The 57,671-nt window shown below is 45.3% G+C and carries 47 protein-coding genes (2 of these 47 running past the window's edge); 21 read left to right on the top strand and 26 right to left on the bottom strand.

From position 1 onward, the window contains the following. The 7 genes from pdhA to PP178_RS14010 form a co-directional block, all read left to right on the top strand. Positions 1-35, top strand: partial view of a pyruvate dehydrogenase (acetyl-transferring) E1 component subunit alpha gene (gene pdhA, locus PP178_RS14040; RefSeq protein WP_272594990.1) — the 3' portion only. Its footprint begins 964 nt before the window's first position; the window shows 35 of its 999 coding nt (coding positions 965-999); the start codon falls outside the window, past its left edge; the stop codon is at positions 33-35. A gap of 3 nt (positions 36-38) precedes the next feature. Next, entirely contained in the window at positions 39-1,685 is a 1,647-nt protein-coding gene (locus PP178_RS14035; RefSeq protein WP_272594989.1) for a pyruvate dehydrogenase complex dihydrolipoamide acetyltransferase, read from the top strand. A gap of 23 nt (positions 1,686-1,708) precedes the next feature. Continuing rightward, positions 1,709-2,695 carry a M28 family metallopeptidase gene (locus PP178_RS14030; protein ID WP_272594988.1) on the top strand — a complete coding sequence of 329 codons (987 nt, stop codon included), beginning with the start codon at positions 1,709-1,711 and terminating at the stop codon, positions 2,693-2,695. After that, entirely contained in the window at positions 2,695-3,375 is a 681-nt protein-coding gene (locus PP178_RS14025; RefSeq protein WP_272594987.1) for an SDR family NAD(P)-dependent oxidoreductase, read from the top strand. Before PP178_RS14030 ends, PP178_RS14025 begins: the two co-directional genes overlap by 1 nt. A gap of 89 nt (positions 3,376-3,464) precedes the next feature. Beyond that, the gene (locus tag PP178_RS14020) at positions 3,465-4,067 is read left to right on the top strand and encodes a SprT-like domain-containing protein (protein WP_272594986.1); all 603 of its coding nucleotides are present in this window, start codon (positions 3,465-3,467) and stop codon (positions 4,065-4,067) included. 88 nt (positions 4,068-4,155) lie between these two features. After that, the gene (locus PP178_RS14015; protein WP_272594985.1) at positions 4,156-5,244 is read left to right on the top strand and encodes a mannose-1-phosphate guanylyltransferase; all 1,089 of its coding nucleotides are present in this window, start codon (positions 4,156-4,158) and stop codon (positions 5,242-5,244) included. A 2-nt stretch (positions 5,245-5,246) separates the two neighbouring features. Further along, complete coding sequence (locus PP178_RS14010; protein WP_272594984.1) at positions 5,247-6,716, top strand: DUF389 domain-containing protein; 1,470 nt, start codon at positions 5,247-5,249, stop codon at positions 6,714-6,716. Here the strand turns inward: PP178_RS14010 and PP178_RS14005 are convergent, their stop codons facing one another. Next, a complete protein-coding gene (locus PP178_RS14005) occupies positions 6,717-7,484 on the bottom strand; it encodes an ABC transporter ATP-binding protein (protein WP_272594983.1) in 768 nt (255 codons plus the stop codon). Next, positions 7,484-8,221, bottom strand: coding sequence for an MlaE family ABC transporter permease (locus PP178_RS14000; protein WP_272594982.1), 738 nt, complete (start codon positions 8,219-8,221; stop codon positions 7,484-7,486). The genes PP178_RS14005 and PP178_RS14000 overlap by 1 nt, the downstream gene beginning before the upstream one ends. Before the next feature lie 110 nt (positions 8,222-8,331). On the opposite strand from PP178_RS14000, the gene pafA reads away from it, so the two are divergent. Next, entirely contained in the window at positions 8,332-9,996 is a 1,665-nt protein-coding gene (gene pafA, locus PP178_RS13995) for an alkaline phosphatase PafA (RefSeq protein ID WP_272594981.1), read from the top strand. Here the strand turns inward: pafA and PP178_RS13990 are convergent. From PP178_RS13990 to gcvP, 4 genes are all read right to left on the bottom strand, one after another. Beyond that, positions 9,988-10,839 carry a glycosyltransferase gene (locus PP178_RS13990; RefSeq protein ID WP_272594980.1) on the bottom strand — a complete coding sequence of 284 codons (852 nt, stop codon included), beginning with the start codon at positions 10,837-10,839 and terminating at the stop codon, positions 9,988-9,990. The genes pafA and PP178_RS13990 overlap by 9 nt on opposite strands. Positions 10,840-10,876: 37 nt before the next feature. After that, a complete protein-coding gene (locus PP178_RS13985) occupies positions 10,877-11,410 on the bottom strand; it encodes a methyltransferase (RefSeq protein ID WP_272594979.1) in 534 nt (177 codons plus the stop codon). A gap of 1 nt (position 11,411) precedes the next feature. Next, positions 11,412-12,470, bottom strand: a complete 1,059-nt coding sequence (locus tag PP178_RS13980; RefSeq protein ID WP_272594978.1) for a 3-oxoacyl-ACP synthase III family protein — start codon at positions 12,468-12,470, stop codon at positions 11,412-11,414. Positions 12,471-12,618: 148 nt separating this feature from the next. Then, positions 12,619-15,468 (bottom strand): aminomethyl-transferring glycine dehydrogenase, encoded by a 2,850-nt coding sequence (gcvP, locus tag PP178_RS13975; protein ID WP_272594977.1) that lies wholly within the window; start codon positions 15,466-15,468, stop codon positions 12,619-12,621. A gap of 136 nt (positions 15,469-15,604) precedes the next feature. On the opposite strand from gcvP, the gene PP178_RS13970 reads away from it, so the two are divergent. Next, positions 15,605-16,429 carry a hypothetical protein gene (locus PP178_RS13970; protein WP_272594976.1) on the top strand — a complete coding sequence of 275 codons (825 nt, stop codon included), beginning with the start codon at positions 15,605-15,607 and terminating at the stop codon, positions 16,427-16,429. Here the strand turns inward: PP178_RS13970 and PP178_RS13965 are convergent. Together PP178_RS13965 and PP178_RS13960 are read right to left on the bottom strand one after the other, a co-directional pair. Further along, on the bottom strand, positions 16,426-16,653 hold the full coding sequence (locus PP178_RS13965; RefSeq protein ID WP_272594975.1) for a hypothetical protein: 228 nt from the start codon (positions 16,651-16,653) through the stop codon (positions 16,426-16,428). The two genes, PP178_RS13970 and PP178_RS13965, sit on opposite strands and share 4 nt — an antisense overlap. After that, on the bottom strand, positions 16,650-17,210 hold the full coding sequence (locus tag PP178_RS13960; RefSeq protein WP_272594974.1) for a sigma-70 family RNA polymerase sigma factor: 561 nt from the start codon (positions 17,208-17,210) through the stop codon (positions 16,650-16,652). Before PP178_RS13960 ends, PP178_RS13965 begins: the two co-directional genes overlap by 4 nt. Before the next feature lie 76 nt (positions 17,211-17,286). Between PP178_RS13960 and PP178_RS13955 the strand changes: the two genes are divergently transcribed. After that, complete coding sequence (locus tag PP178_RS13955) at positions 17,287-17,634, top strand: rhodanese-like domain-containing protein (RefSeq protein ID WP_272594973.1); 348 nt, start codon at positions 17,287-17,289, stop codon at positions 17,632-17,634. Here PP178_RS13955 and PP178_RS13950 read toward each other — a convergent pair whose 3' ends face one another. Genes PP178_RS13950 through PP178_RS13940 form a run of 3 tightly spaced genes read right to left on the bottom strand, consistent with a single transcriptional unit; the run spans position 17,635 to position 21,414 of the window. Next, the gene (locus PP178_RS13950) at positions 17,635-19,668 is read right to left on the bottom strand and encodes a M3 family metallopeptidase (RefSeq protein ID WP_272594972.1); all 2,034 of its coding nucleotides are present in this window, start codon (positions 19,666-19,668) and stop codon (positions 17,635-17,637) included. Between the two features lie 52 nt (positions 19,669-19,720). Further along, positions 19,721-20,212 (bottom strand): 5-(carboxyamino)imidazole ribonucleotide mutase, encoded by a 492-nt coding sequence (gene purE / locus PP178_RS13945; protein WP_272594971.1) that lies wholly within the window; start codon positions 20,210-20,212, stop codon positions 19,721-19,723. Beyond that, positions 20,209-21,414, bottom strand: a complete 1,206-nt coding sequence (locus tag PP178_RS13940; protein ID WP_272594970.1) for a 5-(carboxyamino)imidazole ribonucleotide synthase — start codon at positions 21,412-21,414, stop codon at positions 20,209-20,211. Before PP178_RS13940 ends, purE begins: the two co-directional genes overlap by 4 nt. A 97-nt stretch (positions 21,415-21,511) precedes the next feature. Here PP178_RS13940 and PP178_RS13935 point away from each other — a divergent pair, with 97 nt between their 5' ends. The 3 genes from PP178_RS13935 (at position 21,512) to PP178_RS13925 (ending at position 24,293) form a co-directional block, all read left to right on the top strand. Beyond that, the gene (locus PP178_RS13935) at positions 21,512-22,627 is read left to right on the top strand and encodes an adenylate kinase (RefSeq protein ID WP_272594969.1); all 1,116 of its coding nucleotides are present in this window, start codon (positions 21,512-21,514) and stop codon (positions 22,625-22,627) included. A gap of 54 nt (positions 22,628-22,681) precedes the next feature. Beyond that, on the top strand, positions 22,682-23,683 hold the full coding sequence (gene obgE, locus PP178_RS13930) for a GTPase ObgE (RefSeq protein WP_272594968.1): 1,002 nt from the start codon (positions 22,682-22,684) through the stop codon (positions 23,681-23,683). Between the two features lie 73 nt (positions 23,684-23,756). Continuing rightward, positions 23,757-24,293, top strand: coding sequence for a DUF4136 domain-containing protein (locus tag PP178_RS13925; protein ID WP_272594967.1), 537 nt, complete (start codon positions 23,757-23,759; stop codon positions 24,291-24,293). On the opposite strand, the gene PP178_RS13920 is transcribed toward PP178_RS13925, so the two are convergent. Together PP178_RS13920 and PP178_RS13915 are read right to left on the bottom strand one after the other, a co-directional pair. Continuing rightward, positions 24,290-25,075 (bottom strand): SDR family oxidoreductase, encoded by a 786-nt coding sequence (locus PP178_RS13920; protein WP_272594966.1) that lies wholly within the window; start codon positions 25,073-25,075, stop codon positions 24,290-24,292. The two genes, PP178_RS13925 and PP178_RS13920, sit on opposite strands and share 4 nt — an antisense overlap. A gap of 24 nt (positions 25,076-25,099) precedes the next feature. Next, positions 25,100-25,417: a cupin domain-containing protein gene (locus tag PP178_RS13915; protein WP_272594965.1), complete on the bottom strand. Its 318-nt coding sequence runs from the start codon at positions 25,415-25,417 to the stop codon at positions 25,100-25,102. A gap of 97 nt (positions 25,418-25,514) precedes the next feature. Between PP178_RS13915 and PP178_RS13910 the strand changes: the two genes are divergently transcribed. The 7 genes from PP178_RS13910 to PP178_RS13880 all read left to right on the top strand — a co-directional run bounded on the left by PP178_RS13910 (position 25,515) and on the right by PP178_RS13880 (position 32,574). Next, entirely contained in the window at positions 25,515-26,876 is a 1,362-nt protein-coding gene (locus PP178_RS13910) for a UDP-N-acetylmuramate--L-alanine ligase (protein ID WP_272594964.1), read from the top strand. Between the two features lie 89 nt (positions 26,877-26,965). Continuing rightward, positions 26,966-27,664: a RadC family protein gene (radC, locus tag PP178_RS13905; protein WP_272594963.1), complete on the top strand. Its 699-nt coding sequence runs from the start codon at positions 26,966-26,968 to the stop codon at positions 27,662-27,664. Positions 27,665-27,666: 2 nt separating this feature from the next. Next, entirely contained in the window at positions 27,667-28,962 is a 1,296-nt protein-coding gene (locus PP178_RS13900; protein WP_272594962.1) for a polysaccharide deacetylase family protein, read from the top strand. Next, a complete protein-coding gene (locus PP178_RS13895; protein ID WP_272594961.1) occupies positions 28,955-29,644 on the top strand; it encodes a YjjG family noncanonical pyrimidine nucleotidase in 690 nt (229 codons plus the stop codon). The genes PP178_RS13900 and PP178_RS13895 overlap by 8 nt, the downstream gene beginning before the upstream one ends. A 60-nt stretch (positions 29,645-29,704) precedes the next feature. Then, positions 29,705-30,256: a hypothetical protein gene (locus PP178_RS13890; RefSeq protein ID WP_272594960.1), complete on the top strand. Its 552-nt coding sequence runs from the start codon at positions 29,705-29,707 to the stop codon at positions 30,254-30,256. Further along, the gene (locus PP178_RS13885) at positions 30,253-31,704 is read left to right on the top strand and encodes a DUF5723 family protein (protein WP_272594959.1); all 1,452 of its coding nucleotides are present in this window, start codon (positions 30,253-30,255) and stop codon (positions 31,702-31,704) included. Before PP178_RS13890 ends, PP178_RS13885 begins: the two co-directional genes overlap by 4 nt. A gap of 60 nt (positions 31,705-31,764) precedes the next feature. Beyond that, on the top strand, positions 31,765-32,574 hold the full coding sequence (locus tag PP178_RS13880; RefSeq protein ID WP_272594958.1) for a hypothetical protein: 810 nt from the start codon (positions 31,765-31,767) through the stop codon (positions 32,572-32,574). Here PP178_RS13880 and PP178_RS13875 read toward each other — a convergent pair. Continuing rightward, positions 32,571-33,848 (bottom strand): replication-associated recombination protein A, encoded by a 1,278-nt coding sequence (locus PP178_RS13875; RefSeq protein WP_272594957.1) that lies wholly within the window; start codon positions 33,846-33,848, stop codon positions 32,571-32,573. The genes PP178_RS13880 and PP178_RS13875 overlap by 4 nt on opposite strands. Before the next feature lie 91 nt (positions 33,849-33,939). On the opposite strand from PP178_RS13875, the gene PP178_RS13870 reads away from it, so the two are divergent. Then, positions 33,940-34,680 carry a rhomboid family intramembrane serine protease gene (locus PP178_RS13870; RefSeq protein ID WP_272594956.1) on the top strand — a complete coding sequence of 247 codons (741 nt, stop codon included), beginning with the start codon at positions 33,940-33,942 and terminating at the stop codon, positions 34,678-34,680. On the opposite strand, the gene rlmB is transcribed toward PP178_RS13870, so the two are convergent. From rlmB to PP178_RS13810, 12 genes are all read right to left on the bottom strand, one after another. Continuing rightward, positions 34,677-35,414 carry a 23S rRNA (guanosine(2251)-2'-O)-methyltransferase RlmB gene (gene rlmB, locus PP178_RS13865; protein ID WP_272594955.1) on the bottom strand — a complete coding sequence of 246 codons (738 nt, stop codon included), beginning with the start codon at positions 35,412-35,414 and terminating at the stop codon, positions 34,677-34,679. The two genes, PP178_RS13870 and rlmB, sit on opposite strands and share 4 nt — an antisense overlap. Positions 35,415-35,612: 198 nt before the next feature. Continuing rightward, complete coding sequence (locus tag PP178_RS13860; protein ID WP_272594954.1) at positions 35,613-37,043, bottom strand: SusD/RagB family nutrient-binding outer membrane lipoprotein; 1,431 nt, start codon at positions 37,041-37,043, stop codon at positions 35,613-35,615. 10 nt (positions 37,044-37,053) lie between these two features. Beyond that, positions 37,054-40,308 (bottom strand): SusC/RagA family TonB-linked outer membrane protein, encoded by a 3,255-nt coding sequence (locus PP178_RS13855; protein ID WP_272594953.1) that lies wholly within the window; start codon positions 40,306-40,308, stop codon positions 37,054-37,056. Between the two features lie 553 nt (positions 40,309-40,861). Further along, positions 40,862-42,193: an aryl-sulfate sulfotransferase gene (locus PP178_RS13850; RefSeq protein ID WP_272594952.1), complete on the bottom strand. Its 1,332-nt coding sequence runs from the start codon at positions 42,191-42,193 to the stop codon at positions 40,862-40,864. A 25-nt stretch (positions 42,194-42,218) separates the two neighbouring features. Beyond that, a complete protein-coding gene (locus tag PP178_RS13845) occupies positions 42,219-42,968 on the bottom strand; it encodes a hypothetical protein (RefSeq protein WP_272594951.1) in 750 nt (249 codons plus the stop codon). Further along, a complete protein-coding gene (locus tag PP178_RS13840; protein ID WP_272594950.1) occupies positions 42,965-46,288 on the bottom strand; it encodes a VCBS repeat-containing protein in 3,324 nt (1,107 codons plus the stop codon). The genes PP178_RS13845 and PP178_RS13840 overlap by 4 nt, the downstream gene beginning before the upstream one ends. 248 nt (positions 46,289-46,536) lie before the next feature. Beyond that, positions 46,537-47,439, bottom strand: a complete 903-nt coding sequence (locus tag PP178_RS13835) for a hypothetical protein (RefSeq protein WP_272594949.1) — start codon at positions 47,437-47,439, stop codon at positions 46,537-46,539. A 15-nt stretch (positions 47,440-47,454) separates the two neighbouring features. Beyond that, a complete protein-coding gene (locus tag PP178_RS13830) occupies positions 47,455-49,125 on the bottom strand; it encodes a SusD/RagB family nutrient-binding outer membrane lipoprotein (RefSeq protein WP_272594948.1) in 1,671 nt (556 codons plus the stop codon). A 26-nt stretch (positions 49,126-49,151) separates the two neighbouring features. Then, complete coding sequence (locus PP178_RS13825; protein WP_272594947.1) at positions 49,152-52,388, bottom strand: SusC/RagA family TonB-linked outer membrane protein; 3,237 nt, start codon at positions 52,386-52,388, stop codon at positions 49,152-49,154. 556 nt (positions 52,389-52,944) lie between these two features. Then, positions 52,945-53,469, bottom strand: coding sequence for a hypothetical protein (locus tag PP178_RS13820; protein WP_272594946.1), 525 nt, complete (start codon positions 53,467-53,469; stop codon positions 52,945-52,947). 12 nt (positions 53,470-53,481) lie between these two features. Further along, positions 53,482-54,903, bottom strand: a complete 1,422-nt coding sequence (locus tag PP178_RS13815) for a SusD/RagB family nutrient-binding outer membrane lipoprotein (RefSeq protein ID WP_272594945.1) — start codon at positions 54,901-54,903, stop codon at positions 53,482-53,484. A 12-nt stretch (positions 54,904-54,915) separates the two neighbouring features. Further along, positions 54,916-57,671, bottom strand: partial view of a SusC/RagA family TonB-linked outer membrane protein gene (locus PP178_RS13810; RefSeq protein WP_272594944.1) — the 3' portion only. The gene runs 394 nt beyond the window's last position; 2,756 of the gene's 3,150 nt are visible here — the last part of the coding sequence; the start codon falls outside the window, past its right edge — the gene reads right to left on this strand; the stop codon is at positions 54,916-54,918.

Here is a 57,671-nt window from a genome sequence, read left to right as displayed (position 1 = left end):
AAAAAGACTATCCATTTTTGCAACACAAATTATAAGTAATGGCAGAGATAATAAACATGCCTAGGTTGAGTGATACCATGGAAGAAGGAACCGTGGCAAAATGGCTCAAACAAGTTGGAGATAAAGTAGAAGAAGGTGATATCCTGGCAGAGATAGAGACCGATAAAGCGACGATGGAGTTTGAATCCTTCCATGAAGGAACGTTGTTGCATATCGGAATCGCTGAAGGAGATGGTGCTCCGGTAGATTCTTTACTCGCTATAATTGGTGAAGAAGGAGAAGATATATCGGCTTTGCTCAATAATAATAAAGGAGAATCCAAAAAGGAAAACAAGGAGGAAGCTAATGAAGAGTCTAAGGCAGATTCTGAAGAAAGCGACTCCTCAAGTGACAGCGGCAGTACAGAGATTCCCGAAGGCGTGGAGATCGTCAAAATGCCGAGACTCAGTGATACCATGGAAGAAGGTACCGTGGCAAGTTGGCTAAAGAAAGTCGGAGACAGTGTCGAAGAAGGAGATATCCTTGCAGAGATCGAAACCGATAAGGCTACCATGGAATTTGAATCATTCTACTCCGGCACCTTATTATATGTAGGGATAGGGGAAGGCGAATCCGCTCCTGTAGATGAAGTCCTGGCTATAATTGGCCCTGAGGGAACCGATGTTGATGCAGTACTGAACAGTAAGCCTTCCGGCGATAAAAAGCAGGAATCAGCAAGCGCTGCTGAAAAACCGGCTGAATCAAAATCTACTGAAGAAGCTGCTAAACAAGAGGTTGCTGCCCCGGAAACGGAGGATGGTCAACGGATATTCGTATCGCCACTGGCGAGAAAGATAGCAGCCGAAAAAGGAATAGATCTTTCCAAGGTGAAGGGAAGTGGGGACCAGGGTCGAATTGTAAAAAGAGATATAGAGAATTACAAGCCTGAGGCTCAACCCGAACAAGCAGCTAAGGCAGCGGCTCCTTCAGCCCCTGCTGTTTCCATGGCCTTACCCGCCGGTGAAGAACAGACAGAAGAAATCAAGAACTCTCAAATGCGTAAGGTGATCGCCAAGCGATTGGGAGAATCCAAGTTCACTGCTCCGCATTATTACCTGACCATAGAGGTGAATATGGATGATGCCAAGGCATCAAGGGCACAGATCAATAACCTTCCGGATACCAAAGTTTCTTTCAATGATATGGTAGTAAAGGCCTGTGCCATGGCGCTGAAAAAGCATCCACAGGTAAACACTACCTGGAAAGGGGATACCACCCTTTACAATAAACATGTACACGTGGGTGTGGCAGTAGCCGTGGAAGATGGTTTAGTGGTGCCTGTACTGAAGTTTACAGACCAGATGACATTGAGCCAAATCGGGGGAGCAGTTAAGGATCTTGCCGGGAAAGCCCGAAACAAGAAATTAACCCCTGCAGAAATGGAGGGTAGTACTTTTACTGTATCTAACCTTGGTATGTTCGGGATTCTCGAGTTCACTTCCATTATCAACCAACCCAACTCTGCAATCCTTTCGGTAGGTGCAATAGTAGAGAAGCCGGTTGTGAGGAATGGGGAGATCGTCGTCGGAAGTACTATGAAAGTAACCCTGGCATGTGATCATCGCACCGTAGACGGCGCCACAGGTGCGCAATTTTTACAAACGCTGCGTGCCTACCTGGAGAACCCGGTGACTATGTTAGCTTAATAAAGTATTTTATGATTTATACCATGAGCAAAGTCTCATCAAAAAAAATCCCCGGAACAGCGGTATTGACCCTGCTGTTCTGGGGATCATTGTTTTTAGCTTCCTGTGGTACCGTACAGAGGAGTTCAGAGACTGGAGAAAGCCCGGTGACGGACAGTACCAGGACAAAGAGTATTATTTCTTTCCTGGCCGGTGATGAACTCCGGGGCAGGGAAGCAGGTACTCCCGGATTAGACCTGGCTGCGGACTATATAATAGAGGAATTCAAAAAAAATGGGGTAGCACCCTATTTTAAGAATTACAGGGATACCCTTACCAATTTTCCAACTCCTACTCATAATGTTGTAGGCACGGTCCCGGGGAATGACCCTGCCTTAAAAAATGAATTTATCCTGATAGGTGCTCATTATGACCATATCGGGGTGCAGAAAGATGTTGCAGGAGATTCTATTGCCAATGGGGCCAATGATAATGCATCGGGTACCGTGGCTGTCTTGGAGCTGGCTCGCTATTTCGGAAAATCACGTACCAATAAACGCAGTTTAATATTCGCACTTTTTAGTGCAGAGGAAAAAGGATTACTGGGCGCTGAACACCTCGCGGAAAAACTTCGATCAGAAAATCTTGACCTGTATGTCATGTTGAATTACGAAATGATCGGTGTTCCAATGAATGGGAAAGACCATTTGCTTTACCTTACCGGTTACAATTTGTCTAACCTAGCTGATGTAGCGAACCGATATGCCGGCGAAAAACTGGTCGGGTTCCTGCCTCAGGCAGAATCCTATAACTTGTTCCGGCGATCAGATAATTTACCTTTTCACGAAGCATTTAATGTGCCTTCGCAGACATTCAGCAGTTTTGATTTCACCAATTTTAATCATTACCACAAGGTCGGGGATGAAGCTTCCGCTATGCATCCCGCTTATATGGCCGAGGTGATTAATAGGATGATTCCCGTGGTGGAAAGTATTGCGAACGCTGAAGATCGAGAAATAAAATACAATTAATGGCGAATGTAATAGTTACCGGCAGTAGCCGGGGAATAGGATTTCAGTTGGCGAAGCAACTTGCTGAAAACGGGCATAATGTCCTTGCGCTTTCCAGGAACGATGACCCTATAAAACAACTGAATAACTCCAGGATCACTGCTTTATCCCTGGATATCTGTAAACCGGATGAGTTAGAGGGATTAAGGGCTTCCTTAAAGGGAGAATGGTCTGTGGTGGATATATTGATTCACAACGCAGGCTACTTGGTCAACAAACCTTTCATGCAGACTAGTATGGATGATTTCAGGCAAGTATATGATGTTAACGTGTTTGGTCTTGCAGCACTTACACAAGTGGTCTTACCTTATATGAATTCCGGTGGACATGTGCTTACCATCAGTTCTATGGGAGGCATACAGGGCAGTAGTAAATTTCCCGGACTGGCGGCTTATAGTAGCAGTAAAGGTGCAGTCATCACATTGACCGAACTGCTGGCCGAAGAATTCAAAGATAACGGACCTTCATTCAATGCCCTGGCCCTGGGCGCAGTGCAGACCGAAATGCTCGAAACGGCCTTCCCGGGATACCAAGCGCCGACCACCGCAGAGGAAATGGCGAATTATATTGCCGATTTTGCACTCAACGGTCAGAAGTTCTATAATGGCAAAGTACTACAAGTGAGTAATTCAACACCTTAATCACCACGGCAGGCCAAATTGGCCAATCCTCAACATAACATAAAATCGGGCTACTTGTGCCATAAGAGATTTATACTATTTTTGATCTGATGAACAATACTTTACAACGCTATCTTCCACCGGCCGCGGTAGTTCCTTGTTTCGAATTGATCAAGAAGTATGAAGTTCATTTAAAGGTGGTCGATCAACGGGTAACCCGTCATGGAGATTACCGGCGTCTGCCCGGGGGTCAGCATCTTATCACCGTAAATGCCAGTTCTAATAAATACAGGTTTTTGATCACCCTGGTACACGAGATTGCTCATTTAGTTGCATTCGAAAAATTCGGGAGGCAGATCAAACCCCATGGAGTGGAATGGAAAAAGACCTTTCAGTTGCTTATGGTGCCCTTTATACGGCCGGAAGTATTCCCTTCCAAACTACTCCCATTACTCGCCACACATTTCAGGAATCCTAAGGCCAGTAGCGGAACAGATGCCAATCTTTCAATTGCACTGATGTCCTATGATGAACCAAACGATAAGAGCTTTATATTTGAATTGCCTATTGGAAGTGTTTTCAGTATATACAATGGCAAAATCTTTAAAAAAGGAAACAGGAGAGTTAAGCGATACGAATGTGTAGAGATGGCTACCGGTAAGGTGTACCTATTTCAACCCAATGCGGAAGTAGAATTACTAAAAGCCGACTGATTGAGGTAAGTATACGAATGACCACCTTGACCGGTCCCGGTTAAACAGCTGTAGCTTGAATATTCCTTTTGATTATAAAACAACAACCATGAATAAGAATTATTACGCCGTTGTAATGGCGGGGGGCGTCGGCTCAAGATTCTGGCCACTCAGTACTGCTGAGAACCCGAAACAATTCCACGATATGCTGGGATCCGGACAGACCCTTATCCAAAAGACGGTGCAACGACTGTCAAAATTTATACCGACAGAAAATATCCTGATTCTTACTAACCAAAGGTATTTGTCCCTGGTAATGGAACAATTACCAATGCTGAACGAGGACCAGGTGGTCTTAGAGCCAGCCATGAGGAACACAGCACCCTGTATCTTATACGCAGCCTTAAAGATTCAGAAGAAAAACCCGGATGCCACCATGATCGTAGCTCCCAGTGATCACTGGATCGAAGATGAGGCGGCATTTGAAGAGGATGTTAAGCAGTGTTTTAGCCGCTGCCAGGAAGAAAATGCTCTATGTACATTGGGTATTAAGCCTACCTTTCCAAATACCGGATTTGGCTACATCGAATTTGATAAGCAAGAAGACCAGGAAGGTACTAGTCTTAAAAATGTGGTTCAATTCCGGGAAAAGCCTGATTACCAAACAGCTAAATCTTTTTTAGAACAAGAGAATTTCCTGTGGAATGCCGGTATATTTATGTGGGGGGTAGAGACTATCATCAGTGCATTTAAAAATCATCAGCCAGAAACCTATGCCTTGTTTAATAAAGGGCAGGAACTTTATAATACCGATAAGGAGGCCGGTTTTATAGAGGAGCATTATCCTAAGGCAGATAATATTTCTATTGACTACGCCATCCTGGAGAAAGCGGACACGATCTATGTTTTACCTGCCGCTTTTGACTGGAACGACCTTGGCACCTGGGGCTCACTTTATGATAAAATGCAGAACAGTGCGGGGGATAATGCTATTGTAAATGGCACTTTGCTCTCAGAGGATGCTACTGGAAATATGATCAGAACTGAAGAGGGAAAGCTGGTGGTATTGGACGGGATAAACGATTACATCATTGTGGATAAAAAAGAGGTACTCCTGATCTATCCAAAACAAAAAGAACAACATATCAAGGAAGTAGTTACTAAGGTAAAGAACACTTTCGGCGATCAATATATATAGCCATGAGCCAGAAATTAGACCAGGATCAAATCACCCCTACCAGCAAAGATGAAGGGAGTGCAGAGGAAGTTAAAAAGGATTTTAAAGGTCTCCTTGGAAGTATTAAACACTTCTTAGAAGAGTTGCTAGACATCCGCCAGAACACAGACCGGGAGGCTACGATGGAAGCAATCATTGCGGATATACCCTTTAAAGGGCATACCTCCTGGATATTAGTCTGTTCTATTTTTATTGCATCCGTTGGCTTAAACGCCAATTCTACTGCAGTGGTGATCGGGGCCATGTTAATCTCACCACTGATGGGCCCTATCCTGGGTATCGGGATGTCTATAGCAATCAATGATATTGATACGTTACGCCGGTCCCTGAAGAATTTTGCCGTCATGGTATTTTTAAGTGTACTGACAGCCTATTTGTTCTTTGTTCTTTTTCCCCTGAGGGATGAGAGTTCAGAGCTCCTTGCCAGGACAGCTCCGGATATAAGGGATGTACTCATCGCTTTTTTTGGCGGTCTTGCACTCGTTATTGCCAGGGCTAAAAAAGGGACGATTGCCAGTGTAATCTTTGGGGTGGCTATTGCTACCGCACTTATGCCGCCGCTATGTACAGTAGGGTTTGGGTTGGCAATTGGCAACATATCTTATGCCGGGGGCGCCATGTATCTGTTTATCATCAATACTATTTTTATTGCCCTGGCAACATTCCTGGTTCTGAAATTGTTACAGTTTCCCATGGTGCGTTATGCGAATTCCAAAAGAAGGAGATTTATAGCCCGGGTGGCTTCGGTCGTAGCGGTGCTTGTCATGATACCCGCCGGGTATACCTTTTACAAGGTTTTTGAGGAATCCAGGTATATGATCCAGGCCAAGCAACTGATAGGAGAGACAATAGCTGTGTACCAATTCAAAGGCCCCGGCCGTTACATGGATAACCTTACCGAGATTAATTACAGTGATGATGGTGAATCTACCATAGAGTTAGTAACTATGGGGAACGAAGTGATCCCGGATAACGTGATCGATACCTGGAGAGTACAAAAGAACCAATATTCCAGGCTGAAGAATACCGACTTGAAGATAGTCCAGGGCGGGCGAGATGATTCTGAAGAAAAGTTTAATTACGTAAATGAGCTGTACGAGTCTAAAAAAGCAGAATTACTGAATAAAGATGAACGTATCAGGATTTTAGAAGAAGAAGTAGCCAGTTTAAGCAAAATGACTACAGGTCAGATTCCCTTTAACCAGATCAGTGCGGAAGCCAGGGCCAATTATGATGACCTCGCGGGTCTTGGATTTGCCTATACCATCATGACTAATTTTGAAAAGTTGGACACCATTCCTGTTTTCGAAGTTAGATGGAAAGATACCGCAGCCAGCGAAAAGGTGGAAGCTGAGAGTAAAAAACTGAACGAATGGCTGAAGCTACGGTTAAATGATAACAGGATTCAGGTAAAACAACTGCCGAGAGACTAATTAGTTTCTTTCCTCTATATACATTTGCCTTACTTTCTTAAAGAGTTCCGAGGAGTAGACAAAATTAGTCACCGCTTTATTATCTGTTTTAAAGATCTCCTTATTGGATCCCTCCCATTCCTTTTTACCGTTTTTGAGGAATACGATCTTTTCCCCGATCTCCATTACGGAGTTCATATCGTGGGTGTTGATCACTGTCGTGATCTGGTACTCCTGGGTGATCTCCTGTATCAAATTGTCAATTAATATAGCTGTTTTGGGATCTAGACCGGAATTGGGTTCATCACAGAAAAGGTACTTGGGGTTCATGACTATGGCGCGGGCAATGGCTACCCGTTTTTGCATCCCGCCGGAAATCTCAGCGGGGTAACGGTCGTGGGCATCCACCAGGTTAACCCTGTTTAAAACAAAATCTACCCGCTCTTTCATTTCGGCATAAGACTGCTTGGTAAACATCTCTAAGGGAAACATCACGTTACCTTCTACCGTCAGGGAATCAAATAAGGCGCTACCCTGGAAAACCATTCCCATTTCCTGCCGAAGGTCTCTACGTTCATCTCCCGAAAGTTTAGAGTAGATCTTTCCCTCGTAGGATATGGTTCCTTCTTCCGGGTTTAACAGACCCAGCAGGCACTTGATGAAAACCGTTTTCCCCGAGCCACTCTGACCGATAATCAGGTTGGTCTTTCCTTTTTCGAAGCTGGTAGTGATGCCCTTGAGTACGTGGGTTTTCCCGAAAGATTTATGTAAATTATTTACTTCTATCATTAGCCTAAAAGGAGTTGAGTGAGTATAAAATTACTGATGATGATTACCACACTGGTCCACACAAAAGCGGTGGTACTGGCCTTCCCTACATCCAATGCTCCTCCGGTCATATAAAAGCCATGAAAGGATGGGATTGTTGCAATGATAAAGGCAAAAACCGCAGTTTTAATAAAGGAATAAGTAATATGGTAAGGGATAAAATCCATTTGAAGACCTTCTATGAAATCTCCGCTAGAACTGTATCCCCCTGCAATATTGGCGAGATATCCTCCAAAGACGCCTACATACATGGCAATGGCTACTGCAAATGGATAAAAGAGCATAGCGATGATCTTTGGGAATACCAGGTAGTTCAATGCATTTACCCCCATAACTTCCAGGGCGTCGATCTGTTCGGTAACACGCATTGTTCCTATACTCGACGTAATATATGAACCCACCTTTCCGGCCATGATAATGGAAGTAAAAGTTGGGGCAAATTCGAGAATTACAGATTGCCTGGTAGCAAAACCGATAAGATTTTTTGGTATCAGCGGGTTGGTGAGATTTAGGGCAGTCTGTATGGCTACAACCCCACCGATGAATATGGCGATGAAAATGATAATCCCAAGGGAGTTAAATATCAGCTCGTCGATCTCCTTGAGGATAAGAGACCTCATGATGCGCCATTTTGTTGGCTTCTTGAATACTTCTCGTATCATAATGGCATAACTGCCAATCGCTGATAAATAATTCATGCAGTTGGTATAATCGTGTGAGCGTAAAAATAATAATATTCAACTTCAAATAACCTTCTATTATCGATTAAGGGTTTAATTAATTATTTTTGGGCCTTTAATAACGATTTATGGATTTCAGGAAGCGGCAGCATATTGCGTTGGTTTTGATCACAATATTTAGTTTGAGCCTTATCAGGGCACAGAAAAAAGATGGAAACGATCCCCAACCCTTTAAATCTCCCAAACTTGTAGTAGGTATCGTGGTGGATCAAATGCGTTATGATTATCTCACACGATTCTGGTCCCATTATGGGGATGGCGGGTTTAAACGTATGGTTCAGGACGGATTCCTGTGTAAAGACCACCATTTTAATTATGCGCCTACCAGTACCGGACCGGGGCACGCTTCGGTGTATACCGGTGCAACACCTTCCATTCATGGGATTATAGGGAATAATTGGTATGATAAGGATAGTGATCAAAGCGTTTACTGCGTTGATGATCCTGCTTACAATTCTGTTGGAACCCAGGGAAATGCTGGGAAGGCTTCGCCTCACCGTTTATTAGTAAGTACCGTGACCGATCAGTTGAGGTTACATACGCAGATGCGTGCTAAAGTGGTAGCGGTGGCCCTTAAAGACCGGGGGGCAGTATTACCTGGTGGGCATACTGCAAATGCGGCTTACTGGTTTGTAGGTGGAGAGGAAGGAAAATGGATTAGCAGCACCTATTACATGAACTCGCTTCCGGCTTGGGTTCAGCGCTACAATGAATCTAAGGCAATTGATGCGTATAAGAAACCTTGGAATACCCTTAAAAAAATTACTTCTTACCAGGAGAGCACTGATGATGATAATGCCTACGAAGGTCTTTTCAATGGTAAGGAAAAGCCTGTTTTTCCATATAACCTGCCTGCTCTTTGGGAGGCCAATGGGGGCTATGACATCTTAAGATCAACTCCATATGGAAATAACATGACCACAGATTTCGCCATTGAGGCACTCAAGGGAGAGAATCTCGGTCAAGATGATATTACGGATTTTCTGGCCATTAGTTATTCCAGTACGGACTATGCCGGGCATAAATTCGGTGTAGATTCTAAAGAGGTACAGGATACCTACCTGCGGTTAGACCTTGAATTGGAGAAATTACTGGAGAAACTGGACAAGGAAGTAGGGAAGGGGGAATATACAGTGTTCCTGACAGCAGATCACGGGGCAGTTCCGGTTCCTGCCTATCTTTCTAGCAAGAAGGTGCCTGCAGGTTATGATGACGCCATTATGGGGAATCAGCAATTCCAGGATTTCCTGGAATACAAATACGGTGGCGCCCAATTGATACAGAATATCTCTAATGACCAGATCTTTCTGGATCATGAAATCGTCAGGAGTCTTGACCTTGATCTCAGGGAAGTGCAGGAAGAGCTCGCCAGGGAATTATTAGGTTACGAGGGGATCAGCCAGGTGTATACCGCCTACCAGATGCAAAACAATAATTTTACCAAGGGTATCCCTTATATACTACAGAACGGTTATAGCCAGAAACGATCCGGGGATGTGCTTTTTGTGCCTCGCTCAGGCTATATCAATTATTCTAAAACCGGGTCTACTCATGGCTCTGCGGAGATCTATGATACACATGTACCCTTGCTATTTTACGGAGCGGGTATTGCCAAAGGCGCTACCACTGAAAGGACAGAAATACCGGATATTGCACCCACCATTTCTGCTATTTTAGGCATAGCATATCCAAGTGGGACCACAGGAAGCCCTATCCCGGAGGTTTTAGAATAGTTTCGCACGAATATTTCTCCACCTCAGGGCCCGTGTGAAGGCGCCTTCATCCGGGCTGACCAGGAATGGAGCCTTGACATCATATGCCTTGAAAAAACCCTGCATATTGAGTAAAAATAGCAGTGGGTCCTTAAGTTTCCAGGCCATTTTCAGCGAGGCTATGACAGTTATTAAAAAGCCATAACGCATCTGGTACATCGCCATGCCCTGCAGTAACCTGGCTTTCTTATTATAGGCCCTCCCCAGTGGGCGAAGGTGTTTTACATGTAGTTCATCTATAGTGACGATACGAAAGCCATGGTATTGGGCTAATAATTCATCAATCGTATCCCATCCCATAGCATTCTTAAGACCTCCTATGGCTTTAAAACAGTTCTTACTGTAAGCCTTGATCGCTCCGCGAACGTGGTTGCGACTCATCGGATGATTCAGCTTCCATTCTCCCTCTTTGTCTTCCTCGTAGATAAATCCTCCTGCAACACCCACTTCCTTATCATTTTTAAAGACGTGGGATATCTCTTCAAAATAATTAACCGGAAGGATCACGTCTGCATCTAGTTTTACGATAAAATCATATTCCTCATCCAGCAATTTGAGTCCGGCATTAAATGCATTGATAACTTTGCTGCCGGGTAAATGGAGATTGCTGGATTGGGTATTAACCTTCTCTATACCCGGATTTCGCGTAATGAAGTGGTCGATGATCTTTTCAGTATCGTCGGTAGAATTGTCGTTGACCACCACAATTTTCTTAGGCTTCAATTTCTGGGAACAGAGTGAATTAAGAGTTCCTCGCAAATGAGCTTCTTCGTTATGGGCTGGAATGACAACATAATATTGCATAAATAAAAATAGGTATTCTGGAGAAATATTGGAATGGTTAAAGTGAATGCTCTTGCCGGGTGGCGAAGACCATATAATACCTTGGCGTAAATAGGCGGAGTAGGGGACGTATGCCAAATCGTTTCACCGGGTGGCACCATTTGGTTCGGGCCTCGATCTTCCATCCGGATTTTTCCAACAGCCAGTCAAATTGCCAATCTTCAAATTCGTGGTAGTGGCGGTCCCAGGGATCCGTTTTACTTTTATAAGCCGGGGCAAACCATAGCCGAAGGGGTACACTGGCCACCAGTTTATCAGACTTAATGTGGCGAAGCACGTTAAATGGGGCTATTAAATGTTCAAAGATCTCGAAAGCGGTAACGACATCAGCGTTGGTGTTGGTGACCGCAGAGAAATCGATGTCCAGGTCTTCTCCAGAGGTGTTAGCCACCTGGTACCCCCGGTCCTTGAGAATATCTGATAATGGGTTTTTCACCCCCAGGTCCAGGATATGTTCCTCCTTAGGGATGTGATGTTCAAGAAATTGGATGGTCTTCTGATAGCGTTTATGCGGAAAGGACTTGTCGTACATTTCAGATTTGGTATACGATGGCATTGATATTCATACCTGCGCCAACGCTGGCAAATATAACAACATCTCCTTGCTGTACACTATGATTTGCTAATTGTCCCTTGCGCACCATATCAAATAAAGTTGGAACAGTGGCGACAGAACTGTTGCCCATCTCATGGATGTTCATGGGCATAATCCCTTCGGGCATATCTTTCCCGTAAAGTTTGTAAAATCGCTTGACGATTGCTTCATCCATCTTTTCATTAGCCTGGTGGATGAATATTTTTTTTACTTGTTCTATAGATACTCCGCTGTTCTCCAGGCAATCAAACAATGCTTTTGGCACGTGGGAAACTGCGAATTCGTAAATCTTTCTCCCGTACATCTTAATGTATTGCCGGGTATCCTTGGCACTCTTGTTATAAGAATCCCCGTAAAAAAGATAATAGGCCTCGTCTTGAGAGTAGGTGGCAGACTCATGAGATAGAATATTGCCGTTCTCTTCTGTTGCCTCTATGATACAGGCACCTGCACCATCAGAATAAATCATGGAATCACGATCATTCTGGTCTATCACCCTGGAAAGAGTTTCGCCCCCGATCACCAGGCACTTTTTCGCCATTCCGCTTTTGATATAGGCATGAGCCTGGATCACACCCTCGATCCAGCCGGGACAGCCAAAGAGCATATCATAGGCAACACAGCGTGGATTGCGGATTTTTAGCAGATGTTTTACCCGGGTAGCCAGGCTGGGAACCGTATCAGCTTGTGATTTTCCATGGGGAACATTGCCGAAATTATGGGCAAATATGATGTAATCCAGGGATTCCCTGTCTATCCCCGCATCAGCGATAGCCTGCTCAGCGGCAAAATAACCGAGATCTGAAGTGTTGTACTCATTCTTGGCATACCGTCTTTCTCCTATCCCGGTGATCGCCTGGAATTTTTCTATGATCACCTCGTTGGGATATGAAAAGGGGGAACCATCCGCGTTTAAGAAAACATTTTTGTCAAAGGCCTGGTTCGGTGTAACTACCGAAGGTATATAACTTCCTGTTCCTGTAATACCAATTTTCATGTCAGCAATTTGTTGAGAATCTGAATCAAGCTATTAAAATTAAAAAAAATGGCAAGGCATTCTTCAGATACAATACGATGCCCAACTAAGCGGAAAGATAAAAAAAGACCCGTTCATGGAACGGGTCTCTGTAAATATTTAAAGGAATCTATGCTTCTGCATAGGCTTCTATCGGTGCACAGGTGCATATCAGATTACGATCTCCATACGCCTCATCCACTCTCCGAACTGTTGGCCAGAATTTATTATCCAGTACATAAGGTAAGGGATATGCAGCATCTTCCCTTGTATAAGGGAATTCCCATTCATTACGTGTTAGCATATCCAGGGTGTGAGGTGCATTTTTCAAGATAGGATTCGGAGCCTCTTCAGTTCCTGCATCGATTTCTGCGCGTATGGCCAGCATGGCGTCGCAAAAACGGTCCAATTCGTTCAGGCTCTCACTTTCTGTCGGTTCTATCATCAGGGTTCCTGCCACTGGGAATGATACTGTTGGGGCATGGAATCCGTAATCCATAAGACGCTTAGCAATATCACTGACTTCAATTCCTTTTTGTTTAAACGGTCTGCAGTCGATGATCATCTCATGGGCCGCACGTCCGCGTTCCCCTGTATAAAGCACATCAAATTTATTGGTAAGACGTCCCTTGATATAGTTGGCATTGAGGATAGCCATCTTGGTAGCGTTCGTTAGTCCGTTCACCCCAAGCATCTTAATATAACCATAAGAGATCAGGCAGACGAGTGAACTCCCCCAAGGGGCAGCTGAGATTGCCTCTATAGCCTGTTCACCACCAGTGCTTATTACAGGGTTTCCAGGTAGGAAAGGGACCAGTTGTTCGGCCACACAGATAGGACCTACACCGGGTCCGCCACCCCCATGAGGTATGGCAAAAGTCTTGTGAAGGTTCAGGTGGCAGACATCCGCCCCGATAGTAGCCGGGTTGGTGAGACCAACTTGTGCATTCATGTTGGCTCCGTCCATATATACCTGTCCACCGTGATCGTGGATCATCTTGGTGATTTTGCGAATAGAGGATTCAAATACACCATGTGTTGATGGATAGGTCACCATCAGGGCTGCCAGGTTTTCCGAGTGTTTCTCAACTTTCTGCTCCAGGTCTTCCAGGTCAATATTCCCGTGGTCATCGGTCTTGGTTACCACAACTTTCATTCCGGCCATTACTGCCGATGCAGGGTTGGTGCCGTGTGCCGACGCTGGGATAAGGCAAACGTCACGGTGCGATTCGCCCCTGGACTCGTGGTATGCCCGGATGGCCATCAGGCCGGCATATTCTCCCTGGGCACCGGAATTAGGCTGAAGCGAAGTACCTGCAAAACCGGTGATGACGGATAGATCATCGGCCAGTTTTTTAAGAATGTACTGGTAACCTTCGGCCTGCTCTACAGGTGCAAATGGGTGAATATTGGCCCAACGGGGCATGCTTAAGGGTAACATTTCTGAAGCTGCGTTCAGCTTCATGGTACAAGAACCTAATGAGATCATTGAATGGTTCAGGGCAAGGTCTTTTCGCTCCAGTTTCTTCATATAACGCATCAACTCCGTCTCAGAGTGGTAGGTGTTAAAGATATCGTTCTGGAGGAAGGAAGATTTTCTTTGAAGTGTTTCCGGTAATGATAGACCTTCAGACAATTCTTCTACCGTTACACTATCTTTCCCCAGGGCTTCACTAAAGATCTCGACGATCTGTTGAACATCTGCCGGGGAGGTAGCTTCGTTAAGAGCAATAGATAAAGTTTGATCGTCTATGTAAAGGAAGTTGACACCGGCTTTTTCTGCTACCGGCTTCAGTAGGGAAGTATCGGCCTTGATCAGCAGGGTGTCAAAATATTGATCGTTCAATTGTTCAATCCCCATAGTTTTTAATGCCTCGGAAAGCGTATGGGCAGAACGGTGAATTTTTCCGGCGATATACTGCAGGCCTTTGGGACCGTGATATACGGCGTACATTCCCGCCATCACGGCAAGTAATACCTGTGCGGTACATATGTTAGAAGTTGCCTTATCCCTTTTAATGTGCTGTTCCCTTGTCTGCAAAGCCATCCTTAAAGCAGGCTTGCCGTCCATGTCTTTGGTGCGGCCAATGATCCTTCCCGGGATACTGCGTTTAAAAGCGTCCCTTGTGGCGAAGTAAGCAGCATGTGGACCGCCATAACCAAGGGGGATTCCAAAACGCTGGGTAGTTCCAACAACCACATCGGCGCCAAACTCACCGGGAGGGGTTAACATAACAAGACTCATAAGGTCTGCGGCTACCGCTACCTTGATATCCTTTTCATTGGCTTTTGCGATAAATGAACTCAGGTCATTGATCTGTCCGTATTTCCCGGGATACTGTAGCAGTGTTCCAAAATAATCGTCCCCGAATTGGAAATCCTTGTAGTTACCTACGACCAGTTCTATATTCAAGGGCTTAGAACGTGTTTTAAGTACCGCCAGCGTTTGTGGAAGTATATCTTCGCATACAAAGAACTTTAAAACTTCCTGCTTTTTCTGATCCCTGCTCCTTAAGTCAAATAACATCGTCATGGCCTCAGCTGCAGCTGTACTTTCATCGAGTAGCGATGCGTTTGCCAATTCCATACCCGTCAGATCGCTGACCACGGTTTGAAAGTTTAATAATGCCTCGAGACGCCCCTGTGCAACTTCGGCCTGATAGGGAGTGTATGCTGTATACCAGCCCGGGTTTTCCAGAATATTTCTTTTGATGACAGACGGAAGCAGGCTTTCATGGTATCCAAGACCGATATAGCTTTTGAATACCTTATTCCTTTCTCCCAGTTCCTGTATGTGATTCAGGAACTCGTGTTCACTCATAGCGGTATCCAGGTCTAGCGGTGCTTTTAACCTGATATCATCCGGAATGGTTTCATACATTAATTGCTCCAGGTTCTCTACGCCAATGTATTGGAACATATGGTGTAAGTCATTTTCCCTGATACCAATATGGCGTGATGCGAACATGTCTGTCTTCATAACTGCTATTGCTTTTTTACGAAATGTTGTGCAAAATTAGGCATTAAATCTCGTAATCATAATATAGCTAACCCCTACATTTTGAAAGTTTTTAACCAAAATAACAGCTTATTAACACTTTGCCTACTTTTGTTTAATGGGGCTGCTTAGAAAAAGTTTTGATTTTTACCTGGATGCCAGTGTACATGTGGCCCTGTCCGTGGTTGCACTGATGGATATTACGGCATTTTTCTTCGATCTCAGGGCCGATAAACATCTGTATTATTTCATGTTCTTCGCAACTATAGCCTGCTATAACTTTATTAAGTACGGAATAGAAGCAAAGAAGTATCTCTTTGTGTCTAATAGCTATCACAGGTATATACAGGGTTTTAGTTTTATAGCGGTGATCTTTGGTGCGTACCACGCATACTTTCTCAGTTTTGAGGTATGGATCACATTACTTTTTTTATCGGTACTTATCGGGCTTTATGCGCTACCTGTTCTTCCCCGTGCCCGCAACCTCAGGAACCTCGGGATCCTGAAGGTGCTGATGGTCGCCTTTGTCTGGGCAGGGGCTACGGTCATCCTACCCGTGGTTTCATCCGGTGGTTTGTTGCTCTGGGATATACAAGTAGAAGCGTTTCAGCGAATGATTGTCATTTTGGTTTTGATGATTCCCTTCGAGATCAGGGATATGTTTATAGATCGTCCGGCACTTAAGACTTTGCCGCAGCGATTAGGGGTAAAGGGAAGCCGTAAGCTGGGAATTCTTTTATCTGTGCTTTTTGTCATTTCCACCTTGTTCAAGGACTATTTTACCGATGCAGAACTGTATTCAAAAATTATCTTCGGAGGTCTGCTCGTCCTAATGATGCTTAAAACACGGGAAAAACAAGCACTATACTTCGCATCGTTCTGGGTAGAGTTTACCCCGGTGGCCTGGTGGCTGGTAGTATTGGGATTTAAGTTGATAGGCTAATGAGAGAACAGATTCTTTCTCATCTTATCTTTCTCTTCGTCGGTAAGGTATTGCAATCGGGCCTGGCGGAATAGCCTGGTCAACTGGGTGTTCTTTTTAACAAAACCCGGGCACAAAACACAACCAATTAGGTGAAACCGAAGCATTAATTTTTCTTTAAAACTAGCCTCTTTGTACTCTTTTTTGTTGCTGATGATCGCAGCTTCCTGGCATGTTATTTTCATGATCTGAACCAATTTTCATTAAGGCAGCCCATCAGGGCGGCACGTGCCCTGTGGATCATGACCCAAAGGTTAGACGGGTTGATTCCCAATTCATTACAGATGACTTCAGTTTCTAATCCTTCTACGGTTTTCATCGTAAAGACTTTAGACTGTTTCTTGGGGAGTTTTGAGATGCAGTCTTGTATGGCAAGGCCTAGCTCTTCATTTTCTATAGCATCGTTCTCCTCCAGGCTGTAGGGGTCTGCTACCTGTTCTTCCAGCCAGTCACCTTCGTTTTCGTTAGAGGATTTATATTGTATCCGGACCTCGGCTTTACCCTTGATCGAATTAATCTTGCGGTAATGATCTATGACCTTTCTTTTTAGAATGGCGATCAGCCAGGTGCGTTCTGTTGCATTGCCTTTAAAATTGGCAGCTGATCTGAGACCTGCAAAGAAAGTCTCCTGCACCAGGTCTTTGGCAACTTCATGGTCGCTGACCCGAGCCAGGGCGTAGTTATAAAGGTAGTCCGCATATAGGTCTACCCAGCTATCCGGTTCTAATACCGTTGCGCTCATAAACTTTAAACTTATACTCAAATGTAAATGAAAATTCAGCAATATTGCTACATTTGAAGCTCAGCTTTAGCTTTCTATGAGGAAAATAAAATACGTATTCATACTGTTTATCTGCATGGCATGCCAGGAAAAGAATTCAATGTCCATAACGGAATACGTTAGGGATGCAGACCCTGGCGATCAGTTGATAGATGTTCGCACCCCCAAAGAATACCAAGCCGGACATTTACCCGGTGCGGTGAATATGGATATCCTGCAAGAAGGAGTGATATCCCGGTTCCAGACCCTGGATAAAGATAAGACCGTATATGTCTATTGCCAGAAAGGGGGTAGGAGTGCCAATGCTTTTAAGGTTCTCGATTCCCTGGGTTATAAAACAGTAGATCTTTTAGGGGGCTACGGGGCCTTATCCGCTAAGCGCTGATTACTTAGAGCCGGTTTTCTGCAGTAGTCCCGCACGTTCCAGTAGATGGTCAATATTGGGCTCACTGCCCCTGAAATTCTTATAGAGCTCCATTGGGTGCAGGGTGCCGCCTTTTGAAAGGATTTCTTCCCTGAATTTCCTGCCGGTCGCAGCGCTGAAAATTCCTTCTTTCTTAAATAGAGCAAAGGCGTCTGCGTCTAATACTTCTGCCCATTTGTAGCTGTAGTACCCGGAAGCATAACCTCCCTGGAAAATATGGGAAAAAGAAGTACTCATGCAGGTCTCCGGTGTTTCAGGGTAAAGTTGAGTACCCTCAAAAGCCCTTAGCTCAAATTCTTTTACATCGGTGATAGAATCGGGGTCTTCACTGTGCCATGCCATATCCAGTTTTGCAAAACTCAGTTGCCTCAAGGTGGCCATCCCTTCCTGGAAAGCGGCAGATTCCTTTATTTTATTGACGATCTCCCTGGGGATGACCTCCCCGCTTTCATAATGCATGGCAAATAGTTCAAGGGCTTCGGGCTCGTAACACCAATTTTCCATGACCTGGCTGGGCAGTTCAACAAAATCCCAATAAACCGATGTGCCGGATAGACTGGGGTAAGTTGTGTCGGCCAGCATACCGTGAAGGCCATGACCAAATTCGTGGAATAAGGTGGTTACTTCGTTAAAAGTGAGCAGTGAAGGGTTCTTCCTGGTAGAACGAGTAAAGTTACAGACGTTAGAAATGTGGGGCCTGATATTTTCACCATTCCTGGTGTACTGTGGTTTGTACGAGGTCATCCATGCGCCGCCGCGCTTTCCTTCCCTTGGATGGAAATCAGCATAGAAAACTGAGATAAAGCGATCGTCCTGGTCATAAACCTTGAAGGTCTTTACCTCTTCGTGATATTTGTCAATATCTGTGACCTCCTGGAAGCGCAGTCCAAAAAGTTTTTCTGCTACCATAAAAACCCCGGAGATTACCTGCTCTAATTTAAAGTAGGGTTTTAGTTTTTCATCATCAAGGTCAAAGAGCTTCTGCCTTAGTTTTTCAGAATAATAAGCACCGTCCCACTTCTGCAACTCTTTTATACCATCTTTCTGCATGGCAAATTGGGCCAATTCCTCAAATTCCTTTTCAGCTGCCGGTTTCGCTTTTTCTGACAATTCATCCAGAAATTCCATCACCTTTTCAGGGGTTTCTGCCATCCTTTCTTCCAGTACAAAATGTGCGTGGTTGTCGTAACCCAATAAAGTTGCTCTTTCCTGTCTCAGCTTAACGATGCTGAGGATGATTTCCCTGTTATCCAGTGTGTCGCCATGAAAACATTTGCTGCCAAACGCTATAGCGAGTTCTTTGCGGAGTTCCCGGTTGTGGGCATATTTCATGAACGGGATATAGCTGGGGTAATCCAGGGTGATCAGCCAGCCTTCCTTTTCCCTGGATTCGGCAAGTTGTTTGGCGGCGTCTTTTTCGTCATCCGGCAACCCATCCAGGTCTCTCTCGTCGGTAAGGTGTAACTCGTACTTCTTGGTTTCGGCCAGTACATGTTCTCCAAAGGTCAGTTTTAGCTTGGCGAGTTCTGCATCTATTGCTCTTAACCTGGTCTTTTCCGCTTCAGGAAGGTTAGCGCCATTACGGCTGAAACTTTTATATTTCCTGTCAAGCAGGGTGCGCTGTTCCTCTGTAAGCTCGAGAGAATCCATTTGTTCGTAGACCTTTTTAACCCTTTCAAAAAGTGGCTGGTTCAGAGTGATATCGTTGCCAAACTCGGTGAGCATAGGAGATATTTCCTGGGCGAGTTTCTGAATTTCCTCGTTGGTCTCAGCAGAATTGAGGTTAAAGAAGACACTGGAAACTCGGTCCAGTTGCTGACCGGCAAACTCAAGGGCCTCTATGGTGTTTTCAAAGGTGGGTTCTTCCTCATTCCCGGTGATACTATCTATCTCTGCACGGGCCTCGTCAAGGGCTTTCTCTATAGCCGGCAAAAAGTGCTCATTTTTAATTTTTGAAAAAGGAGCGGTATCAAATGGGGATAAGAGTGGATTCATTCTGTTTTGTTTTGGGGATTTTAAAATGTTTGGACTTTCAGGGTGAAGGTGCTTATTTTTTCTCGTTCACCTGCCTGGCACCTTCAATTACTTTTTCCTTGAGACCTTGTTTGTACTGGCTGATCTTTTCAAGTACAGCGTCATCACTACTGCCCAGGATTTGAGCAGCTAGGATGCCTGCATTTTTTGCACCATTAAGGGCAACCGTAGCTACGGGGACGCCCCCGGGCATCTGGAGAATGGAGAGTACCGAGTCCCAGCCATCGATAGAATTACTGCTTTTAACCGGAACACCAATCACTGGCAGCGGGGTCAGCGAAGCAAGCATGCCCGGAAGATGCGCTGCGCCACCGGCACCCGCAATGACCACAGCATAATCTCTTAGGTGCGCATTCTGGCCAAAATCGAACATCTTTTCCGGGGTGCGGTGTGCAGACACGATGTCTACATCTACTTCTATACCAAATTCCCGTAATATATCAACGGCATCCTGCATCACAGGCAGGTCACTGGTACTACCCATGACTACGGCGACTTTTTTCATTCTTGGTTCTGTTTACTGATTACTCTGATTTTCTGTTTTACTTCTTCTGCGATCTTTCTCGCCGTGTTGAGGTCGTGGTTGACTACAGTTACATGACCCATTTTACGGAAAGGCCGGGTTTCTTTCTTTCCATAAATATGAGGCGTTACTCCTTTCATCGCAAGAATCTCATCGATCTTTTCATAAACCACGGGTCCTTGATGCCCTTCCTCGCCCACTAAATTTACCATGACCCCGGCAAGCTTACTTTCTGTATTGCCTAACGGAAGCCCTAATACAGCCCTGAGGTGTTGTTCAAACTGGTTGGTAAAGCTCCCCTCTATAGTGAAATGACCACTGTTGTGTGGTCTTGGGGCTACTTCATTGACCAGGATCTCATCTTCTTCGGTCTGGAATAACTCTACCGCTAACAAGCCTACCTGGCCTATGGCCTGGGAGACTCGGAGTGCAACCTCCCGAGCCTTGTTTTCTACTTCTGCTGCAATGCGTGCCGGGCATATTACGTATTCTACCTGGTTGGCTTCAGGGTGAAATTCCATTTCAACCACGGGGTAGGAGGTGATTTCACCTGTAGCTGAACGGGCGACGATTACCGCTAATTCGTTTTTAAAAGGTATTAACTCCTCTGTAATACACTCCACATTGGGCAGTCCTTTAAGATCTGCTTCCGTTCGCACAATTTTGACGCCTTGCCCATCATAACCGAACCTGGCACTTTTCCAGACAAAAGGGAACTTCTGACCGCCATTCTGAATGCTGTCCAGGATTTCACTCGTATAAGCATAGCGAGAATAGGGGGCTGTAGGGATACCGTGATCGGTATAAAATAATTTCTGGGTTGCCTTGTTCTGGATGATTCCGAGCGCCTTTGTCGGTGGATATACTTTAATGCCTTCTTCTTCCAGTACTGCCAAAGCATCCAGGTTAACATTTTCTATCTCGATAGTAAGCAGGTCTGCTTCCCGGCCAAATTTCAGAACTGTCTGGTAATCCATCAGGTCTCCTACCTCGAAATAATCACTTCCTACTTTACAGGGAGCTTCTTTTGAAGGATCCAGGACTCGAGTCTGTACATCAAACTTCCGTGTTTCCTGTAGCAGCATTTTACCGAGTTGCCCTCCTCCAAGTATGCCCAGTTTAAAATCTGACGAAAAAAAGTTAGTACTTGTTTCTGTCGTTTTATTTGGTGAACCGTTCATCATGCTCACAAAAATACAGCTAAATCTCAGATTCAAAGGATGGCGGCTCAAAAAAGAAAAATCAAAGTGTTATCTTTGGCGTTCAGCAATATCACAACCATTGATAACACTGCACGACAAACAATTTAAGCCCTATTTAACGGAGCAGCAGATCCTGGACGCAGTAGCCAAGATTGCAGGCGATATCGCCCGTGATTACAAGGACCAGGTGCCCATTTTTGTGGGGGTCCTGAACGGATCTTTTATGTTTGTCTCAGATTTTTTAAAGCGTTATCCGCACCCTTGTGAAGTCTCTTTTGTAAAGTTGAGTTCATACCGTGGCCTGACCTCCACAGGAATTGTGGAAACCCTGTTAGATTTACCGGATAATATTGAAGGCCGAAGTGTGATTATACTGGAAGATATTATAGATACCGGTCGCACCTTACAGGAGCTGGTTCATTTGTTTTCCAGGACCAATGTCAAGGATTTCAAGATCGCAAGCCTCTTTTATAAATCGGAGATCTATAATGGGGAATATTCCATCGATTATTTTGGGATGGAAATTCCGAATAAGTTCATCGTAGGGTATGGTCTGGATTATTTGGAGCTGGGCAGAAATTTGAGAGAAGTTTACGAATTAAAAAAACCTAAGATGATCAATCTTGTATTATTTGGAAAACCCGGAGCCGGTAAAGGAACTCAGGCAGCTTTCCTGAAAAAAGCATATAATCTGATCCATATCTCTACAGGGGATGTTTTCCGATATAATATTAAAAACGAGACCGCTTTAGGGATGCTGGCTAAGTCCTATATGGACAAGGGGGACCTGGTTCCTGATGAGGTGACTATCAAGATGCTGCAGGAAGAAGTTGAGAAACATTCAGAGGCTAATGGGTTCATCTTCGATGGTTTTCCCCGTACTGCCATGCAGGCCGAAGCCCTGGACCACTTCCTGGAATCTAAGGATATGCAGATCGATGCAACTATCGCCCTGGAGGCTGATGACCAGGAGTTACTTCAGCGCCTGTTGAAGCGTGGTGAGATCAGTGGCAGGATTGATGACCAGGACGAAGAAAAAATTAAAAACCGATTCGAAGAATACGCTAAAAAGACGGCTCCCTTACGTGATTACTACAAAGCACAGGGGAAATTGCACGTAGTTAACGGTATAGGCGATATTGAAGAGATCACAAAAAGACTGCACCAGGTCATCAGTGGCCTGCAGGAAGCCTGATCCCTTAGAACGGTAATACCGAATTATTTATTCATTACTAATTGAACCCCCCAGATGACCGAAGGAAATTTTGTCGATTATGTTAAAGTGCATCTCAGTTCCGGTAACGGAGGTAAAGGCTCCACTCACCTGAGACGGGAGAAGTATGTGGCAAAAGGAGGCCCTGATGGTGGCGATGGTGGCCGGGGAGGTCATATCATTTTAAAGGGGAATAAGAACTTATGGACCCTTCTGAGTTTTAAATTTAAACGTCATTTTAAGGCCGGACACGGGGAACATGGCGCCAAACAAAGAAGTACCGGTGCAGATGGCGAAGATATTTACCTGGAAGTGCCATTGGGTACCGTGGTACGCGATTCTGAAACCAACGAGGTTCTTTTCGAAATCACTGAAGATGGGGAGGAAAAGATCGTTCTTGAAGGTGGTTTAGGGGGCAGGGGTAACTGGCACTTTAAAACTTCGACCAACCAGACACCGCGTTATGCCCAACCCGGTATACCGGGGCAGGAAAAAGACGTGACCTTAGAACTTAAGGTCCTGGCCGATGTAGGCCTAGTCGGTTTTCCTAACGCAGGGAAGTCTACCCTGCTTTCTGCTGTAACAGCGGCCAAACCCAAAATTGCTGATTACCCTTTTACTACCTTAAAACCTAACCTTGGAATTGTACAGTACAGGGAATTCAAGAGTTTTGTCATTGCTGATATCCCGGGAATCATCGAGGGAGCGGCAGAAGGTAAAGGGTTAGGTCATTATTTCCTGCGACATATAGAGCGGAACTCTTCGCTGTTATTCCTGATCCCGGCCGATGCCGATGATATCGTAAAGGAATACGAGATACTGTTGAACGAATTGCGCAAATACAACCCGGAACTCCTGGATAAGGAGCGTATTGTGGCCATCTCTAAGAGCGACCTGCTGGACGAAGAGCTGAAAGCGGAAATGAAGGAAGAACTCGATGGGTTTTTTAAAGAGACCGACTACCTGTTCATTTCCTCTGTTGCACAAACAGGACTTCAGGAACTCAAGGATCGACTCTGGAAACAACTCAACGATTAATACCCCCAGGGCTGGAGTCGCCCGGAATTTTTCGTTACATTAGAATACCATAATACCTTATAGTTTCTTGATCATGAGATTACTTTCTGTTGTGATACTCGGGATTACTTTATTTGGATTATCCTCCTGTTCCGGGGTAAGGGTCCGACATGACTATGATAAGACGACCGACTTCGCTAATTACACCACTTATAATTACCCGGAAGTAATGACCACCGGGCTCAGTGAGCTGGATGAAAAAAGATTGTTGAGCGCCGTGGATTCTGCCATGCAGGCAAAAGGTTTTAAATTTTCAGAAGAACCCGATTTTCTCCTGCATATCTATAGCAGGGACTACCAGGCTGCACCTAGGAATACCGTAGGCGTTGGGGTAGGGGGCACCGGCCGTAATGTCGGCGGGGGAGTCAATATAGGACTACCCATTGGAAACAATAAAATTGAACGGGAGATCAGTTTTGATTTTGTCGATTTTCATAACAACACCTTGTTCTGGCAAGCGGTGGCTACAGATTCTTTTAAGGAGAGATCAAGTCCTCAACAACGCGAAGAGGCTTTTCATCAAATGGTTCAGAAAGTTTTTGCAAAATATCCGCCCAAGAGAGCGTACTAAACGGACTTCAGTAATCCTCCGTCTATAGGAATGGCTGTACCCGTGATATAAGCGGCCCGGTCAGAAGCCAGGAAGGTGACAAGGTAACCGTATTCATCAGGCAGACCAATCCGCTTTACAGGCACTTGTTGTTCCATATCATTTCGGACATCTTCTTCAGCTATCCCCATTTGTTCTGCTTTCTTTTGATTTAGTTGCGCTATGCGCTCCGTATCAAAATACCCGGTCAATACACTGTTAACGGTTATCCCAAACTGGCCTACATCCGTAGCAAGGGTCTTGCCCCATGTGACCACCGCTGCACGTATAGTATTGGAAAGCGCCAAGTATGTCAGGGGCTGTTTTACAGATATGGAAGCTACGTTAATGATCCGCCCCCAGTTATTATTCTTCATCTGTGTCAAAGCAAGCTGTGTAGTGTAATGCACCGTTTTAAACAGGAGATCGAAGGCTTGCTGGTAATCTTCTGTCATTTTCTCAAGACTGCTGCCTGGGGGTGGCCCCTGGGTATTATTGACCAGGACATCAACCCGGTTGTTTCGGAAATACGAATCAGCATGTTTTTTGTAAGCTTCAAAATCGGTATAATCGGTGACCAGGTACTGGTGCTTTTGTCCTTGTGAAGTGTCTAGCTGACTGACCAGCTCCTGTAGAAGGTCTTTGCTCCTGGATACTACGGTTACATTGGCCCCGCTTAGTGCTAATTGTATAGCAATGGCCCTGCCAATACCGCGACTGCTGCCGCCAACCAATGCGTTTTTGGATTTTAAATTGATTTCCATAATTCTGGTGTTAAGAGCTGAAGCCTATTTGTATTCTTCCCTGGCCGGACTAAAAATGTCCATGAGTTTGCAAGGCGTCAACGCTTTGCCACTATGAGTTGCATGAGCCGGTATGGGCACAAGTTGTCCCGGTTCGTAGACCTTTGTTTCACCGTTAAGCGTAAACTCAAAGCTGCCTTCAAGGACCTGCATGAGTTGTTCGTTCATATGCGAGTGCTCCGGCACTTCTGCGCCTTCTTCCACATCCCAGTACGCCAGGGTCATGTTCTCGGTATGAATCAGTTTGCCGTGAAATCCCGGCATGATCTCCTTACTGGGGACCTCAGAAAGTTTAATATCCATGGATTCTTTTCTTACGAAGATAAACGAAAAGCCGGCATTAGTCCAGTTTGTGGACCTGAAGCCAATACGTATCTTTACGCGCTAATACTTATACAGCATGCAAGTACATTTTATAGCGATTGGGGGCAGTGCCATGCACAACCTCGCCTTGGCTTTACAATATAAGGGCTATACGATCAGTGGGAGTGACGATGTGATCTTTGAGCCCTCCAAAACAAGATTGGAAGATGCGGGACTGCTCCCGGAAAAATTCGGGTGGTTCCCGGAAAAAATACACCCGGAAATAGATGCTGTAATACTGGGTATGCATGCCAAACCGGACAACCCGGAACTGGCAAGGGCACAGGAGTTGGGAGTCCGGATCTATTCCTATCCCGAATTTCTCTTTGAGCAATCCAAAGACAAGACCCGGGTAGTCATCGGAGGTAGCCATGGAAAAACCACGATTACATCCATGATCCTCCATGTCTTAAAATACCATGACCGTCCGGTAGATTATATGGTGGGAGCCCAGCTTGAAGGTTTTGACAGGATGGTCCACCTGAGTGAAGAAAATGATTTTATCGTCCTGGAAGGAGATGAATACCTGTCTTCGCCTATAGACCGCAGGCCTAAGTTTCACCTATACAGGCCAAATATTGCCCTGCTTAGTGGAATTGCCTGGGATCATATCAATGTGTTTCCAACTTACGAGGGCTATGTGGAACAATTTAAAATTTTCGTCGATAGTATTGTAGAAGGAGGGAGTATCAATTACAATGAAGAGGATGAAGAAGTGAAGAAAGTTGTAATGGATTCTGAGAATCCCATCCGGAAGCTGGGTTACAGTACCCCGGAATATACAGTGGAAAACGGTGTTACATTGCTGGAAACCCCTGAGGGTCCTATGCCTATCGAAGTGTTTGGAAAGCACAACCTGAGCAATTTAGCCGGGGCAAAGTGGATCTGCCAGCATATGGGCGTTGATGAGGACGATTTCTATGAAGCTATCGCTACCTTTAAAGGGGCCTCGAAAAGATTGGAAAAAATAGTGGAAACCGGTAAGGGAGTTGCTTATAAAGACTTTGCTCATTCCCCGAGTAAAGTAAAAGCTGCAACCACTGCAGTGAAATCGCAGTTTCCGGACTTACCTTTGATAGCGTGCCTCGAATTGCACACCTATAGCAGCCTTAACAAAGAATTCCTGGAGCAGTATCGCGGAGCACTGGATGATGCAGACACAGCAGCAGTTTTTTACGCCCCGGAATCGGTTGCGATTAAAAGACTGGAATCAATTTCGGCAGCAGATATCGCCGCGGCTTTGGGTCGGGAAGACCTTCATGTGTTTACAGATCCGGATGCCTTCAGGCAATTTCTCTTGGGAGAGCCTTTGCACCGTTCGGCCTTGTTGTTGATGAGTTCCGGTAATTACGGGGGACTATCGCTGGAGGAGGTTAAAGAAGCTGTATTGAAGCATTGACCTGTATCTGCCGGTGCAGTCATCTGGTCTATCCGTTGAAAATTTTTATTAATCGGGCTTTAATTTTTATAGTTGACTATCTTTAATTCATGAGACAACCTACACCTTCCTTGTCTATAAAAAATTGGTCAGAGGCTGACAGGCCTCGTGAGAAATTGATCAGGAAGGGGAAATCGGTTCTTACAGACACCGAGTTGTTAGCGATACTCCTGGGTTCAGGGAACAGAGATGAAAGTGCCATTGACCTGGCGAGAAGGATGTTGACTGATAATGAGCATAACCTGGGGAAATTAGGTCAACTATCCATTCACCAGTTAATGAATTACAGGGGTGTTGGCCAGGCAAAAGCTGTATTGATATCGGCAGCCATGGAAATGGGCAGGCGGCGGCAAATGACCGATACCGGTCTAAAGACTGCGATCAGGAGCAGCAAGGATGTATTTAAGTTGCTGCAGCCTGTACTCGGTGACCTGCCGCATGAGGAATTCTGGATCGTCTATCTCAATAATGCTAACAAGGTGGTCTATCATGCTCAACTGAGCCGGGGAGGTATTACGGGAACACTGGTAGATGTTAGGTTGGTACTTAAGAAGGCTTTAGAGCTCGGGGCAGTGGCCCTTGTTTTGGCGCATAATCATCCCTCTGGCACCTTAAAACCAAGTATTGCAGATAAACAACTGACCGAGAAACTAAAAAATGCGGCTGTGGCTTTAGATATTAAAGTGCTGGATCATCTCATTATAACAGAAACGAATTTCTTTAGTTTCGCAGATGAAAACATCTTATAGGTATGTTGCTCATTTACACCCATAAAATTACACCCAGGTTCAGCTACACCATGAAGCAGGTATTCTCCAGGATCCTGGGGATAGAGGTAACATATACCACCAAGGTAGAGGATTTCATTAAGCATGCAGGTCCTAAGATCACCTACACTAAAAAGCCCTTGCAGAACGAATTCTTTGTCCGGAGTAATGACTTGCTTTTTGAACAGGGGATCAATGATTTCCAGGTCAAACCGGAGGATTGGGACGGGGTGCCCTGTTTCTTTAAAGCGGGTGAACGCAGTAACCTTCCCTTCGACGTTTTTTCCGCTAGTTTTTATCTTTTGAGCAGGTATGAAGAATACTTGCCCCACCTGAAAGATATCCACGGGCGTTTTCCGCCCAGTGAAAGTGTCTCTTTCCAATATAACTTTCTCCATCTTCCGGTAGTCGATATCTGGGCCGGAAAAGTATTAGCCCTGCTGAAGGAACGATTTCCGGAATTGGAAGGCAAGGCGAGAAAATACCAGCACACCAGTATTATTGATGTAACTACCTCGCACAGCTATGCCCACCGGGGATTGATCAGGAGCCTTGCAGGAATGTTCCTCGATCTCGGTTACTTCAGGTTTCGAAGGGTGATTCAGCGAATTTCTGTTTGGATGCGGCTCAGCAGGGATCCCTTTGATAATTTTTCCGCCTTACTGGCTATGCATAAGGTGCATAAGGTAAAGAGTATGTTCTTTTTCCAGTTCGCGGAATATTCTACCTACGATAAGAACGTATCCCCTAACAATAATAAATTCCGGCACTTGATAAAATCCGTTGCCGATTACAGTAAAGTGGCATTGGCGGCATCATACAGTTCTTTCAGGGATATACAATTGCTGAAAACCGAAAAAATGAGCCTGAGCAATGTGATTCACAGGCCAGTGGATTATTCGAGGTTGCGTTACAACAGGGTCGATGTTCCGGTCAGTTACCGGAACCTGGTAGAGGCCGAATTCACCGACGATTTTACTATGGGATATACCCATGAACCCGGATTTCGTGCAGGAACCTGTACACCTTTCTACTTTTACGATATTCCCTTAGAAGTGCAACAGCCTATCAAAATACATCCGTTTGCTTTCCATGACTACGCCTTTCAGAACATGATGACCGAGTCTGAAATTCTCACTGAAATGGATAAACTCTGGACAGAAGTGAAAAAAGTAGACGGACAGTTCAATACCATATTTTCTAACGAATTGCTGGGTGGCAGCCACCAGGTTGACTGGCTTCGACTCTACGGGAAAGTGATAAAACGATACCATGTATAGAGAAAAGATAAAGGATATTTTTTTTGACCTGGATCATACCCTATGGGACTTTGAAAAGAACTCTGCCTTGACTTTTGAAAAGATACTGGCCGAGAACCAGGTTCAGATAGAAACCGCGGAGTTTATGAAGACTTATGCGCCTATCAACATGGCCCTATGGAAAATGTACAGGGAAGAGCGCATTGGGAAAAATGACCTTCGCTACCAACGACTTAAAAAAACCTTTAGAGCACTGAAATATCCAGTAAAAAAGGACTTGATCTATCATTTGTCTGACCAGTATATAGAGCACTTGGCGTCTTTTAATCACCTGCTGCCACATACACAGGATATCCTGGAATACCTGAAACCAAATTACCGTATGCATATCATTACAAATGGTTTCCAGGAAGTGCAGGAACGTAAGATGAGAAAATCTAACATCTTCGATTATTTTGAACACATGATCAATTCAGAGATGGCCGGTGTTAAGAAGCCAAATCCGTGGATCTTCCAATTGGCCCTGAAAAGAACCGGGGCAAATCCCGGGCAATCCATGATGATAGGCGATAACCTGGAAGCGGACATACTGGGAGCCAAGGCATTAGGGTTTAATACATTGCATTTAAATGTTCATAATGATCCCCTGCATGAACACGGTGATATGATTCACAGTCTCAGTGAAATAAAATCGTATTTGTAGAGTTATCAAATAGGAAAGAGGCAGGTAACCCCCCTGTTCTGATATAAATTACAGCCTCTCATGATGCGCAAATCCAGGGAATTAAAAGGATTAATGATCCTTCTTTTGTTGCTTATTGCAGCCTGTTCAGAGCCTACAGATTTTAACCAGGCAGACGACCTGATGCTCCAACCTGTAGTTGAAGCAAGTATTCTGTATATCGAGTCACCGGAAGAGGTGATCAACCAGTCTTCCTTTACCAGTTTTACTTACGATTTTAATTTTGACGCCTTTGGCGAAGAATTCGTGTCCGAGAACATTATAGACGGTATGATTGCCTTTGAACTGGAGAACACCACCAGTAAGCCATTTACCATAACCCTGGAATTCCTGGATGAGGCAGGGAATACCCTTTTTACGCAGATATTCCAATTAGATGCTGCCCCTACGGCAATACTATACATGGAAGTGTTTTTCGGGACACCTTCCGGGCAAGACATCAACATCATTAGGAATACTTCCGGTTTCCGTGTAACTGCTTCCAACGAAGGGGACACCAGCAGTGTTTCTTCACTTCCTGATCCTAAAATCATTTTTAGATCCAGCGCTAAATTCAGGTTAAATCTTTTATGAAGAGGCTGCTGGTATTCATATTAGTTCTTATGGGGACATGGCATGGGTATGCGCAACAGAAGCAATTGTTGTACGATCTCAGGTCGGTACCCCAGGCCCTGTTACTCAATCCCGGGATGCAGCAAGATTTTCAATGGTATGCCGGTATACCCATGCTGTCCGGCATATCGGTTTACGGCGGATCTAGCGGCATAGCTGTAAACGATCTCTTCGCAGCGGACGGATTAGATTTCACGACTAAGATCAGGGATAATGCGGTCTATGGACTCAACAAGCGCGATGAATTCAGTTCAACCTATCAACTTGAGATCTTTAACCTGGGATGGAGAGGGAGAAACAGGCCACAAAACTTTTATTCCTTAGGACTATACCACGAAGGTGGTTTTATCTTTTACTGGCCCCAGGATCTCGCTATACTCGCTTTTGAAGGCAATGCTTACCAACTTGGGAGGCGATTTAATTTTGAACATCTAAAGACCAGGGGGGATTTCCTGAATGTTTTTCATATAGGGCTGAACAGGACCATTAATGAGCAGCTGAGTATTGGGGTAAGGGGTAAATTGTATTCGGGGATACTCAGTTATTCCACCATAGGTAATTCGGGCTATTTTTTAACCGATGAAGGTCAGAACAACCTTAGGGCCAACACCATTGTGGCCGATATGGCATTGAGGACATCGGGTTGGGACAGGATACAAGAGGTTTTGAATGACGATAGTATAGATGATATGGCAGGTATCCGGCAACACCTGGTCAAGAGAGCATTCCTGGGAGGCGACCTTGGTGTGGGCTTAGACCTGGGTTTTTCTTATAACCTGGATCCCCAGACCACAATCACAGGGAGTATCCTCGATATAGGATTGATGTACCACGCAGGTGACCCGTACACTTACACCTTAAAGGGTAGTGCAACCGTAGAAGGTTTGGAGGTTATATTACCGGATGCACTTATCGATCCGGATGCTGATTTCTGGCAGAACCTCGTGGACGATATAGAAGGCTTTGTGCCCTTTGATGATAATCGCAATGCTTACCTCAGTTTCAGACCTACACAGCTGTATGCTTCGTTGAGGTATGATTACGGGCAGCCACAGGATGGAATGGGGTCCTGTGATTGCGATTACCGGAACCCCGGGAAAAAAGCAGCGGTCTATTATCGCAATGCCATAGGTGGACAGCTTTATATGATCAACAGGCCCCGGGGGCCCCAGGCTGCTCTTACTGCCTTCTACCAGAGGAGATTTGGAAATACCATGACACTCAAGGCGACCTACACCGCCAGTAAATTCAGCTATACCAACATGGGTTTAGGGTTTTCTGCACAAGCAGGACCGGTTAATTTTTACCTGATGGCTGACAATTTGCTCGCATTACAGGATGTTAGTGGAGCGCAATATGCTTCTTTACAGTTAGGCTTAAATATCATATCTTGGGGACGCAATAATTAAAGGTGCCCCATGATTAAGAATTTTTTGTCAGTTGTATTCGTTTTGGTAGTATGTAGCTCAATGTCAGCTCAGTTAAATCCATATAAATACGTGATCGTACCGGTTCAGTTCGAGGCTTTTGATAAGCCGAACAAATATTCGAGCAGTACCCTGGTAAAATACCTGTTGCAGCAAGATGGATTTAAGGCTGTGTACGATAATGATCTGCCGGCCGACCTGGCTGGCAATCAATGCCTGGGGGTGAATATGCATCTGGAAGACAATTCGGGTCTGTTCAGTACCAAGCTTCGGTTTATATTTAAAGACTGTAACGGGGCGGAGGTATTTGCCACCAAGATGGCCTCTAATAAGATAAAAGAATACCAGGAAGCCTATACAGAAGCAATTCGTGAGGCTTTAAGATCACTGAGTGTCCTTGGGTATACATACGAACCTGCTGCAGGAACACAGGATAAAGGTATTACCGTAAGTTTTAAAGACGACGTGAGAAACATAGAAGAGACAGAGAGGAAGCCTTTAAAAGAAAAACCGGTAATACAGGAGGCCACTCCGGAAGTTCAGCGCTATGAAGATAAAAGGCCGGTTCCTTCTACTTATACCAAACCCGGCGGTGTCTCTACCGGCTCTTCCAAAGAGGACGGAGATATAACTACAGAAGTACTGTATGCGCAATCTACAGATACGGGTTACCAATTGGTAGACAGTACGCCTGCTATCCGGGTTAAGCTCTATAAAACTTCCATGCCCGATGTGTACCTCGCAACTTATGGGGAGCTACAGGGTTTGGTCTTTGAAAGAGATGGTACCTGGACCTGGGAATACTACCTGGATGGCGAACTGGTGGCTAAGGAACTTCAAATCAAATTCTAAAGCTTATACTTATCCTTCCAGCGATTCTGTAAAAATGTTTTAATTCCATTCTCGCGCTGGTTATTACCTGGCTCGTAAAGCGTCTTTCCTTTCAGCTCATCAGGCATATATTCAGCATTGACAAAATTGTTGGGATGGTCATGTGCGTATTGGTATTCTTTCCCGTAGTCCAGGTCTTTCATCAGCTGTGTAGGAGCATTCCTGAGCGCCAGGGGTACAGACAGATCCCCCGAAGCTTTAACGGCTTGTTGGGCGCGGTTGATCGCCATATAACTGGCGTTGCTCTTAGGGGAGGTGGCTAAATATATCGCGCACTGGCTGAGGATTATGCGCGCTTCCGGGTATCCTATGGTGGTTACTGCCTGGAAAGTGGTATTGGCCATGACCAGGGCCGTAGGGTTTGCAAGCCCGATATCTTCAGAAGCCGCGATAAGCATGCGGCGGGCAATGAATTTTACATCCTCACCCCCCTCTATCATTCGCGCTAACCAGTAAACAGCAGCGTTAGGATCACTTCCACGAATAGATTTGATAAATGCTGAAACGATATCGTAGTGCTGTTCCCCGGTTTTATCATAGAGTACGGTATTTTTCTGGATCTTACTAAAAACCAGTTCGTCTGTTATAATTACAGGATCTCCTTCTTCAGAGGTAACCAGCAACTCGAAAATATTCAGCAGTTTGCGACCATCACCCCCGGATAAGCGAAGCAATGCTTCGGTTTCCTTTAGTTCAATTTTCCGGTTCTTCAAATAATCGTCCTTGGCCATGGCCCGTTGTAACAAGCTTACCAGGTCTTCCTGGCCAAAGGCTTTTAAAATATAAACCTGGCAGCGGGACAAGAGGGCAGGGATCACCTCGAAACTTGGATTCTCGGTGGTTGCCCCAATAAGGGTTACCCAACCTTTTTCTACGGCCCCAAGGAGCGAATCCTGTTGTGATTTACTGAAGCGATGAATTTCATCAATAAATAGGATAGGATTTTTTGTCGTGAAGAGGCCTTCTCCCTTTTTCGCTTTCTCTATGACTTCCCTGATATCCTTGACACCGCTATTGATGGCACTAAGGGTGTAGAAAGGACGTTTACTCTCCTCGGCCATGATCTGAGCAAGAGTGGTTTTACCGGTTCCGGGAGGTCCCCAGAGGATCAGGGAGGGTAACATGCCACTCCTGATCTGCTTACTCAAGGCGCCGGTGGGCCCCACTAGGTGTTGCTGGCTTATATAGTCATCAAGGGTCCTTGGTCTGACCCGTTCTGCAAGAGGTTTATTCATAGGGCAAAAATAACACAATTAAGCCGACAAAAAATGCGGTGCATGCATGGTGTAGCTTAAGAATTTTGTTGAAATAATGTAACTTCAGCCCATGGCAGAGTATTCTCAATTTCGGTACACCCCTGCGGTGATCCTGGTTCCGATGATCATGGTGCTCATCATGTGGACTGTTTTTTATATCGAAGTCCGCTTTGGGGTTAACCTGAACGAATTTGGAGTTTACCCTCGTACTGTTTCGGGTCTAAAAGGAATAGTATTCAGCCCTTTTATCCATGGATCGGTCCGTCACTTATACAATAACACCTTCCCCGTGATCATCTTACTGGCATCCTTGTTTTACTTCTACAGGGATGTCTCCTTCAAGGTCCTGCTGTGGGGAATAGTACTATCCGGGCTAATCACCTGGATTATTGGCAGGCCGTCTAACCATATCGGTGCCAGTGGACTTATCTATGTATTGGCGAGTTTTATTTTTTTTAAAGGGATAAATACCAAGCACTACAGGTTGGTTGCCCTTTCCCTGGCAGTAGTGTTTATTTACGGCGGGCTACTTTGGTATATCTTCCCATTGAAAGAAGAGATTTCCTGGGAAGGTCATTTGGGTGGGTTCCTCAGCGGGTTTCTCCTGGCTTTCCTCTTAAAGGCCAAGGTGCCGGTGAGCAGGAAATATGCCTGGGAAGCGGACGACTACGATGAATCTTCAGATGAGTTCATGCGCCAATTTGACGAGGATGGTAACTTTATAGAAACTATAAAAGAAGAGGATCCTCCACAGGTTGAATATCGCTATACCTATAAGCCCTCAGATCAGAATAAAGAGGAACAGGATTAGGCCTGTCTTTGCCGCAGTGCCTCATACAGGAACACACCACAAGCTACAGAGACGTTCAGCGAGCCTATTTCCCCTTTGAGGGGCAACCTGGCCAGCTCATCCGCACTTTTTAAAATAGAAGGACTGATACCTGTATTCTCGGATCCCATGATGATGGCCGCCGGTCCGGTAAATGACACATCGTATAGGGACTGGTTCGTTTTTTCCGTGGCTGCGATCACCCTATACCCTGACGATTGTAAATAAAATACTGCGTCTTTCAGGTGGTCTACTTTAGCGATAGGTACCCTGAATGCAGCGCCGGCAGAGGTTTTAATGGTATCTGCAGAGACGGGAGCTGCTCCCTTTTTCTGGATCACTATGGCATCCACGCCGGTACATTCGGCAGTTCTAATGATAGCACCAAAATTACGGACGTCCGAGATCTGGTCCAATAATAACAGCAGGGGAGGGGTGTCCCTTTCGCTCAGTTCTTCCACCAGGGTTTCAAAAGTATGGAAAGCGATGGGAGAAGTTAAAGCAACGACCCCCTGGTGATTACCTTGTGTAAAACGATTAAGCCTCGGCAGTGGAACATATGATGTGCTGATGCCGTTTTTACGGATCAGGGTCTCCAATTCTTTGTAAAGTGCACCCTGTAATCCTTTCTGAAGGTAAACCTTGTCTATAGGTTCATTAGCCTGTATTGCTTCTATGACTGCTCTCAGGCCATAGATCTCGGTATTTTTTTCCATGCCGCAAAGGTAGGTAATTTGTTATCTTCTTTTAATGCCATACATCAGAATCCATGACTCTGTAGTGTGATAAGAATATTAGCTTGGTAAGGAGGGTGGAGTGAGCATGCAAATTTACTTAAACGGCGCAATTCAGAGGTCATAAAAAAAGGCTGTTGCAGAACAACAGCCTTAATTGATTAACCTAATTCAAAAAGATTAGTCGACATCCCAGAAGATCTTAGTGGTCTTTTCATCTCCACCAATAGCAGACTGGGCTTTATTAAGCTCTTCCCCGTTCAGCGTTGCTTCTGATAATGGGTATAAGAACCTTGTCGGGATATCAGCTACTGTTTGCCCTTCAGGAGCATTAAGTGCCGGCTCATCCAGGAGTCTCCAGGTGGTCCAGCCTTCATAACCAATATTAAACATCGCGATCCATTTTTGGGTCCCGATCTTTTCTTCAAAATCACCGGAAGCTGTTGCGTAGGCAACTTCTGGTTGTAAGAGGTAAGCATCAGCTTCAGCTTGTGTTCCTCCCCATTCAAGGATAGAGGCTGTAACTCCTGCATTGTAGAATTCCTCTGCGGTTCCTCCTACAGCGTAACCACGTGCTGCAGCTTCTGCCAGTAAGAAGTTTACCTCTGCAGCCGTCATGATATTACCGACAAGATCGGGCTGCTTTAAAAGATCACCAATTGAAGAAGCGCTTGCCGGAGAGTTGGCACTGCCGTATTCTCCACCTACGTATTCTCCTTCAATTGTTTCAAAGTAATACTGTCGACGTGGATCATCAAGAGTGTTCAGCCTGTCTATAAATGTATCTGCTCCTACAAAGTCGTTCCTGCCACTCTGTACCAATGATACCCAAAGTGGGTTGGTGTTAGGGGCAGAGGCAAGGTACTTGATCCCGAAGTTTTCCGAGTTATCAAGGATAAGCTCACCGGCTGCAGCAGACTCAGCTAATTGCTGGGATACGGCAGGTTCTACATCAGCAAGACGCATAGCCAATCTCAGTTTCAGGGAATTCGCCGCTTTTTTCCAAAGGGCAACATTTCCGTCATAGATAGGATCCTGGCTTCCTTCAAAACCTGATCCACCGTCCATATTGGCGATTGCCTCGTCCAGGTTAGCCAAGAGCTGGTCGTAGATTGCAGGGCCAGAATCGTAGGCTGGCGTAGTATTCGCAGGATCCAGGGCCTCAGCGTAAGGTACATCGCCAAAAGTATCTACCAGGATATGGTATGCGTATACTTCCATGAAGTTGATGATCGCCAACTTGTTTTCCAGGTTTGGATCCGGGATTACCTGGTTATCTGCGATCAGGTTCTCGCGAGCACCTTTAAGATCCTGTAATACATCCCTGTAAAGGGTGTTCCATATACTACCGCCAATATTACGACCAGTCTGGTTGTACTGGCTCTCATCGGGATAAGTGGTCTGTGCCCAGTATTGAGCATACAGCCTGAATACATTGTTGTTTACACTTGATGAATTCAAGAGGTCGAACATGTTCCGGGTTCCGTTAGTGAACAAAGCACTACCGGGGACTGCTGATGGATTTTTAGTGTCTACGTTCAGACTTTCATCCACCGTACACGAGGCCATAAATGCCAGTGCACCAATTGTTGTTAAAATATATTTCTTCATTCCTGTACTATTAAAATTCTAGATTAAGGTTAAGACCAACGGTTTTTAATGTTGGGTAAGACCCGGATAAGTATCCTTGAACATTACCGGCTCCAAGTCCTGATTCCGGATCGGCAAAAGGAACATTCTTGTCAATGATCCAAAGGTTCCTACCGACTAATGAAACACTTGCTCCTGAGAAAAGGTCGTCATTGAACCAACGTTTAACAGGCAGCTTATAACTGATAGAAAGTTCTCTCAGCTTTACATAAGAAGCATCATAAACATTAAGGGCATTAGGGTTCCTGCTAGAGTTACCCCAGTAGAACGCACCTCCGTAGAAGTCTGCACGAGCACGGGTGGTGTTAGGCTGTCCGTCTTCGGTAACCCCTTCGTTCAGGATACCACCGCTGTCAGGACCGTCTGTGACGGGGTTTCTTACCGGGTTTCCAAGTTCGTTAAGCCCGGCGGTGAAATAAGGAAGCCCGGTTCCTTTTCCATAGCTGTTGTCCAGTGAGAATACATCTCCACCTTGCTGAACATCGATAAGGAAACTTAAGGTGATATCCTTATAGTTGAATCGGTTGGTTAGACCACCGGTCCAATCAGGGTTTACATTCCCGATCACCTGGTCTGATACCGCCTTGTAGTAACCGCTAGAGTTAACCACGCGTTGTCCATTCAGGAACTCAAAACCGGTTCCGCGGATAGTACCGTATGGCTCACCTAAGGTTGCGTTGATAGAGACACCACCCTGGAAGGAATTCAGTTGTAGGTTTTGTTGGTCACCGAGCAGGCTGATCACCTTGTTACGGTTCCTGGACCAGTTTACGATTACATCCCAACGGAAGTTTTCGGTTTGCACCGGTACAGCGTTTAATCCAACCTCGATACCCTTGTTCTCGATCTCACCGGCATTCACCCATCTCCTGGAGAATCCTGTGGCCGCTGTTTGGGATACCGGTAACAATTGGTCTTCAGTGTTCTTCTTGTAGGCCGTGATGTCTAATCCTAAGCGCCTGTTGAACATGTTTGTCTCAATACCAAATTCGATCTCCTTAGTGCGCTCCGGTACTAGGTCTGCATTCTGCTTAGTTCCTGGGAAAGAAGCAATGACAGAGGTTCCAAAGTTATTCAGGATGTCGTAGGTGTCAAAAACGTTATTTGCAGGCAGGTCGTTTCCTACTTCTGCGTATCCTGCACGGATCTTACCGAAGTTCAACCACTGTGCATTGATGAAGTCGTCAAACACTAAACTGGAACTAACTCCGTAGTAGTTGTAACTGTTGTTGCCATCTGGCAGTGCAGAGGAAACATCAAAACGTTCTGTAAGATCTACGTATAGCTTATTCCAGAATCCAAGTGAAGCCTGGGCGTAGTATCCTACTACTTCTTTTTTCTGCAGAACCTCTAATGGCTTAGGTACCGGGTTCCTTGAATTTACCAGCGAGTAAAGTCCTGGTGCGATCAGTCCACCGGCAGTAGACTGCTCGTAAAAGCTATAGGTTTCCCTACGCAGGTTGATACCTGTTACCCCGGCTAGGGTAATATCATCAGACAGGGTGGTGTTCACGTTGAACATCAGGTCGTAGTTGTATTCTGAAAAAGTAATGTCCTTACGGTCATACCCCGAAGATTCAGAATCTCTTAACAGGCCAAAGGGCGCTGCAACGGATCCTACTGCACGACGCTCCTCACGAAGTTCCGTGTAGGTGTCAACAGCTCCTTTAGCAGTAACATCCAACCAGTTGGTCAGTTGGTAAGTGGCAAAAAGATTACCGTAGAAACGGTTCCTGCGGTCTGTCTGGAAGTTTTTGTAACGTGTCCAGTAAGGGTTGTCCCAGTAATGTGGCTGCAAGACAGATCCACCCAAGGCGCCTTCGTGGTTCCAGGAATAGTTAAGACCTGTTTGCTCATAGATCTCTCTCTGGTCATCGATATCGACATTTACCTGCCACCACTGGCGGAATTGCGACATCAGGTTATCGCTGTACCCGGTAGAGTTCCTACCCTTGGTACGCTGAACAATAAAGTTGGCATTAGCACCAACATCAAAACGGTCGTTAACCTTAAGTGTACCACTGAGGTTAAAAGTGTTCTTGTTCAGATTCGAATTGGGAAGCATTCCCTGGGTTTCGAAGTTAGTATACCCAAGTCGATATGTCATTTTCTCGCTCCCACCTGAAACAGCAACCGAGTTGTTCATCTGGTAAGAAGTCTCGAAAAAGTCGACCGGGGTTGCTTTTCCGGCTACGTAAGGCGTAGCTTTCAGGTAGTTATCTGATTCAGGAACAAAAGCGTCCCACTGGTAAACAAGTCGGCCATCTAATCGACCTCCATAGGAGGCATCGTCATAGGTTGGAACTACAAGATCGTCTGTACCGTCCCCGTTAACATCGATATCTTCAAAGTAACCCGTAGACCCATAGTAAGGACCATATCCGGCACCGTACTCATCCTGGTAATCAAGGAAAGTCGATTTATCGATCTGTCCTACAGTGACCCCGGAAGAAACAGATACTTTAGTGCTTCCTGCCTTCCCTTTTTTGGTAGTGATGATGATTACCCCGTTAGATCCCCTTGAACCGTATACGGCAGATGCAGCTGCACCTTTCAGGATGTTGATAGAAGCAACATCATCTGGGTTAATATCCGATGCGGCGTTACCGTAATCGTAACCGGTACTACCTCCCTGCTGTGCAGCGGAGTTGTTGATCCTGTTAGAGACCGGGATACCATCAATTACAAATAAGGGTTGGTTGTTCCCTGTCAGGGAACTCACCCCACGGATCAGGAAGTTGGCAGATCCACCAAAGTTGTTATTGGCTTTAATCTGTACTCCGCTTACTTTACCTGAAAGTGAATTTACTACGTTGTCTACCTTTACAGTATTAACAGCTTCGCCTTCCAGTTCCTGGGCTGCGTAACCAAGAGACTTTTTTTCCCTTGAGATTCCAAGACCGGTAACCACAACTTCGTCCAATGCCTGGGCATCTTCTTCCATCTGGACGTCTATGGTATTTCCGGTTCCCACTTCCTTGGCAACTTCCTTCTGGCCGATATAGGTAAAGAGCAATACCTGTCCTTCACTGGCCTGGATCGAATAGTTCCCGTCAAAGTCGGACTGGGTACCGTTCACAGTGCCCTGAACCAGGATGTTAACTCCCGGTAATGGGAGGCCGGATTGGTCTACCACCGTACCGGAAATCGTTTTGTCTTGCGCAAAGGTGACTTGCGCAATCAACGCTAAGAATAGCGTCAGAATTCCACTAAGTTTTGTTTTCATTATTTGATATTTTGATTTAGCGCCTCGAAATTCTTAATAATAGCTTAGGATGTCAATGATTTGTTTAACTATCTGGTCTAAAAATGCATACTATTCTGATAGTCAGTTAAGCATGTTTTTTTGGTTAATTTATAAATGCTAAAGTCTTTATAATACTTTGTTAAACGCGGTTTTTTCTTAATCCCTGGCAGTAAGACTCCTATATTTTCAGAGTTACGGATTTCGTTAAATAGTCGACTATAATCTAAATATTTAGCTATATTTTTAAGAAATAGTTAAACAATTGATTGGGAGGATATTGTGTTTTCCGATGAAATTTGAACGGAAGAAAATTGCGAATGAGGGTTTGTGAAAGGTATTTTGGAGCGTAAGAAAGGGAATGTTTCTAAGTGGGGGTTGGGCGTATTATAAACAAAGAAACTTCCCTAGTGAGAAGTTTCTTTATTCTGTAAACTACTTAGTATTTCAGTAATGTGAGAGGTAGCACCTTGAGTAACCCAACAATTTTAATTTGTGTTGTGCTAATGACTTACTATATCAATGCCATTTTAATCTAATTCAGACCTAGCGCATTGATCTCCGGTGCCGTCTTATCGTAATGATAAGCTCTCCAGTAAAAGCCGGGACTATGGTATTGCCATACTACTTTGCCATCCCGGGTAACTTCCCAGATACCATAATCACCTTCTGTGATCATGATATTTCCATTAGGTAATGGCACTGCTCCGGATACTTTTGGAGAATAGAGATCGGGATGTGTAAAACTCCAGCTTACAACAGGTTCGTTATTAACTCCAGGCTGCAAGGAATAGGAAGGGGGTAGCTGAAGTTCGTATACGGTGGATTGAGTTATTCCATTGGAGAATATCAGCATCTTCCCGCTATCTTCTCCGCTAAGTAAATTCGGAAAATGATTATTGTTGAATAATCGTGTTCCCGCCGTGTTTTGGTAAGCTTCCGGGTTTCCGAAACGGTATATTAAGTCGCCCCCTTTGCCGTAATTACCTCCATTTTCACCGGCAGCTTCTTCGCTGGTTGTACTATGGTCAATTACCCATACTTCAGAAAAGAAATTTACACTCAGGAAAATAAGGTCGTTTTCAGGGTCATAGGCGATGCCGTTAGCATGCATAATATCGCCTTTTTCATGGGATACGTAATTGAGATCTACCTTTTGGGGATTTTCTGCAACGCTGCCAAAATTGAGTTTGTCAGGAAATAATTCCTGCACGAGGTGGTCCATGACATGCCACTCCCAGACAATTTCATTGGTTTGGGGGTTAACTTCGATAATTCCCTCTACGAATACATCCATCCCATGTCCCGAGCCTGCGGCTTCTGCTTCGGCTTGGGGTATTTTTTCCCAAACCATGGCAATTACATTTCCATTGGGAAGCAATTCCGCATCGTGATGTAATTCCGCTTCTTCAGAAGAATAATCGAAATTCCATTCGATCGTACCGTCGGCTGCCACAAATTGTAATTTGCCTCCCTGTCCCCCTAAGGCCATTTTCACATCATCAGCTTCCAGGGAAGCTAATAGTCTTCCGTCAGGCAGAAGAAATACGTCATTACCAATGTTGTTGCTCAATGCCCAGTCATAAACTCGCTCTCCCTGCTTATTGATAATGTAGACTTCATTGGAGGCTGCATTGTTCACAAGGATGTAATTGTCCATCACCAGGTCAGGAAAAAAGAAGGTGACTGGGCTTTCCGGTGTTTCACTACCCCCTTGTTCTTCCTCCTCTTCTTCCTCTTCTTCAAGAACAGGTTCTTCCGGTATGGCTTCGGGTTCTTTAGGAGCCGGATCATCTTTTTCACATGAAACCAGCAGTAAACTACACGTACATATAAAAAGCAGTAGGGGTATTCTGAAAGCCTTCATGGTATTTCTTTTATGTATAACCGGGTTAGTTTAAATTGAGGTGTTGTACGGCAATAATAAACTCCTCCTCATTTTTAATATTCAGGCCTTTTTCTTTCAGAAATGCCTTAAGCGATGCCTTATCTTCATTTTTCACCCTGGAGATTAAGGCATTGTTTTTATTCTTGATCTCGTCAATGCGATCAATTCCTTCAACCTGTAAGAAGTATTCCGTGAACTGGGTGAATTTACTGGGAACTGCTTTGACGAACGAATTCTGGGCCTTCATCCCTTCAGTGTACTTTACTCGGGTACGGCGGAATAACTTATAATCTCCCTCATCGGCCAGGGTGACCAGGTACCCGTTCATGGTCTTTCCGGTCTTGTCAATAAATGTTTTGAAAGAAAGTGGATACTTCCCGGTCATTACCCGGATCTGTTTATCCCTTGCTAATGCCTGGATAGGTTCATTGGGCAGGTTATCTATCTTGATCTCTATTTCTTCGTTCAGCGCATTATAGCGATAGAATAGTTGCCCCATCTTTTCGTCCCCGTAATACATAGTGGCGGGGAGGAAAATATCGGAGGTATACGGGGAGCCTTTAAAGTCATCACTTTCAAAGGTGCGTTTGCGCTGTGCTTCATTGATATTTCCAAGCAGTCCCTGGATCTGGGCGGCGTTCCCGCCAAAACTGGAGCCACCGCTTGAAAGGTTGGTGGGGATCTGACCTGAGGTCTGTGCGCTCATGGCCGCTGCGGCGCAGAACGTAGTTGCAAATAAAACTAGTTTTTTCAATTTTTAGGATTTTGGATTATAGGGGAATGACTTTCGTTGAACTTATAAAGTAAAGGAAAATCGTCGTTCCTCGCCATGATCAGCAGGTTTTTTTCCTTCATGGGAAGGCTGACCATTCGTTTTATGTTTCCGGCTGCATAAATTCCTGATCGGGCGTAAGATACAGAGTTATAGCCTCCCTGGGTATCTGATATCAGGATAACCCCTGAAAGTGCATCAAGCCTGGGGGTTTCTACCTCGGTTTCGTAAAGGTTGCCGGCAACAAGCATGTCATCATATCCGTCCTGGTTAATATCCATGGATACAGCATCCATTATGGGAAAAGCTTGTGCCTGTTCGGGGAGTGATACCTTTTCAAATTTCATATTCCCTTTGTTGATCAAGAGTAGAGATCTGAATTCTGTAACTTCTTTGGTGTAGGAGTTATCAATTTCTTTACCCAGGACTTCCCCAATGGAAGCTCCTGCAAACTCACGGTAGGTTTGAAATTTTTCTTTGATATGCGGCATTTGCTGGGAGGAACATTCCCGCCCACGAACGGGGACATATTTACCGTTATAAATTTTACTCAATACGATATCATTGGTGCCATTCTTATCAAAATCGGTAGCGAATACCTTAAAAGGTTTCTCCGGGGAAGGTTTAAATTTGATGTTCTTGCCGGCATTACCGATGACGTAGTCTTTTAAGCCGTCATTATTGACATCGGTCTCTGTGATAGAGAACCACCATCCCTTTTCTCCTGTATAACCCGGGGTGTCTTTCACAAGCCTGAAAGTTCCCTGCTCATTTTTAAAGAAACCTATGGGACTCCATTCTCCCACCGCGATGAAATCATCCCAGCCATCCTGGTCAAAATCGGTAACCTGTATGTCATTGATAATCCCAAAATCCACCAAACCGGGAGCTACGTTTGCACTCACGTTAACCAGGGTTCCATTATCGTTCCGGTATAAGGTAGAGGGGGCATGGCGTGGGAAATTCCAGGGGATGATCCGGTTTCCCACCAACAAGTCCTGGTCACCGTCTTTGTCATAGTCTATGGCCGTAACCGTATGCCCGCTTTCAGCATAACTCTGCAGCACAGGCAACTCAGCTTTGCTGAAATTCCCATTACCGGAATTCAGGTAAATTCGGTCCGCATAGTAGGAGGAATGATGTTCATATTCGTTTCCGCCACTCACTACATACAAGTCGAGGTCCCCGTCTCCCTCCAGGTCAAAAAAGACGGCTGCAGTATCTTCTTGCCTGGAATCTTCTTGGAAGGCCTCTATATTCAGCTGTTTAAATCCGCTTTCTTGTTGTATGAACAGGGCACCACTCTGTCCTGAAGCGCCACCGATATAGAGATCGATCAATCCATCCCCATTCACGTCTGCCTTGGCCAGTGCAGGCCCCATGGTCGACTGTTTGTAGGGGAGAAGTACTTCCATTTCAAAATCATCATAGTCGTTTTCCCGGTGCCTGTGATCCAATTGAACAGTTGCCCGGTCCAGGGCGCTGAAATAGGGTGATTGCGGCCTTGCTTCTTCTGTAAACTCAGCCTCTTCCCGCTTTGCGGTGATCACAGAGTTGCTGGCAACGCCAAATTTCCTGATTTGTTTGCCATCAGGCCATTCGATAATCAATGTATCTACCTTAGTAGCCGAGCCAAGCCCAAAATGGGCCGAATTTTCCTGGGCAGACATATACCCCCGTACCCGCTTGGTTTCAATGAATTGTTGTTGCCCATTTGCTTTAACGGTTACCTTGACGAAATCTTCCGAAGCGAGCTTTACCTTGAGAAAATTGGAGGATTTCTTATCCGCAGACCGATTCTGGTACAGGAAAGCATTTTCGTCCATATTGTTTACCACAAGGTCCAGGTCACCATCGTTATCAAGATCGCCCAAGGCAGCTCCATTACTGAAAGAAAGATCGTTTAGCCCCCATTCCTGGCCGGCCTCATGGAATTTAAGCTCTCCTGAATTTTGGTATACGAGGTTGGGAAGTTTTTCAGAAGGCATGGCGTTATAAAGCTGAGTTTTCACCTCTATGGGCACCTCGTCTCCATAGCGCTGGCGGGCCTTGTAGACTTTTTGCTGCAGATCATTGTCCAGGGCATACCTGCGATACCCGTTGGTGATATAAATATCTTTGTCCCCGTTAAGGTCAAGGTCAGACATCAGTACGGTCCAGCTCCAGTCAGAGCTTCCCATATCCAGCATATGGGCAATGTTATTATAGTGCGAATTGCCCAGGTTCAGCTGTAGTGAATTGAACATGTACTGGTAGTGGAAATCCGCTTTATTTACCAGGTAATCAAACCTGTCCGTGCTCATCGATGCCATCAGGGTTTTTGCGCGGTAATGATCACTGGAAGCCATATCCAGGACAAAGATATCCTCCATGCCGTCATTGTTGATATCGGCTACATCAATGCCCATTCCATAATAGGAGATCTGTTGAGTGAATTCTTTTATCTCATCCTTAAAAGTGCCATCACCCTGGTTGATAAAAAGAGCATCCGGGATATAATAATCACTTGCGATATAGATGTCTAAAAGACCGTCGGTATTGATGTCTGACACCATAAGACCGAGCCCGAAAATAGGGCGAAGTATTCCTGCTTGCCGGCTGACGTCGGTAAAGACTCCTCCGTCATTGCGATAAAGGTGAGAGCTGTTAAAGTATTCCGCTTCCTTGTTCTCCGCTATCATTTTGTACAGGTTGATGGGATCTACCCCGTACAATTCATTTTCGTTCATCACGATACAGTCCAGGTCCCCGTCATTATCGTAATCAAAAAAGGCAGATTGGGTACTTATACCCATGTCCGCCAGGCCGTATTGCTCGGCTTCTTCGCTAAAGGTCCCGTCTTTTTGATTGATGAATAGCAGGTTCTTCCTGCTCAACCTGGGGTTTGGTCCTCCCTGGGAGATATAGATGTCCATCCAGTCATCATTGTTGATGTCCACAAACGTGACCCCGTTAGACCAGTTCTTGCCGATATTAATCCCTGAACTCTCTGTAATGTCTGTGAACTGCAGATCTCCTTTGTTCAGGTAGATCTTATTGCCTACCTGGTTGCCGCAAAATACGACATCGAGCAGTCCATCATTGTTCAAATCTTCAACACCTACACCGGCGCCATTATAGAAGTAGTCAAAATTAAAGAGATTCTCGAGGGTGTTAAGATTTTCCTTGATATCATTGCTAAACCATAGCCCACTGGTGGCCGGATCTACCCTCTCAAATATCTGCTGTTGTTCAGCGTCGGCTATCGATGATTCATCATGAGGCTGTTCTTTGCAGCCGCCAAGGCAGCTAAGCAGAAGCATTACCAGGAAATATCTTATTGTTAAGGTATAAGGAAGACGGGACTTCATTATTCTATACGCGTACATGTGGATTTGATTGGAGGTAAAAAAGAGCTTTAAAAATACAATATTTAACCTTATAAAAACAGGGGAACCATGTTAAGATGTTCATTATTAACACTAGTTCATTTAAAGCACAAGAAGTTTTTGGATTAAATAAAAAAACCCGGGCCAATAGCCCGGGTTTCTTTTTATGATGTCCTTACCTGTTACAGGTTATCAGGACAGTAATCCAATAATTCTACTCCTGATGAAGGACTTGGTCCTGCATCTACTACAGTATTACCGTTAGCAGAAGTTAGCTGGAAAGTAACTTCCGAGTCCCAATCACCGGATTGGTACTGAACTGAAATTACTTCATCAGCGGCGCCAACCGTAAAGGTGGCTACCCCAGCTACAGCCTCACCGATGCTGTCTAATGAGTAAGCAGTTGTCTCACCGTCAATTGTGATAAGTACAGCTGCTCCGTTCCATCCGTCTCCGTATGAATCCTGCATAGCCAGTGACCATACACCTGCAGTAGGCTTAGATGGTGCACAAACTACATTAGCAGTGTACAGGAATGGAGAATTGAAATAAGATCCTGTAATAGTACCCGAGTTATCGGCGAAAGAAAAACGTCTTCCGTCAGTCAGTACTGCTTCAAAACGGATCTCAAATTGATCTCCTCCTTCTACCTCACTAGAAGGCAGGCCTAGAGCGCTTAGCATTTCATCTCCACTAATAGTGTAAGAGATCACTGGTAATCCACGATCACCTGTGCTGAATGAAGACGCAGGCAAGGTAGCAGCCAAAACCTGGGCCTTGTCATTATCTGTGCCACCGGCGGTATTATCACGATAGCCTACATATACTTCTACTTCTGCTAACAGGTCTCCGTCTTCGTGGTCCTGGTATTCCAGCTCTACACCAAAACTGGCGCCGGGAGCTATAGTACCATCAGACTGAATGGCAACCTCGTTAGAGAGTACGTTTAGAGTTCTAAGGACAACTCCTCTCGTAGTACCAGAAGTGACCTGGTCCACGATCTCATTGCTGTCTTCACAAGCTGCGAATACCAAAACGATCCCAGCTAGTATACTTCCTAATAGTTTATTTTGAAACTTTTTCATTTTTCTTCTTAGTTATTAATTAGCAGGTGGGAATGTTGGGCTCGCAGGATTGTTGTCCCAGAATACCTGCTCAGTCAACGTAGTTTTCTGTTGGATATTCGGGTTGGTGATCACCTCGTTCTGTGCATACAGGAATGATCTTGGGAATGGTCCCGGATCTGGTTCCCAGTTAGGTACCAAAGTGGTAGGGAAACCGGTCAGCCTGTAATAGTTGTAGGCTTCTGTCGCTCCACCAAATAAGGTGATAAAATATTGCTCTGCAAAGATGTTTTGCTGATCATCTCCGCTTGCAGCTAAATAAGCAGCCACCGTATCGGAAATGTATGTATCTACATCTGTCTGGGATGGTGCAACTGAAGAATCTGCATTGCTATCAAGAGAACCGAATGACTGAACTTTAGCGATGTGTTTCTCGAGACCAGCTTCCATGAAGTTAGCCTTTTCAGCAGGGCTGCTCGCCATGATTCCTCTCCAGAAATCTACATAAGCAGCTAAAATGATAGGCTCAATTCCGGCTCCGCCGCCACCTAATCCTAGGCCAACGGTTCCAAAGCTGTTGTCATCAAAACGTCCACCTGCAGGGTATACACCTACGGCAACCCTTGTAAAGTTGTCCGGAGGAGTTCCTTCGTCATTTCCGTGAGTTCTACCCCAGTATCCATTAGGTACGCTACAGTAAGTATAACCCCCATCCTGGAAGTGCTGTGGTGGCACCGCCAGAGAACATGCAAGAGTCTCCTCATTAGCAGGAGCATCTGCACCTGGTGTAGCGTCTACCTGTCGGTAGAAGTAGTAACGTATTCTCGGATCACCTTTATCCAACATTGTTTCCATCAACCAGTTAGACTGGTAAATGTTAGCTCCTGAAGGAGTATAATCCGCTGCGTAATCCGGATGACGATCATCAGGTTGTAATTCACTGGTACCGTAAGCAAATTGAAAATCATCATCATTGTCTGCGATAAAATCTCCGCCTGCGATGATGCTGTTAAAAGTAGCAGTATCACCTGTAAGAACGGCAGCCCTTAAACGAAGGGTGTTGATCAGCTTGATCCACTTGTCAGTGTCACCACCATAGAACATATCGGTAGCGCCTTGGGTAGCAGGTCCGGAAGCTAATAAAGCTTCAGCTTCATTTAATAAGCCTTGTGCGGCTGCATAGATCGCAGGACCGTCATCCAGGGTAGGAGCAGGAAATTCTACCGGCTGTAAAGCCTCGCTCCATACTGCCTGGCCAAGGTAATCTGCTAATTGGAAAAGGTTGTGTGCTGCAAGCACTTTACCAACTCCTATGTGGAATGAGTAATCAACATCGGTCTGCGAATCGATCAACTCCAGGTTCTGGATATTGGTCAGAATACCTACGTCTACTCCTCTTCCTGGACCGTTGCCCCCACCACTGTAGAAGCGTGCCCAGATGCCGTTAAAAGTAGCACCGGAATAGTTGTTAAAGTAGTTACGACCAAACATATAGTCGATACGAGTTACTGCAGCGCCAATGTCGCTGATCGTACCCTGGTTGGTTGCGTAGGCTAACTGAATAGAATTCAGCAACAGGTTAGGGTCTGCCTGGTCAGAGGCAAGGTCGTTCGGACTCACACGTAAGTCCAAATCTGTCGTTTCACAGGCCTGGAATAACCCTCCCGTGATAAGGACAATCGTAATATATTTAAATAGTTTTTTCATAATTTCTATATCATTAACAATTTTTATTAGAAAGAGGCTTTAACACTGACTCCATATCTCCTTGAGCTAGGCCCGTTGATAAAGTCGAATCCTCGCCCGTTACCAATACCAACACCTTGTACGTTAGGGTCAAAGTTGGCTCCGTCAGGAGTGTTGTATGCATCGTACCACAGGTTAAATCCTTGAGCGGTGATGCTCAGTGATCCAAATGGGGTTCTGTCTAGGAACTTTTTAGGGAATGTATACCCTAAAGAAACCTCTTGCAAACGGATTACAGAAGCATCGTATATCCTGGTCTCGGTAGGTCCGAATAACAGGTTGCTAAAGTAGTACGTAGAGTTGTTGATCTGAACATTGTTAGGCTGACCAGTCGACTCCTGTACTCCCGGAAGGATGTAAGTCGCCAGACGATCTTCTGTCTCAACAATAAGACCACGACCCAGAAGTACCCCGATGGTACTGGAAAGGATATCTCCCCCTTTAGTGTGGTTCACCTGAACCCCAAGATTCCAGTTCTTATACTTAAGCGTGTTAATGAAGTTCATGGTGTAATCAGGAACAGCGTCTCCGACAATTGGAACGTTTCCGTCAAGATCCTGCTCAACGACTACATAGCTACCTGAAGAGTTTACAAGGAAGTTTCCGTCTGCATCTCTTCCGATAGCAGTACCAACAATTGTACCCAGGGACTCACCTTTGATCGCTGCGTTTGAACCTCTGAACAATCCTCCGCCTACAGCCAAACTACCGGCGTAAGCGATGAAATCCTGCTCCTGCTCTGTAACAATCTCGTTGTTAGTAAAGAAGTTCACCCTGGAATTCCAGCTGAAATTCTGTCCTTTAAAGATGTCTACCCCAAGATCAGCTTCAAATCCACTGTTCTTGATCTCCCCAATGTTACTTTGGGTGAAAGAGAACCCGGTTGAAGGGGAAAGTGGCTCAGTAACGATCAGGTCATTAGTCCTCCTGTCAAAATAGGTAAGATCTATAGACACCCTGTTCCTCAGTATACGTGATTCTAAACCAACTTCGTACTCCTCCAGAAGCTCAGGCTTCAGGTCAGGATTGGCACGGAAGTTATCCGTCTGGTTGGTCGTGATAGATCCACCTGTGATCGGGTCATTGTAAACTAAGGTATTTTGCTGTACTACGTTAACTGTAGGATACCCTGTTGGGAAGGTAGCCGATGTACCGTAGCTGGCACGTAACTTAAGGAAATTTAATCCACCTTCGCTACGAAGCCCGTTAAAGGCGGTAGTTGGAAGGAAAGACAAACTAACTCCTGGATACGTCTTGTTGTTATTTTCAGAGGTCAGGTTAGATACCCAGTCAGTTCTTGCCGATACGTTAAGGTAAAGGAAATCATCATAGTCTAAAGTAGCCTGTCCAAGAACACCTACAATATTTCTCTTCTGAGAGAATTGCAATGGTGTCTGGTTCTCGTAGTTGAAGTGCCTTTTGATCCCGTAAACGATCTGCCCGGTAGAGGAAACCCCAGAGCGGTCAAATTCGTCAGATCGGGAAGTGGCACCTACTGTGAATGTCATTCCCAGCTTTTCTGATAATTCATAATCACCGTTCAATGAAAGGAAATGTTCCCAGATGGTGTTGTTGTTATCATAGGTTTGTAAGAATCCGAAGATCGCTTGGGTAAATTCTACCCCACCTTTATTAGATCCGTTAATGTTACGCTCGTTGTAGAAATCAAGACCTGTTCTCCAGTTAAGGTTAAGGTTATCATTGATGTTATAGCTCAACTGAGCGTTCCAGAAGATACGGTTGGTCAACTGTCGATAGGTTACGTTCTTCGCAGTCCATCGTGGGTTGATAATGTCGTTACCATTACGGTAGTAAACACTGGAGCCATCGATAGGATTTTCAAAAGGAAGTCCCATCAAGTCCACTGAACGTGGTGTAAAGAGAACGTTACCATAAACAGAAAGTCCGTCTGTACCGTTACCCCTGGAGGATGCGATAGGAGGAGTTCTATAATCTGTTCTTGAGTAGTTCATAGCACCACTCACAGTAAATTTATTTGACAACTCTGAGCGACCACCGATAGAAAGGTTGGTTCTTTTCAAGGAGTTTCCAGGTGTAAACCCTATGTCATCAAGGTGTCCAAGGTTAACGTTATAGGTTGTTTTTCCACCTTCACTACCTCCGGCAATGTTGATAGAAGTATTGGTAACGTGTCCTGGTCGGAAGAACTCTTCAACAGAGTTGTAAGGTTTCCAGTCGTAACGAGCTCCCTGTAATTCAGGGAATGCAGCTCTTGTAGAAGCAACTGCGGTAGTAGAGTATGGATGCTCAAGGGTCCCGTTATCATCAATTGCTGGTTGGGCTCCCCATCCTGCAGTACCGCCTCTGTCAAAACTTGGCCCCCAGTTAGAGAAGAACCAACCGAACGACTGGTCAAAACCGTTACCGTAAGAATCCTGGTACTCCGGCATGGAAGCCATCTCGTTAGTATAAAAAGATTGGTTAACGGTGATTTCTGTTTTCTTCTTTCCACCGGAAGCAGCACCTGCTTTCGTGGTGATCAGGATCACACCGTTCTTACCCTGGGTTCCGTAAAGGGTTGCTGCTGCAAGACCTTTAAGTACCTCAACACTCGCGATATTGTTTGGATCTATATCAAGGAAACGAGAAGAACCGGTGTTACCACCGATAAAGCTTCCTGTGGCGTTGGTGTCGTTACTGAAAGGAACGCCGTCTACAATGAATAAAGCCTGGTTACTTCCACTAAAGGAACTAAGCCCCCTAATAGTAACGTTGGTTGCAGATCCCGAAGCACCACCCGCAGATGTGATATTTACCCCGGCAGCTTTACCAGAGAGTACCCTGGCGACGTCACCCTCGGAACGTGATTCAAGCTGTTCCTGGCCTACGGAGGTCACCGCATATCCCAGTGCTTTCTTTTCACGCTTGATACCCTGAGCGGTCACGACCACTTCTTCCAGTGCTTGCGCGTCCTCGGCCATTTGCACATTGATAGTGTTGCCTGCTCCGACGGTCCTTGTTTCCTCTCTTTGTCCAATGTAGGTGTAGAGCAGGGTCTGCCCTTCAGCCGCACTGATCGAGTAGTTACCGTCAAAATCGGTCTGGGTACCGACTGTGGTTCCGCTGACAACGATGTTAACGCCAGGTAGGGGCAGGCCGTCTTGGTCTGTAACCGTACCTGAAATCGTCTTTTCCTGTGCAAACGATAGATGCACAACAAACGCTAATAATAGCGTTAAGATTCCATTAAAACTTGTTCTCATTGTATGATTATTTGAATTAGCTAGCCGCTAAAATCTTAATTCTGTGTTAATAATCCAAACTAATTTTAATAAAATTTTAGGCTTTAGAGTGCGAATCTGTTACTAAAACATGGGCCTTGAGAGCATATCCTTAAGGATAAGTGTTAAAAGTCTTGCGAATACCTTTGAGATACTTCTAAAACGCTGTGAATAAGTTGGTTAAAGCCTTTATTATATGCATAATCTGCATAAGTGTCAAGAAATCAGGAAAGTGCCAAAAGTGGGTGCGGAGGGCTGTAGGCAGGGGAGTGGATGGTTTTAATGTATATTGTGATATTGGTGCGGAAAAAGTGGTTCAGATGCGTGCTTTCAAGCCCCTTAAATGACTTGGAAAAACTGTGAATATTAAAGCTATGGATGGTATCATTCTGATATATGAGCGGTATAAATTGACTTATGAACTGCAAAACAGACCGAATTTATGGAATGGCATAAATAAAAAAGTGGAGCCTACATAAAAATGTAAACTCCACTTTAATTGTTGTTAATCTGTATTAAGCCTGGAAAGCTCCAGGACTTAATCTACATCCGCAATGTTCACGGTCTGAGAGCGGAGGGAGGCGGTACCTCCACGTCCTACTTCAACAGTACCCTGCCCATTGGATGCGCTCAGTAGGGTAACCTCCAGCGTCTTGCTTCCATCGGCCACACCGTCTGTCAACAGGGTGATATCGATATCTGCATTAGGTGGTAATCCATCCAGGTTTGCTTCCGGACCCGGTTTACTGATGATGACAGTACCCCCGGCGCTGTCGGCTCCGTCTACTGTGAAGTCTTCACCAAAGACAGCTGATCCGCTAAAGCCATAAGTTACAGTAACATTACTCACTGTTCCCCCGGGAATCTCCACATTAAGGCTAACACTTCCTGCATCTTCCGCGGTATCCACGGGGGCGATAGAAGAGCTGGCTCCAGGAGCACTGAACGCTACATAGGCCGGTAATTCCTCAACCGAAAGGCCTCTGTCATCAAGGTCATAATCCTCGGTGCATCCGGTAAAAACCAGGGCCATAGCGATTATTGTATAAAGTATATTTTTCATTTTTCTCAATTTTTATAAGTTTTCAAACCACATGGGTACGTCTGTATTCTTGTTCGCCGGGGTGTTAGGGTTACTTCCCACTTCATCCGGAGGATAGTTGAATCGCTTCAGGATCGTCGAAATTGTAGACGCCGGTGGTGTTGCCAGTACCGGGAATTGATTTCTCCTTACTTCGTTCCATGCTCTTACAGGCATCAGGAATGATGCCAGGAATTGTTGCTCAAAAACATCATTCGCTGTCGGAGGTGCCAGGCTGGCTACGTAAGCATCTATCTCTGCATCAGATACCGTAGCGATCACACCCGGGATATCTTGTCCCCACCACTTGATGTTGTTCCTTACGCCATTCCTGTAATTCTCATCCGCAGATCCGGCAGCGGCAAACCCATCAAGGGCAAGTTCTGCTTTGTAAAGGTCGATCTCCGACGGCAGCATAAGCATATCCGGCAATGTTGCGCGGATGATGTTGTTGCTTAGAACTGAGGTGGATGGATCTGGAAACTGATCGATACCCGGTGCTGGCAGATCGTTCCTCGCTACCCAAAGGTCATAACGTGGATCCCCTGAACCCCTCAGGATCTCATCGATAGGATCGCCAGGTCCGAAAACATTCTGGCTCTCGTTATCCGGTCCAAAGAAGGCAGTGATAATAGTCAGCATACCATTCTGAGCCCCGGGTTGTCCGGAATACTCCAGGAAGGCTGCTTGTCCATTACTCTCCATCAAGGGTTGGTTAAGCGTAGCATTGATCTGGGCATCCACATTGGCGCCTCCACTTCTAAGCATCATCAGTGCTCGTAATTTAAGTGAATTTGCAAGGATTCTCCAGCTGGCCATATCGCCACCATAAAACATGTCGCTGTTCGCGGTGATGGCAAAATTACCTTCTGCCGGACGACTGTCAATTAAAGCAATAGCTTCGTCGTACATATCAACGATCCCGTTAAGGACAACTTCCTGCTCATCGAATTCTGGTGATGGAAATTCCTGGCCGTTCAAAGCTTGGGTAAACGGAATTTCTTCCCAGAGGCTGGTCAGCTCATAAAAGATATGCGCGCTAAGGATGGTTGCAATTGCATTTACATTATTACTGGTAGGGCCTGCAGCTTCTGCATCGGCCTTCACCAGCGATAGGTTACCGAGGATCTGGTTGTACATCATCCCCCAGGTGTTCCCGGTAAGGAAGATAGAAGTGTTTCCGTTTTTCGGGCTGTTAAAGGTATCCGAAATATATTGAGAAACATCAGGGATCCTGGTTCCTAATTCGGTCACCTTCCTGGACGAGTACTGTACGAACACGAAAGGCAATACCGCGTTAGGGTCGGCAGAAGTCGCTGCCAACGGATCTGTATTGATATCGAGCTTTTCATCGCAAGACGATAAGGCGCCGAATGCCAATACAAATGAAAGTAATATATATTTTAATCTTTTCATCTCTATTTTTTTTTAGAACGTTAACTTAACATTGAAACCGGCACTCCTTGTAGAAGGAATACTTGCTCTTTCTACACCAAAACCGTCTGCACCGGATCCGAAAAGCGTAGCTTCCGGGTCAATGTGTGGTACTTCAGAATAGATCAGCAGAAGGTTACGTCCTTCTATACCTACAGACAGTCCTTTAATGAAACCGTCTCCCAGCATGTCTGAAGGGAAAGTATAGGATAGTCCTGCTTCTCTTAATTTTACATAAGAGGCGTCGTAAACGTAAGGCTCGGCTACACTGTTGTCATTGAGCGACGTCCAGAAATCCTGGGCGTTCAATAAAGGTACATCATTATCCCTTCTGTCGATAATGTTTCCGTCGCCATCCCTGGTAACGATAACACCTTCTGTGTCTATGAAGGTACCTTCACGATTCAACAAGGTTTCCTTAACCAATCCACCTGTCTGTAAGGATTCAACGGTAGAGGACTTAATAACTCCTCCCCATTTTACGTCGGCTGTAGCATAAAGGCTCCATCCTTTGTAAGCAAAGCTGTTTACCCATCCTGCAGTCCAATCCGGTAATACGGATCCTAGCGTTGTAGCTTCACCGGCTTGCCTACGACCTGTATTAGGGTCGATGATCGGGCGGCCTGTCTCCTCGTCCCGTAGGTGAGGGAAAGCATATAGCTGGAATTCCTCTCCGGGAACAGCAACTACCTGAACACTGTTAAAAGCTGAGGCGATTACCACGCGCTCTAGTCCTTCTGTCAATGAAATCACTTCAGATTCCACCCTGGAGAAGTTCAGCGCAGTATTCCATGAGAAGTCACCGGCAACCACAGGTGTGGCATCAATAGCGATCTCGAATCCTTCCTGATCTACACGTCCAACGTTTTGCGTTCTGAAGGCAAAACCTGTTGATTCCGGGATAGGAATATTAAGGATTTGGTTTTCGTTCTTATTATTAAAGTAAGCCATATCTATACCTAACCTGCCGTTAAATAGTTTCAGGTCCAGACCAAATTCGTAAGAGGTCTGTTCTTCCGGTAGCAGGTTCTCGGCAGGAATGGTATTAGAAGCCGAGTAGGCCAATGCCCCGTTGAACGGGAAATTCAGGTTTAATCCATACTGTCCTGTAGCGGTTGTTACCGGGTTGAAGTTAAAGTTCAGGAGGTAAGGGTTGGTATCATTACCTACCTGTGCCCAACTGGCCCTGATCTTACCAAAGGTTAGGAAATCACTGTCTATCCCAAGAGCATCTGTAAATACAAACGCTAAACTTGCGGATGGATAGAAATATGAATTGTTATCCTCCGGAAGGGTAGAGGAGTAGTCATTTCTTGCGGTCAGTGTCAAAGTAGCCCAGCTCTTATACCTAAGCTCGGCAGATCCATAAATACCGAACAGCCTTGATTCTGCGAAGTCACGAACCGGGATGGTCTGTGCTGCGTTGGCAGGGCTGAATAGTTCCGGGATCAGCAGGTCTACACCTTGAATTTGCTGTCTTTCAAAGATCCTTGAGTTGTACTGCATACCTCCAAGGATATTAAAGCTGAAGTCCTCACCCAGGTCTGTGTCGTATGTGGCGATCACATCAGAGGTAAGTTCGTTCCTGCGGATGTTATCAGAGATGAAATCTCCGAACAATCTTCCGACGGTACCTTTGCTGTTCTCGATCAGTCGACGGTCATCCTGCAAGTCGGCACCTACCCTTGCGGTAAGGCTGAACTTTTCCCACGGCTTAAAGGTCACCTGGAAATTACCAAAGATACGGTCATCGTCCCTGTCATTAGCATTTTCATTCCTGATCCAGAATGGGTTGTTAGTCTGGTTCCCGTTGTTCGCTGTAACCAGGTTGATCTGGTTGCCACTTTCGTCGATCCATGGGCGGAACAGACGCTGGTCTAGCGTGCTGCTGAAAGAGCTGTAGCTTATAATGTTTGGGTCGTTTGCTCCGGTAGCACCTGTACCGCGACTCTGAGTGGTGGTGTATTGTACACTGAATCTTGATTCCAGTTTTTCATTGTGCTTCACCCCGGCATTCAGGCCGATGGTGATCCTGTCCAGGCTAGATCCCGGAAGTATACCGGTCTGGTTAGTGGAAGTTAAACTCAGCCTGTAATCAAATCGCTGGTTGGCATCCGCCACGGCAAAGTTGTTTATCCTGGTGATCCCCGTTTGGAAGAAATCATCTATACCGTTATTAGGGACTGCAGTAAGTGGTCCTCTTTCCCCGGTAATTGGGAGATTGTCTACGGTTTGGCCAACGATCTTAGGTCCCCAGTCAAATCCGACAGAACCGGCATCGTACTGCCCATTTGATCCCATGGCGTATTCTTGCTGGTAATCCGGAGTTCTGAAAAGAGTCTCGAATCTTGTGGTAGAATTCACGGTAACTTGTGCTCCGCCACCTTCACCAGAAGCTCCTCTTTTAGTGGTAACGATAATAGCACCACCTGCTGCCCTGGATCCGTATAGTGCCGTTGCGGCAGCTCCTTTAAGAACGTTGATCGATTCTACGTCATCAGGGTTGATAACCGATGCTCCGTTGGCAAAATCCCTTGTTCCTGAGATCCTGCTCCCGTTACCCGGTGTCTGTGAATCATTGATAAGGACGCCATCCACAACCCAAAGCGGGTTATTACGTCCTGATAAAGAGGATACCCCACGGATAATGATCTTGGAGGAACCACCAAGGTTACCACCGGTGTTGGTGATCTGTACCCCGGTTACTTTTCCTTGTAGTGAATTAACGATGTTGGTTTCCCTCGCTTTCA

It is taken from the genome of Zeaxanthinibacter sp. PT1 (genome assembly GCF_028464225.1).
Taxonomy (GTDB): domain Bacteria; phylum Bacteroidota; class Bacteroidia; order Flavobacteriales; family Flavobacteriaceae; genus Zeaxanthinibacter.
The sequence above is the reverse complement of the archived record's forward strand: the minus strand, read 5'-3'. Positions and strand labels throughout refer to the sequence as shown.

Excerpts from the sequence above, each read along its gene's own strand:
- PP178_RS13835 (WP_272594949.1), bottom strand. The coding sequence starts at position 47,439 with ATGAAAAAGTTTCAAAATAAACTATTAGGAAGTATACTAGCTGGGATC.
- PP178_RS13895 (WP_272594961.1), top strand. The coding sequence starts at position 28,955 with ATGTATAGAGAAAAGATAAAGGATATTTTTTTTGACCTGGATCATACC.
- PP178_RS13840 (WP_272594950.1), bottom strand. The coding sequence starts at position 46,288 with ATGCTTCTGCTTAGCTGCCTTGGCGGCTGCAAAGAACAGCCTCATGAT.
- PP178_RS14035 (WP_272594989.1), top strand. The coding sequence starts at position 39 with ATGGCAGAGATAATAAACATGCCTAGGTTGAGTGATACCATGGAAGAA.
- PP178_RS14015 (WP_272594985.1), top strand. The coding sequence starts at position 4,156 with ATGAATAAGAATTATTACGCCGTTGTAATGGCGGGGGGCGTCGGCTCA.
- PP178_RS14025 (WP_272594987.1), top strand. The coding sequence starts at position 2,695 with ATGGCGAATGTAATAGTTACCGGCAGTAGCCGGGGAATAGGATTTCAG.
- PP178_RS13850 (WP_272594952.1), bottom strand. The coding sequence starts at position 42,193 with ATGAAGGCTTTCAGAATACCCCTACTGCTTTTTATATGTACGTGTAGT.
- radC (WP_272594963.1), top strand. The coding sequence starts at position 26,966 with ATGAGACAACCTACACCTTCCTTGTCTATAAAAAATTGGTCAGAGGCT.
- purE (WP_272594971.1), bottom strand. The coding sequence starts at position 20,212 with ATGAAAAAAGTCGCCGTAGTCATGGGTAGTACCAGTGACCTGCCTGTG.
- PP178_RS13990 (WP_272594980.1), bottom strand. The coding sequence starts at position 10,839 with ATGCAATATTATGTTGTCATTCCAGCCCATAACGAAGAAGCTCATTTG.
- PP178_RS13885 (WP_272594959.1), top strand. The coding sequence starts at position 30,253 with ATGAAGAGGCTGCTGGTATTCATATTAGTTCTTATGGGGACATGGCAT.
- PP178_RS13825 (WP_272594947.1), bottom strand. The coding sequence starts at position 52,388 with ATGAGAACAAGTTTTAATGGAATCTTAACGCTATTATTAGCGTTTGTT.
- PP178_RS13860 (WP_272594954.1), bottom strand. The coding sequence starts at position 37,043 with ATGAAGAAATATATTTTAACAACAATTGGTGCACTGGCATTTATGGCC.
- PP178_RS13970 (WP_272594976.1), top strand. The coding sequence starts at position 15,605 with ATGGGGCTGCTTAGAAAAAGTTTTGATTTTTACCTGGATGCCAGTGTA.
- rlmB (WP_272594955.1), bottom strand. The coding sequence starts at position 35,414 with ATGGAAAAAAATACCGAGATCTATGGCCTGAGAGCAGTCATAGAAGCA.
- PP178_RS14020 (WP_272594986.1), top strand. The coding sequence starts at position 3,465 with ATGAACAATACTTTACAACGCTATCTTCCACCGGCCGCGGTAGTTCCT.
- PP178_RS13890 (WP_272594960.1), top strand. The coding sequence starts at position 29,705 with ATGATGCGCAAATCCAGGGAATTAAAAGGATTAATGATCCTTCTTTTG.
- PP178_RS13920 (WP_272594966.1), bottom strand. The coding sequence starts at position 25,075 with ATGGAAATCAATTTAAAATCCAAAAACGCATTGGTTGGCGGCAGCAGT.
- PP178_RS14000 (WP_272594982.1), bottom strand. The coding sequence starts at position 8,221 with ATGAATTATTTATCAGCGATTGGCAGTTATGCCATTATGATACGAGAA.
- PP178_RS13915 (WP_272594965.1), bottom strand. The coding sequence starts at position 25,417 with ATGGATATTAAACTTTCTGAGGTCCCCAGTAAGGAGATCATGCCGGGA.
- PP178_RS13875 (WP_272594957.1), bottom strand. The coding sequence starts at position 33,848 with ATGAATAAACCTCTTGCAGAACGGGTCAGACCAAGGACCCTTGATGAC.
- PP178_RS13955 (WP_272594973.1), top strand. The coding sequence starts at position 17,287 with ATGAGGAAAATAAAATACGTATTCATACTGTTTATCTGCATGGCATGC.
- PP178_RS13880 (WP_272594958.1), top strand. The coding sequence starts at position 31,765 with ATGTCAGCTCAGTTAAATCCATATAAATACGTGATCGTACCGGTTCAG.
- PP178_RS14005 (WP_272594983.1), bottom strand. The coding sequence starts at position 7,484 with ATGATAGAAGTAAATAATTTACATAAATCTTTCGGGAAAACCCACGTA.
- PP178_RS14010 (WP_272594984.1), top strand. The coding sequence starts at position 5,247 with ATGAGCCAGAAATTAGACCAGGATCAAATCACCCCTACCAGCAAAGAT.
- PP178_RS13830 (WP_272594948.1), bottom strand. The coding sequence starts at position 49,125 with ATGAAAAAACTATTTAAATATATTACGATTGTCCTTATCACGGGAGGG.
- PP178_RS13870 (WP_272594956.1), top strand. The coding sequence starts at position 33,940 with ATGGCAGAGTATTCTCAATTTCGGTACACCCCTGCGGTGATCCTGGTT.
- PP178_RS13900 (WP_272594962.1), top strand. The coding sequence starts at position 27,667 with ATGTTGCTCATTTACACCCATAAAATTACACCCAGGTTCAGCTACACC.
- PP178_RS13985 (WP_272594979.1), bottom strand. The coding sequence starts at position 11,410 with ATGTACGACAAGTCCTTTCCGCATAAACGCTATCAGAAGACCATCCAA.
- PP178_RS13815 (WP_272594945.1), bottom strand. The coding sequence starts at position 54,903 with ATGAAAAGATTAAAATATATATTACTTTCATTTGTATTGGCATTCGGC.
- PP178_RS13855 (WP_272594953.1), bottom strand. The coding sequence starts at position 40,308 with ATGAAAACAAAACTTAGTGGAATTCTGACGCTATTCTTAGCGTTGATT.
- obgE (WP_272594968.1), top strand. The coding sequence starts at position 22,682 with ATGACCGAAGGAAATTTTGTCGATTATGTTAAAGTGCATCTCAGTTCC.
- PP178_RS13925 (WP_272594967.1), top strand. The coding sequence starts at position 23,757 with ATGAGATTACTTTCTGTTGTGATACTCGGGATTACTTTATTTGGATTA.
- PP178_RS14030 (WP_272594988.1), top strand. The coding sequence starts at position 1,709 with ATGAGCAAAGTCTCATCAAAAAAAATCCCCGGAACAGCGGTATTGACC.
- PP178_RS13940 (WP_272594970.1), bottom strand. The coding sequence starts at position 21,414 with ATGATGAACGGTTCACCAAATAAAACGACAGAAACAAGTACTAACTTT.
- PP178_RS13950 (WP_272594972.1), bottom strand. The coding sequence starts at position 19,668 with ATGAATCCACTCTTATCCCCATTTGATACCGCTCCTTTTTCAAAAATT.
- PP178_RS13820 (WP_272594946.1), bottom strand. The coding sequence starts at position 53,469 with ATGAAAAATATACTTTATACAATAATCGCTATGGCCCTGGTTTTTACC.
- PP178_RS13965 (WP_272594975.1), bottom strand. The coding sequence starts at position 16,653 with ATGAAAATAACATGCCAGGAAGCTGCGATCATCAGCAACAAAAAAGAG.
- pafA (WP_272594981.1), top strand. The coding sequence starts at position 8,332 with ATGGATTTCAGGAAGCGGCAGCATATTGCGTTGGTTTTGATCACAATA.
- PP178_RS13960 (WP_272594974.1), bottom strand. The coding sequence starts at position 17,210 with ATGAGCGCAACGGTATTAGAACCGGATAGCTGGGTAGACCTATATGCG.
- gcvP (WP_272594977.1), bottom strand. The coding sequence starts at position 15,468 with ATGAAGACAGACATGTTCGCATCACGCCATATTGGTATCAGGGAAAAT.
- PP178_RS13980 (WP_272594978.1), bottom strand. The coding sequence starts at position 12,470 with ATGAAAATTGGTATTACAGGAACAGGAAGTTATATACCTTCGGTAGTT.
- PP178_RS13910 (WP_272594964.1), top strand. The coding sequence starts at position 25,515 with ATGCAAGTACATTTTATAGCGATTGGGGGCAGTGCCATGCACAACCTC.